Here is a 55,949-nt window from a genome sequence, read left to right on the forward strand (position 1 = left end):
TCAGGTAGGCGTGCACCAGGGCCCGGTGGGTCATCATCGCGCCCTTGGGCAGGGCGGTGGTGCCGGAGGTGTAGAGCAGCTGCACCAGGTCCTCGGTGCGGGGTTCCGGGCCGTCGTACGGCGGTGCCCCGGGGAGCAGGGCGAGCAGCGAGTCGCCGGTGTCGCGCAGCGGCAGCGTCCGCGTGCCGTCCGGCAGCCGCCCGGTGAGACCGGGGTCGGCGAGGACGAGCGCGCTGCCGGACTGGCCGAGGACATACGCCAGGTCGTCGCCGGTGAGGTTGTGGTTGACCGGCACATGGACCAGGCCCGCGCGGGCGCAGGCGAGGAAGGCGATCAGATAGGCGTCGGAGTTGTGGCCGTAGGCGGCGACCCGGTCGCCGGGCGTGCGGCCCTGGGCGAGCAGCAGCGAGGCCGCGCGGGAGACGGCGTCGTCCAGTTCCTCGTACGTCCACACCCGGTCGCCGTACTCGACGGCGACTCGCGCCGGGGTGCGCCGGGCGCTGCGCCGCAGCATCCCGTCGACCGTGCTGCTCTGTCCCTGCGTCATGCCTCAGGATCCTCGGCATGCCGCCCGGGGCGGGTCAAGCACCCGGGAGTGCCGAACCGTCCGGCACATGGTTGCGGCGCACATGTGGCGAGCCCATAGTGATGTCACATCGGGCGTGTGCGTCCCTCCCAGTAGGGCTCCCGAAGCCGCCGTTTGTACAGCTTGCCGTTGGGGTCGCGGGGCATCTCGGCGGTGAAGTCGACGGTCCTGGGCCGCTTGTAGGGGGCGAGCCGTCCGGCGCAGTGGTCCAGTATCGTGGCGGCGAGCCGGGGGCCGGGCTCGTGGCCCGGGGCCGGTTCGACCACGGCCTTGACCTCCTCGCCCCAGTCGTCGTGCGGGATGCCGAAGACGGCGGCGTCGGCGACGGCGGGGTGGCCGAGGAGCACGGACTCGATCTCGGCCGGGTAGATGTTGACCCCGCCGGAGATGATCAGGTCGATCTTGCGGTCGCGGAGGAAGAGGTAGCCGTCCTCGTCCAGGTAGCCGAGGTCGCCGACGGTGAAGAAGTCCCCGATGCGGTTCTTCCTCGTCTTGGTCTCGTCCTTGTGGTACGAGAAGCCGCCGGTGTTCATCTTCATGTAGACGGTACCGAGCCGTCCGGGCGGCAGCCGCTCGCCGTTCTCGTCGAAGACGGCGAGTTCGCTGATGGACCAGGCCTTGCCGACGGTGCCGGGCTTCTTCAGCCAGTCCTCCGCGGTGGCGAAGGCCCCACCGCCCTCGCTCGCGGCGTAGTACTCCTCCACACAGGGGCCCCACCATTCGATCATCGCGCGTTTCACATGGTCGGGGCAGGGCGCGGCCCCGTGGATGGCGTGCCGCAGGGACGAGACGTCGTAGCGGGCCCTGACGTCGTCGGGGAGGGCCAGCAGCCGGTGGAACTGGGTCGGGACCATATGGGTGTGGGTGCATTTGTGTGTGTCGATGAGGCGGAGCATCTCCTCGGGCGTCCACTTGTCCATCAGTACGAGGCGGTGGCCGAGGTGCAGGGACGCGCCGGCGAACTGGAGGACGGCGGTGTGGTAGAGCGGCGAGCAGACGAGGTGCACGTTGCCGTCGTGGGGCCGGATGCCGAAGATGCCGAGGAAGCCGCCGAGGTGGGCCTCCTCGGGGCGCTTGCCGGGCAGCGGGCGGCGGATGCCGCGGGGACGGCCGGTGGTGCCCGAGGTGTAGTTCATGACCCAGCCCAGTTCCCGGTCCGCGGGTGCCGACGCGGGCTGTCCGGCGAGGAGGCGGGCGTACGGCCGGAAGCCCTCGGCCGTGCCGACGGCGTACCGGTGGCTCGCCGGGAGCCCCGCCTCGTCGGCCGCCCGGCGCGCCGGGCCGGCGAACCGCTCGTGGGCGAGGAGCACCTTGGCGCCGGAGTCGGCGACGATCCAGGCGATCTCCGGGCCCACGAAGTGGTGGTTGACCGGCACGAGGTAGAGGCCGGCCTGGGTGGCGGCGAGGTAGGCGGTGAGGAACTCGGGGCCGTTGGGCAGGACGACGGCGAAGGCGTCCCCGCGCCGCAGGCCGGCCGCGCGCAGGCCGTGGACCAGGCGGTTGGCGGCGGCGCCCAGCCGGCCGGCGGTCCACGCCTCGCCGTCCGGCGCGATCAGGGCGGTGCGGTCGGGGTCCTGGGCGGCCTGGGCCCAGAAACCGGCGGGGGGTGTGCTCACCGGCCGCTCCTTTCGGCGATGCGGCACAGACGGTCCACGGCCTGTTCGAAGCCGCGGGTGAGGTCGTCGAAGACGGCCTGGACCGAGCGTTCGGAGGTCATCCGGCCGACGATCTGGCCGACGGGGGTGCCGAGCAGCGGTTCGACCTCGTACTTCTGGATGCGGGAGACCGCCTCGGCCACCAGCAGCCCCTGCAACGGCATCGGCAGCGCGCCGGGCCCGGTCGGGTCGTCCCAGGCGTCGGTCCACGCGGTGCGCAGCTGGCGTGCGGGTTTTCCGGTCAGGGCGCGGGAGCGGACGGTGTCCCCGGACCCGGCGGCGAGCAGCTTGCGGGTCAGGGCAGGCGAATGGAGGTCGGCTTCTGTGGTGGTCAGCCATATGGAGCCCAGCCACACACCTTGGGCGCCGAGGGTGAGTGCCGCCGCCACCTGGGGGCCGCTGCCGATGCCTCCGGCGGCCAGGACGGGCAGCGGGTCGACGGCGTCGACGACCTCGGGGGTGAGGACCATGGTGGCGATCTCGCCGGTGTGCCCGCCGGCCTCGTAGCCCTGGGCCACGACGATGTCGATGCCCGCGTCCCGGTGCTTCACGGCGTGCCGGGCACTGCCGGCGAGGGCGGCGACCAGGAGGTCCCGGTCGTGGGCGCGCGCGATGACATCGGCGGGCGGGGGGCCGAGGGCGCTGGCCAGCAGCCGGATCGGGTAGTCGAAGGCGACGGCGAGCTGGGTGCGGGCGACCTGTTCCATCCAGCCGGTGATGCGCCACCCGGAGGCCTCGCCCTCGGCCAGTCCGGGCACGCCGTGCGCGGCGAGGGTGTCGCGCACGAACCGCCGGTGCGCCTCGGGGATCATCGCCTCGACGTCGGCCTCCGTGACCCCCTCGACCTTCTTGGCGGGCATGACCACATCCAGCCCGTAGGGGCGGCCGTCGGCGTGCGCGTCGAGCCAGTCGAGGTCGCGTTCGAGGTCGTCGGGGGCGGTGTAGCGGACCGCGCCGAGCACGCCGAAGCCGCCGGCCCGGCTGATGGCCGCGGCGACGGCGGGGAACGGCGTGAAGCCGAAGGCGGCGTGCTCGATTCCCAGTTTCCTGCTCAGCTCCGTCTGCATGGGCGCAGGATGGCGCAGCCGGCCGGAGGACGGAAGACCTTTCCTGATACACCGTCAGATCATTGGGAGGGCCTCGCGCCCCGTTGACACGCCCCTCGCCCGACAGGAAAGTTTCACGGTGCGGGACGGGTCCGGAAAGATACTTTCAGGCGGGAGGCCGCGGACGATGACGGACGACCTGGCAGACGGAAGAGCGGGCGGGCCGACCCGCCGGCGGCTCGTCGTGGGCTCCCTGGCCGCGGGCGGCGCCCTGGCCCTCGGCGCGTTCCCGGCGGGCCCGGCCGCCGCCGCGCCCGCCGCGTCCGGCCGTCGCACCATCCTGCGGTACGGCTCGCCCGAGCGCGCCGGGCTGCTCCCCGAACAGCTGCGGCAACTCGTCGCGGACGCGGAGGCGTTCCTCGCCCCCTCCCCCCGGCACCCGTGGTACGCGGGCGCCGTCCTGCTCGCCGGGCGCGGTGGCACGGTGGCCCTGCACGAGCCGATCGGCATGGCGGTGCGCTATTCCGCGTACGACGAGAAGACCGACACCGGCATGGAGTTGCCGCCGGACCGGCAGCTGCCGATGACCCGGGACACCGTGTTCGACCTGGCCTCGGTCTCCAAGCTGTTCACCTCGCTCCTCGCCGTGCAGCAGATCGAGCGGGGCCCGCTGGACCTGGAGGGCACGGTCGCCTCGTATCTGCCGGACTTCGGCCGCGCGGGCAAGCAGCGGGTGACGATCCGTCACATCCTCACGCACACCTCCGGTCTGCGGGCGTGGCTGCCGCTGTACGCGGCGCCGTCCCACGAGGACAGGCTCCGGCTCATCTGGGACGAGGCACTCCTCACCCCGCCGGGTTCGGCGTACCTGTACTCGGACCTGAACATGATCACGCTGGGGCTGGTCCTGGAGACGGTCACCGGCCGCCCGCTGGACACGCTGCTGCACGAGGAGGTCACCGGTCCGCTCGGCCTGGACGGCACCCGCTACCGCCCGCCCGCCTCCTGGAAGCCGCGGATCGCGGCCACGGAGGACGCCCGCAAGCCCTGGTCCGGGCTGGACCGCGGGCTGGTGTGGGGGGAGGTGCACGACGAGAACGCCTACAGCCTGGGCGGTGTCGCGGGCCACGCCGGGGTGTTCTCCCGCGCCTGGGACCTGGCGGTCCTCGGCCGGACCCTGCTCAACGGCGGCCGCTACGGCCGGAGCCGGATCCTGCGGCCGGAGTCGGTGGAGCTGATGTTCACCGACTTCAACACGGCCTTCCCCGGCGACGCGCACGGCCTCGGCTTCGAGCTGTACCAGCACTGGTACATGGGGGCGATGGCCACTCCGCGCACGGCCGGCCACACCGGCTTCACCGGCACCTCGCTCGTGCTGGACCCGACGACCGACTCGTTCCTGGTCGTGCTCGGCAACTCCGTGCACCCGGTGCGCACCTGGCGCTCCGGTTCCGCGCCCCGGGTGGCGGCCGGCAACCGGCTCGCCCGCGCGGTGCCGGTCCGTCCGGCCCGGGGCCGTACGGCGTGGTTCTCGGGCATGGCGAACGCCGCGGCCGCCACGCTCACGCTGCCAGCGCTGGACACCTCCGCGGGCGCGGCCCGGCTGCGCTGCGCCCTGTGGTGGGACACCGAACCCGGCGCCGACCAGCTGGTGCTGGAGTGCACCGCGGACGGCGGCGCCACCTGGCAGCCGGTTCCCTTCACCACCGCCCGGCCCGGCGCCGGCCCCGAGGAGCACCCGGCGGGCGCGGTCTCCGGCTGGTCGGGCCGCGTCTGGCACCGGGTGACGGCTCGGCTGCCGGCCGGCCCCGGCCTGGGGCTGCGCTGGCGGTACGGCACCGACGCGCGGTACGTCGGCCGGGGCGCTTACGTGGACGCGCTGCGCGTCGAGGCGGGCGGGGCGGTGCTGTTCGACGGGGCGCGCCCGGCGGACGCGGCGCGGATCAGGGCGGCGGGCTGGCAGCGTTCGGCCGACTGAGCGGGGCGGGGCGGTCGCGTTCCAGTACCGCCATCGCCGCGTTGTGCCCCGGCACCCCGCTCACCCCGCCGCCGCGCACCGCGCCCGCCCCGCACAGCAGGACGTTCGCGTGCCGGGTCTCCACACCCCAACGGCCCGTCCCCTCCTCGGCGTAGGGCCAGGACAGGGCCCGGTGGAAGATGTGGCCGCCGGGCAGCCGGAGGTCCCGTTCCAGGTCCAGCGGGGTCTTCGCCTCGATGCAGGGGCGGCCGTCGGCGTCGGTGGCCAGGCAGTCGGCGAGCGGCTCGGCGAGATGGGTGTCGAGCTGGGCGAGGGTGGCCGCCAGCAGTTCCTCGCGGGCGGCGTCGTTGTCCCGGTCGAACAGCCGGGCCGGGGCGTGCAGTCCGAACAGGGTGAGCGTGTGGCAGCCGCGCTCGGCGAGACGGGGGCCGAGGACGGTGGGGTCGGTCAGGGAGTGGCAGTAGATCTCCGACGGCGGGGTGGCCGGGAGCCGGCCGGCGGCGGCCTCGGCGTGGGCGGTGGCCAGTTGCCGGTAGCCCTCGGCGATGTGGAAGGTGCCGGCGAACGCCTCGCGGGGGTCGGCGTCGGGGTCGCGCAGCCGGGGCAGCCGGGTGAGCAGCATGTTCACCTTGAGCTGGGCGCCCTCGGCGGGCTCGGGCGCCGGGTCGCCGGTGAGCGCGGCGAGTTGGTGCGGGGCGGCGCCCACCAGGACGTACCGGGCGGCGGCGGTGCCCTCGCCGTCGGCCGTGCGGTAGGTGATCTCGGCGGTGTGTCCGTCGGTGTCGATCCGGACCGCCTCGTGCCCGGTGGCGATGCGCGCCCCCGCCGAGCGGGCCGCCGCGCCCAGCGCGTCGGTGAGCGCGCCCATGCCGCCGACGGGCACGTCCCAGGCGCCGGTGCCGCCGCCGATGACGTGGTAGAGGAAGCAGCGGTTCTGGACCAGGGTGGGGTCGTGGGCGTCGGCGAAGGTGCCGATGAGGGCGTCGGTGAGGACGATGCCGCGGACCAGGTCGTCGGTGAACGTCTCCTCGATGGCGACGCCGACCGGCTCCTCGAACAGGGCCCGCCAGGCGGCCTCGTCGTCGACGCGGCGGCGCAACTCCTCACGGCCGGGCAGCGGTTCGGTGAGCGTGGGGAAGACGCGCCGGGCGACGTGGCCCGTCATGCCGTAGAACCGCCGCCAGGCGGTGTACTCGCGGTCGCCGCCGGTCAGCCGGGCGAACGCCTCCCGGGTGCGCTGCTCGCCCCCGCCGACGAGCAGGCCCGTGGGCCGGCCCGCCCGCTGTACCGGGGTGTACGAGGAGATGGTGCGCGGGCGGACGCGGAAGTCCAGCCCGAGATCGCGCACGATCTTTTGTGGCAGCAGGCTGACCAGGTAGGAGTACCGGGACAGCCGGGCGTCGACACCGGCGAACGGGCGGGTGGAGACGGCGGCGCCGCCGGTGTGGTCCAGCCGTTCCAGCACCAGCACGGAGCGGCCGGCCCGGGCCAGGTAGGCGGCGGCGACCAGGCCGTTGTGGCCACCGCCGACGATCACGGCGTCATACGCGCGGGTCGGCTCGTTCGCGGACATGGTCCTTCGTAGCACGCGCTGATCCACGAGGGCCAGAGCCGGCCCCCGCCCGGATGCCGCCGGGCGGCTCACGGCCGGCCCGCCTCCGGTACCGGACATGATCCGGTCCGGCCGGCGGCCGGAGGCCGATCACGGCCGGAGTTCGCCGGGGACCGCACCCCGGGCCGGTCAGGACCGGAGGCCACCGGCCCGGCCCGGCTCCAAGGCCACCGGCCGGTCAGGGCCCGAGCTTCTCCGGGGCCGGACGGGCGTCGGGGCCGAGGCGGGCCATGGCGCGCAGGATGTGCTTCGGGGGGAGCTGCCAGCGCACACGGGCGGGTATCGCGCGCAGCACGGCGCCCGTGGCGCGCAGACTCCGGGTGACGGCGGCGGGCGCGGGGGCGGGCCTGCCGTACAGCTCGTGGGCGTACGCGGGCAGGGACGCGTATGCCAGGTGTGCCACCCACCGCCACAGCACCTCCCGCGCCGGGACCAGGAGCGGGTGGGCCGGCGGGCGGCGCAGGAAGTCGTCCACCTCGCGGGCTTCCGGGCCGGCGGCGAGTTCCGGCCGTACCTTCCCGAAGTAGGCGGCGAGTTGGGCGCGGCTCGCCGGTACCGTCTCCGGGTCGAGCCCCACCAGGCGGGCGCCGGCCCGGTGTTCGGCCACGTACCGGTCGGCCTGGGCGTCGGTGAGCGGGAAGCCCGAGCGGCGCAGGACGTGCAGATAGGAGTCGATCTCCGCGCAGTGCACCCACAGCAGCAGCGCGGGCTCGTCGAGGCCGTACCGTTCGCCGGTGTCCGGGTCGGTCGCCGTCAGCCTGGCGTGGATCCCGCGCACCCGGGCCCCGGCCCGCTCGGCGGCCTCGGTGGTGCCGTACGTCGTCGTCCCCACGAAGTTCGCGGTCCGCCGCAGCCGCCCCCAGGCGTCCCGCCGGAAGTCGGAGTTCTGCGTCACCCCCCGCACCGCCCGCGGATGCAGCGCCTGGAGATACAGCGCCCGCACCCCCGCGACCCACATCATGGGGTCGCCGTGCATCTGCCAGGTCACCGAGCCGGGCGTGAACAGCCCGGGATCGCCCGTGCCCGCGGGCGTGGCCACGGCCATCGCACGTCCCCTCTCGTCGGTCCGTCGGCGCCACCGCTGGAACGTTTCCGGTGGTCCGCGCCGCCCGGAGCCGCACAGCGCGGACTGTCGCCTCATTCTCCCAGGTCCTCCGCGGGGATGGGCGCGTCGAACACATCAACGACGAATTCCGGGTTCCGTCGGCCTCGAACGCCTCCGGTGCCGGCCCGGGTCTAACGCCGCACCCTCGGCATTCCCAGGCCCAGCCAGGAGATGATCTCGCGTTGGATTTCGTTGGTGCCGCCGCCGAAGGTGAAGATGACCGCGGAGCGGTAGCCGCGTTCCAGTTCGCCGTGGAGGACGGCGCCGGCCGAGCCCTCCTTCAGGGGGCCGGCCGCGGCGAGGATCTCCATGAGCCAGGCGTAGGCGTCCCGGCGGGCCTCGGAGCCGTAGACCTTGACCGCGGAGGCGTCCTGCGGGGTGAGGGTGCCGTCCTGGACGGCCGTGACCATCTGCCAGTTGAGGAGTTTGAGCGCGTCGAGCCGGCTGTGGGTGCGCGCGAGCAGCCGGCGCACCCAGGGCAGGTCGGCGACCCGGCGGCCGTCGGCGAGCTTGGTCTGCCGCGCCCAGCGCCGTACGTCGTGCAGCGCGCGGATCGCCATGGTGCCGTGCGCGGCGAGGGTGACGCGTTCGTGGTTGAGCTGGTTGGTGATCAGCCGCCAGCCCTCGTTCTCCGCGCCGACGCGGCGGGAGACGGGGACGCGGACGTTCTCGTAGTGGCTCGCGGTGGTGTCGTGGGAGGCGAGGGTGCGGATCAGGGTGCAGGAGTAGCCGGGGTCGGACGTCGGCACCAGCAGCATGGTGATGCCTTTGTGCGGCGGCGCCCCGGGGTCGGTGCGCACGGCCAGCCACACCCAGTCCGCGGTGTCGCCGTTCGTCGTCCAGATCTTCTGCCCGTTGACGACGTACTCGTCTCCCTCGCGTACGGCCCTGGTCCTCAGCGACGCCAGGTCGGTACCGGCGCCGGGCTCGCTGTAGCCGATCGCGAAGTCGATCTCGCCGGAGAGGACGCGGGGCAGGAAGTACGCCTTCTGCTCGTCGGTGCCGTACCGCATGATCGTCGGTCCGACCGTGTTCAGCGCCATCAGCGGCAGCGGCACGCCGGCCTGCGCGGCCTCGTCGAAGAAGACGAACTGCTCCATCGCCGTCATCCCGCGCCCGCCGTACTCCTCGGGCCAGCCGACGCCGAGCCATCCGTCCGCGCCGAGCCGGCGGATGGTGGCGCGGTAGAACCGCTTCTGCTCGGCCGGGTCGGTGTACCGGGCGTAGGCGTTGTCCGGGACCAGCTCGGCGAAGTAGGCCCGCAGTTCGGTGCGCAGCCGCTGCTGCTCGGGCGTGTGGTCGAGGTGCACGGCGCCTCCAGGCTCCCCAAGGGCGGTCCTGACGGCGCACACCGTAGAACGTGTTCCAGAAATTGGGAATGGCGGGGCCCGGGGATTTCACCCACGGGCCCGCGGCCGGTCGGGGTACGGTGCTCAGCCGAGCAGTTCCAGGAAGTCCGCGCAGGCGTCGGCGCAGGCCCGGCAGCTGGCCGCGGCCGACTCGGCGCCGGGATGCCCGTCGAAGGCCCGGGCGCATTCCAGGCAGACCGAGCGGCACCAGTCCACCCGGGCCCGGATGCCCTCCTCGTCCTGCTGGTTCTCCTCGCTCAGCACCCGGCAGGTGGCGTCGCACGCCTCGGCGCACATGATGCCCAGCCGGCGCACGCGCTCCTGGTCCTCGCTCCCGTCCGGGTCGACCAGGCTCGCGCGCACGGCACAGGCCCGGGCGCACTCGGTGCACGCCTGGGCACAGGTGAAACGGTCCTCGAGGAACCGGTACAGCTGCTGGGAAGTCGGCGATGTCACGTCGGCCGGGTAGCCGGGGCGGGCGGGCACAAACCACTGCCCGGGGGCGCGCGGTCGGCCATCGTTCGCGCGCACCCCCACCTCACCCCCGCCCTCACCATCACTGACCCGCAGTGTCCGGATTTGCACCGTTATGGGATGGGTATCCCTGTTCTATGAACATCGCATCGATGCAGCTGGCCGCGCCTAGTGGCCTCATGAGCCTCGTACTGTTCCTCGTGGCCGTGGCCGTGCTCGCACTGCTCGGCGGCGGCTTCTGGATGACCTCCCGCGTCCGCTACCGCGAATCCCCGCGCCCGCGCCCCGAGGAACAGCCCAAGATGCCGCCGGGCGGACCGGTGCGCGAGGTCCGGCAGAACAGGGAGTCCGCGGAGATACCCCGGATCTCCAAGGGCGAACGCCCGCTCACCCCGTACGACCTGTCCAACATGGACAGCCGGCCGAGCGCGTCCAAGGAGCGCCCGCGCTGGAGCAAGGGCTCCAGCGGCTCGTTCGGCGGGGGCGGACTGGGGGCCCACTGAGCCGCATACCGGCACCGCCCACACCGTCACCGTCCACTCGTACGCCCTGACCGCTCCTACGCCCTCACCGCCGCGCGCACCGTCGAAACGGCCCGCGCCGGACCGCCGGACGCCCCCGGGACGCGGAGGCATCCCGGGGGCGCCGAGCGGCCGACGCGGGCCGTGCCGTGCGTGTGCGGCGGCCTGCGTGGACCGTGCGATCAGGGGTGATCCGGCTGTTGTGCCGGAGGCACTCCGCCGCCCTCTCCCCCGCCCTTGCCGCCCTTGTCCGAGCCGTGCGGGCGGGCGCCCGAGGCGCGCTCGGCCTGCTGGCGGGCCTTCAGCTTGCCGCTGTCCTGCGGGGTGGCGCCTCCCTTGTCACTGCGCCGCTGTTCGGGCTGCTGCGGATTGGACATGCGCCGGCCTCCCTCCGGGTGGTACGGGTACGTGCCCGGTCCGGGTTCCCAGGCCCGGGCCGGTGACGCACACCGGGACGCACCGGGTCACCGCGCGGTGTGTGTCAGGGCCCGGTGGAGGTGTTCCAGGGCGTCCAGGAGCACCGAGCGGTGGTACCAGCTCAGCCAGGCCGAGGTGTCCGCGGCCAGCAGGGCGAGCGCCTCGGCGTGCGCGGCGGTGGGCCGGTGGCCTGCGTCGGTCCAGTACAGGCTGATCACGCCCGTGCACGAACCGGCCGAGGAGAGCACCGGAACGCTGTGCAGGGCACGGGCACCGCCGGCCAGCAGGGCGCGCCGGCAGTCGTCGTCGAGCAGCGGGTCCGTGGCCACGTCGGGCACGCTCACCTGGCGGCCCCGGGTGCGGGCCGCCGCGTCGGCGGTGCCCTCACCCCGGCCGCGCACCAGGTGGTCGAGGACCGGCTCCGCGCAGCCGTGGTGGGTCTCCAGCGCCAGGGCGTTCACCGCCGGGTCCACGAGCTGCACGGATCCGGCGGGTGCCCGGCCGATGGCCAGCGCCTCGTGCAGGACGGCGTCGATCATCTGCCGGCGGTAGCGGGGGTCTCGGCCGCCGCGGGCCAGGACCCGCAGCTGCGGCACGGGCAGGGGGCGGCGGCCGGGGAACCACACCTCGCCGGCCGGGGCGCGGGCCACCACCACGGCCGACACCAGGACGCGCAGCGGCACGTTGAACCGCTGCGAGGCGTCGCGCAGCACCCGGAAGGCGGCGCCGGAGTCCGGCAGGCCGTAGCGGACCATGAGCACGCCCTGCGCCATGCCGATCACCGGGGCGGTGCGCACCCGGGCGCGCAGCGCGCGGACCTCCTGGTACAGGTCCTCGTACGAGGGCCGGACCGGGTCGGCGATCTGGGACCGCCAGGCGGGCAGCTCCTCCACCCGGGAGGTTGCGCGGGCCAGCTCGCGCAGCGCCTCGTCCAGGGTGGCGTAGAGCCGTACGCCGGTCAGGCGGGCCAGGTGCACCGCCTCGCGCACCCCGGGGCGGGCGCGGACGATGATCAGGTCCGGGCGGCCGGCGCGCGTCCGGGTCGTCTCGCTGAGGGCGCGCAGCACGGCGGCACCACCGAGCTGGACGTGGGCCATGTCGAGCACGGGGCGCAGTCCGGCGCGGTCGGCCTGTTGCAGGTGGCCGCGCAGTTCCTCCGACCAGAGCTCGGCGCCGTGCGCGTCCAGGCTGCCGGCCATGCGCAGCAGCAGGGCTCCCTCGGCGGGCAGCCCCTCGACCACGGAGGACTCGATGACGAGGCGAGCGGGTGCGGCCGGCCGGCCGGAGGAAGGTTTCATCGCATCACCCAGACAGGACGTCACAGAGGTCTCGCCCGGCCTCTTCGCGGCCCCGGCTCACCTCGCACGGTAGGCCCGGGCGGCCGGACGCGCCATCCACCGCGCCGGGCGGGGACGGCGGGCAGGGGACGGCGACCGGCGGGTCGCACGGCCGCCGGGCCGGGCTGCCCGGTTCCGCGCGATGGCCTCCGGGGCCGCGGCCGGCGGGCGGTACGGGATCCGCGCGTACGGGGCGCTGAGCCACGCCGGGCGTCACAGGTCCGCCCGTACGGAGCGCTGAGCCGCCCCCGGCACCACGGGCTTCCGCCCGCACGAACCCTGAACCGCGCCCGGCGACACAGAACCCGCCCACACGGACCACTGAAACGCCCCGCGTCACAGGGTCAGCCCGTACGGGGTACTGAGCCGCCCCCGGCACCACGGGCATCCACCCGCACGAACCCTGAACCGCGCCCGGCGGCACCGCTGTCCGCCCGGACGGGCCGTTGAGCCGCCCTCCGGCCCCGGCGTCCCCGCGGGCGAACCCCGGATGCGCAGCAGGCCCCCGGCACCCCCCGCCCCGGCCCCGGAGCCGTGCTGGTCGGTTCGTGGTCCGTGTGCGGCCGTTCGGGTTATCGGCGGGCCGGCCGGGGGGCCGTGGACACCGTGCCGGGTTCCGTATGCGGCGTTTCGACGGAGTCCAGGGCGCGCAGGGCGGTGGTCAGGTCGGCGTGGGTGCGGATGCCCGGCAGGCCGGCCGCGGCCAGGGTCTCCCGGACGTGCGGGCGGGGCTGTACGACGTGCAGCGCGCGGCCGGCGTTGGCCAGGGCGCGCAGCGCGGCGGCGCAGGCGAGGTGGGCCTCGGTCAGGTCGAGCAGGGGGTGTTCTCCGGCCCGCTCGGCGTCGGCGAGGTGCGCGGCGAGTGCGGCGGACAGGCGTCCGGCGTTGTCGGCGTCGACCGTGCCGCGGGCCTTCAGGACGCTGACCGCGCCGAGGCCGGTGCGGTGCCCGCGCTCGGTGCGCAGCAGCAGCGGGGCCGGGCCGCCGGGGCGGAACCTGGCCGGGGAGGGCTGACCGATTTCCATGGGCGGACGGCTTCCTGGGCAGGAGGGGAGGAAGGATCGGCCGGCCGCTTCTTGACCGGGGGTTCACTGTGCCCGCACCCGGCTGCCGGACGCAACGACGTGCCCGGGCGTGTCGTGGCGCCGGCCGGTCAGCCCACGTACCGTCGGGCGGGTGAGTCCCGGCGGGCGCGTTCCAGCGTGGCGATCCGGCGTTCCAGGTCCGGCGGTACGGGATCGCGCTGGCGCAGCACCCACGGCAGTCCGGCGGTGGCGTGGGCGAAGGCGCGGGCGGAGGCGGCGTCCCGGGGCACGGTCCGGATCAGGTGCCCGGTACGGCGCAGCGCCGGCAGCAGGGGGCGGCGCAGCCAGGTGAACCACAGGGTGTTGCGCAGGCCGAGGACGCGGCGGGCGGTGCTGTCGCGCAGCCGGGAGGCGTGGTGGTGGACGGTGAGTTCCCCGGCGTAGGCGAGCCACCAGCCCTGGCGCTGGAGGTCGCAGGCGAGCAGTTCCTCCTCGCCGCCGAGCCACAGGCCGGGGTGGAAGCCGCCGGCGGCCCGGAATGCCTCGGTGCGCAGCACGGTGGCGGCGGCCAGGAAGGAGCCGAGCGCGGGACCGGGCAGCCAGTCGGGGCCGGTCAGCGGGGAGTCGCGCAGCTCGGGCACGACCGGGTCCTCGGTACCGCCCGGTTCGACCAGGATCCGGGCGGTGACGGCGGCCAGCCTGGGCCGGGGGTCCAGCAGGTCGGCGGCCCGGCGCAGGCTGCCCGGCGCCCACCAGGTGTCGTCGTCGCAGAAGGCGACGTAGGGCGTGCGCACCCGCTGGACGGCCAGATTGCGGCCGATGGCGCCGAGGTTGCGGCCGGGGCGCAGCAGGGTCATCTCGGGGAAGTCCCGGGCGACCGCGTCGGCGGTGCCGTCGGTGGAGGCGTTGTCGGTGACGATCACGGGCGGCCGCTCGGGGAGCCGGCGCAGCAGGCCGAGGGTGCGCAGCAGTTCCTCGCGGCGGTTGTGGGTGATCACGACGACGGTCGTACGGTCGTCGGGGCCGGTCCGGGTGGTCATGGTGCGGTGCCTTCCCGGGAGTATCCGGTCGCCCCCCGGTCGAGCAGGCGGGCGGCGTGCTCGACGTGCGGGGGCAGGGTACGGCGGCGGGCGAGCGCGGCCGGGAGCCGGACGACGGCCTCCTTCAGGGCGCGGGGCGCGCCGGGCCGGCCGGTCGCGGCGGCCAGCGCCAGGCCGGTGCCGGCGCGCAGCGCGACCGGCCAGGGGCGGCGCAGGCAGGTGGTGAGGACGTGGTTGCGCCGGACGAGGGCGGAGCGGCCGGCGCGGGTGTGCTCCCCGGGGTGGTGGCGGGCGCACAGGGTGGGTTCGTAGGCGACGCCCCAGCCGGCGGCGGCCAGGTCGTAGGCGAGCAGGGTCTCCTCGCCGCCGAAGAAGAGCAGCGGGTGGTAGCCGCCGACGCCGAGGAAGGCTTCCTTGCGGACCACGCAGGCGCAGCCGAGGAAGCCGAGCACCGGGCGGCCCGGCAGGTCCGGCTCGGGCGGCAGGGGGGAGGCGGCGAGTACGGCGTTGAGCGGGTCCTCGGCGGCCTCGTCGCCGACCAGGGTGCGGGCGGCGAGCAGACCGAGGCGCGGGTGCCGGTCGAGGAGGTCGGCGGCGCGGGTCAGGCTGCCGGGCTCCCACCAGGAGTCGTCGTCGCTGAAGGCGACGTAGGGGGTGCGGGCGTGGCGGGCGGCCAGGTTGCGGCCGAGGGCGCCGGTGTTGCCGGCCGGGCGCAGCAGGCGGGTGAGCGCGGGATGGCCGGCGACGGCCCGGCGGGTGGTGTCGTCGCGGGAGTTGTCGACGACCACGACCGGCGGCCGTTCCGGCAGTGCGGCCAGGGCGTCCAGGGTGCGCAGCAGGCTGGCGGCGCGGTCCCGGGTGATGACGGCGACGGTGATCCGCGGGTCGCCCGGGGCGGTGGGCCGGCGGGTGCGGGCGGGAGCGTGCTCAGTGGACATGCGCCACCTCCTGCCCGGTGGGTCGGCAGGTGCGAACGGGGGTGTGCTCGGCGGACATGCGCCACCTCCCGCCCGGCAAGCCGGCTGGCCGACGGAGACGGGTACGAGCCGGGGTGTGCTCGGCGGACATCTGCCGCCTCCGGGCCGGTGGGCCGGCACACATGTGCCACCTACCGCACGGCAGCCCGGCAGACCCGCAGGCCCCGGCAGGCATGTGCTCGGCGGACATACGCCACCTCCGGGCGGGCGGACCAGCGCACATGTGCCACCTACCGTCCGGCAGCACGGCAGGCCGGCAGGCCCGGGCAGGCATGTGCTCAGCGGACATACGCTGTCTCCGGGCCGCTGGGCCGGCACACGCGTGCCGCCTCCCGTACGGCAGCACGGCAGGCCGGCAGGCCCGGGCAGGCATGTGCTCAGCGGGCATGTGCCACCTCCGGGCCGCTGGGCCGGTGCCGGGTGCGGGCGTCCCGGAGGAGGGTCAGGCAGGCCGCGGCGACCTCGCCGGTGCCGATGCGCAGCAGGCGGGCGTCGGGGGCGTGGCCGTGCGGGTCGCCGGGCGGGCCGGGTTTCCACAGGGCGAGATGGTCCGGGCCGGGGGGCGGCCCCCACAGGCGGGGGGAGACGGGGCCGAACAGGGTGACGGAGCGGGTGCCGTGGGCCACCGCGAGATGGGCGAGGCCGGTGTCGCCGCTGAGCAGCAGGGAGGCGCCGGCGACGAGGGCGGACAGCCTGCCGGGCGGCAGACCGCCGGTGAGCACGTCGGTGCCGGGCCGGCCGCTGCGTTCGGCGACCTCGTGGACCAGTGTCTCCTCGCCGGGGCCGCCGGTGAGGACCACACGGTGCCCGGCGGCGCGCAGGCAGCGTACGACGGCGGCGAACCGCTCCGGCGGCCAGCGGCGGGAGCCGGAGGCGGCGCCCGGGTGCACGACGACCGCACCGGGGGCCGGGGACGGTGTGGCCGGCCGGGGCAGCCGCAGGTCGCGGGGGTCGGCGGGGATGCCGTAGCCGCGCAGGAAGGCGCACCAGCGGTCGCGTTCGTTGACGTGGGCCGGCCAGGGCGGGCCGTCCGGGCAGGCGTGGGCGAGCAGCCGGCGCGGGCGCAGGGCGGCCAGGGCGTCGCGGCTCTCGGGTCCGTTGCCGTGCAGGTCCACGGCGACTTCGGGGGGCGGTCCCGGCCAGTGGCTCAGGTCCGGCACCGCGCGGCCCGGCGCCTCGGCCGGGAACACGGTGTCGACCGCCCCGGTGGCCAGGGCGAGTTCGGTCAGGCCCGGTGGCTGGGCGAGGACGACCTGGTGCCCGGGAAAGGCCCGGCGGATCCCGCGCAGCGCGGGCACACCGGCCAGCAGGTCACCCAGGCCCAGCGCACGCAGGACCAGGACGCGCGGGGTCTGCTCAGTGGTCACCGGGTGGTCCTTGGGGGTGAGGACGGAAGGGTGGCGCGGGGGCGGTCCGGCCCGCGGTGGGGGGAGGGCGGGTACCGGTCATCGGGCGGCCTTTCGGGTCGGGGGCGGGAACGCGGGCTGGGCGGCGAGTACCCCGGGACGGTGCGGCGGCACGGGCCGGGCGCACCCGCGTTCCCGGACGGCCGGGCGAGGGCCGGCGCTCGGGGGGTGCCGGGGCCCGGCCGCCGGGTGGGGCACGCGCGGCGGCCGCGGGCGCGAGGTGCGCCTCCGCCGGGCACGGAAGGCGGGCGCGCGGTGGGCCTCTCCCGGGCGCGGAAGGCGGGTGCGGTGGTCTCCCGCCGTGGGGCTCACGGGTGGTCTCCCGCCGTGGGGCTCACGGGTGGTCTCCCGCCGTGGGGGTCAGGGCCGCCCGGCGGGCGAGGACGGTGGTGGAGCGGCCGTCGAGGTAGGGCAGCAGCAGGACCTGTCCGCCCCAGCTCTCCACCAGGGGCTGTTCGGGCAGCCGGGTCCGCGCGTAGTCGCCGCCCTTGGCCCAGATGTGCGGGCGGAGTTCGCCGAGGATGCGTTCGGGGGTGTCCTCGTCGAAGACGGCGACGGCGTCCACGCACTCCAGGGCGCGCAGCACCCGTACCCGGTCGGCGGCCGGCACCAGGGGCCGGCCGTCGCCCTTGCGGCGGCGGACGGAGTCGTCGGAGTTGAGGCAGACGATCAGGCAGTCGCCGGCCCGGCGGGCGGCCTGGAGCAGGGCGACGTGCCCGGCGTGCAGCAGGTCGAAGCAGCCGCCCGCGGCGACGACGGTGCCGCCCGCAGCCCGGACCCGGCCGGCGGTGCGTACGGCGTCGGCGGTGGTGTCGCCGTCGGTAGGGGACTCGGCGGGGGTCTCCGGCCGATCCGGGGTGGCGACGGCGCGGGCGCCGCCCTCGGCGACGTAGCGGGTGGCGGCGTGCACGGCGGCCTGGACGGCGGCCTCGGTGAGGGCGCCGTCGGCGAGCAGTCCGGCCGCGGCGGCGGCGAACCGGTCGCCGGCGCCGCACGGGTCACCGGTGGCGGTGCCCGGGGTCGGCACCAGCAGCGGGGTCTCGCCGTGCGAGAGCAGGGCGCCGCGGTCGCCGAGGGTGACCGCGACGGCCTGGGCCCGCCAGGCCCGGACCAGGGCGCGGGCGTCCCGGGCGGCGGTGCGCAGTCCGGCCGTGTCGCCGGCCGTCTCCTCGTCGTCCCCGGCCAGCCGCCGGGCGAAGGCGCGGGCCTCCTGGGCGGAGGGGGTGACGAGGCGGACGCCGGGCACGGGGGGCCGGCCGCGCACATGGGGGTCCCAGACGACGGGGGCCGCCGTGTGGGCCAGGGCGTCCCGCAGGACGTCGGCGGTGCCCCGGCCGTAGTCGGCGACGAGGACTCCCCCGGCCTCCGCCACCGCCGTGACCGCCTGCCCGGTGGCCTCGCGGGCGCGGCCCTCGCCGTCGTCCAGACGCAGCAGCGGCCGGTCTCCGGCCAGGACGCGGGTCTTGCTGCTCAGGGTGCCGTCCAGGGGGATCTCGACCAGCCGGACCCGGCCGGCCAGCAGCTCGCGCAGGGTGTCGCTGGCGGGGTCGGTGCCGAGGGGGGTGACCAGGGTGACGGGGCGTCCGTCGGCCGCCGCGAGGCAGGCGGCGAGGGCCGCGCCGCCGGGGCGGGAGCTGCGCCGGGTGCCGTGCACGACGGGCACCGGCGCGTCCGGGGCGAGCCGTTCGGCCCGGCCGCACAGGTCGTGGTCGAGCAGGGCGTCGCCGACGACGACCAGGGGCGTGGGGACGTCGGTCATGCCTGCCCCTTCCGCGGGGCGACGGGTGCGCCGGGCGTGGTCCGGCCGACGGTGCGGGCCCGGCCGACGAGCCGCCCGACCACCCCCGGTTTGCCGTCGGCACCCGGTGTGCCGTCGGCGGCCACCCGCCCGGCCTCGCCGTTCTCCACCGCCCGGTCGAAGGTCTCGCAGAGCATGTGCACGGCGACCAGGTGGAGTTCCTGGACGGTGGCGGCCACGGGGGCGTCGACGCACAGGGATTCGTCCGCGCCGAGTTGCAGCGGGTTGGGGGACCGCCCGGTCAGCGCCCAGACGGTCATGCCGAGCCGGTGGGCGCGTTCGGCGGCGGACAGCAGGTTGGCGCTGGCGCCGCTGGTGGACAGCAGCAGGAGCACGTCTCCGGGGCGGCCGTGGGCGGCGGTCTGCCGGGCGAACACCTCCTGGACGCCGTAGTCGTTGGCGATCGCGGTGGTGGAGGAGGTGTCGGCGTGCAGGGCGAGCGCGGAGAACGGCGGGCGGTCGTCGCGGTAGCGGCCGACGAGTTCGGCGGTGAGGTGCTGGGCCTGGGCGGCGCTGCCGCCGTTGCCGGCGACGAGGAGCCGGGCTCCCGAGCAGAGCCGCCGGGCGAGTTCGGTGCCCCAGCGCTCGATGAGGGGGGCGTGGTCGCGGAACGCCTCCAGGGCCTTGGCGAGGTCGTCGCAGTGCGTGGTGCCGGTGGCGGTGTTCATCGGACGACTCCCGAGAGCGAGCGGATCGGGGACACGGCGCCGTACACCCCGGCCACGCCGTCGGCGACCCGGTCCCAGGTGTAGTGGGCGAGGACGCGGGCGCGGCCGGCGGCTCCGTAGCGGGCGAGCCGGCCGGGGTCGGCGAGCAGGGCGCGCAGGGCCGCGCCGAGGTCGTGGTCCTCGTCGGCCGGGACGAGCAGGCCGGTGGTGCCGTCCACGACCGTGTCGAGCTGGCCGCCGACGGCGGTGGCGACGACGGGAGTGGCGCAGGCCATGGCCTCCAGCGGGACGATGCCGAAGGGCTCGTAGCGGGGCAGGGACAGCACCAGGTCGGCGCTGGACATCAGGCGGGGCATGCGGGCCCGGCCGACCCCGCCGAGCAGGGTGACCCGGTCCAGGACGCCGTACTCGCGGGCGATGCCGTACAGGCGGGCGGCCTCGGGTTCGGTGCGCAGCAGGTCGGCCTCGGGGCCGCCGGCGATGAGGAGTTCGGCGTCCGGGACGCCGGCCAGGGCGCGGATGGCGCGGTCGAAGCCCTTGCGGGGCACCAGCCGGCCGACGGCCAGCAGCCGTTTGCGGGCGCCGGGCGGGCGGGTGTGGGCGACCGGGGTGAACTGTTCGGGGTCGACGCCGCAGGGCACGACGCTGATCCGGTCCTCGGGCAGGCCCATGGCCTTCAGTTCGGCCACCTCGTCGCTGCACGTGGCGATGATCCGGGCGCACTCGTGGCCGATGGCCTCCTCGACGGCGAGGCGCTGCGGGGGGCTGGTGTCGGCGGCGCCCTGGTAGCGCTTCTTGACGGTGCCCAGCGCGTGGTAGGTCTGCACGACGGGGATGTTCAGGTCGCGGGCGCCGGCCAGGGCGGCCAGGCCGGACATCCAGAAGTGGGCGTGCACCACGTGGGGCGGCTGCTCGGCCCACTGCCGGGCCAGGAAGTTCCCGAACTCGTGCATGTGGGGCAGGAGTTCGTCCTTGGGGACGGGGGCGGGCGGCCCGGCGGGCACGTGCACCACCTGGACGCCGTCGATGAGCGTCACCCGGTCCGGCAGCCCCACCGAGTCCCGCCGGGTGTACACGGTGACCCGGTATCCCTTCCTGGCGAGCTGCCGGGCGACCTGCGCCACGTACACGTTCTGGCCGCCCGCGTCCGGCCCGCCGAGCGCGGCCAGGGGGCTGGCATGCTCGGAGACCATGGCGACGCGCCCGGCCGAGTGCGGAATGCGGCTCATCGGGTGACCTCCTTGATCAGGCGCTCCCAGTCGTCCAGGAAGCGCCGCTCTCCGTAGCGGGCGCGGGCGGCGGCCCGGGCCGCCGCGCCGGTCGCGCGGGCGTGCTCGGGGTCGGCGAGGAAGGCCCGTACGGCGTCCTCCAGAACGTCGAGTCGGTTCGAGACCACTCCGGCGCCCTCGGGGACGGCCTCGCGGACCTCGGTGGTGTCGAGGGCGACCACGGGCATGCCGAGGAACATGGCCTCCAGCAGGGACAGGCCGAGCGAGGTCCAGCGCACGGGGTGCAGGTACAGGCGGCACCGGGCCATCTCCCGGTGCAGCTCGTGCTGGGGCAGGTCCCGGGTGCGGCAGCGCCCGGGCGGCAGGCCGAGGTGGTCGGCGAGGCCCTCGGTGCGCATGCCGAAGACGTCCAGGGGGGCGCAGCGGGCGAACCGGGGCAGCAGGTCGGTGCCGGTGGTACGGCCCCTGCGCACCGGTTCGTTGACGACGACGGCGGCGCGCCGTTCGGTGCCGGTCCACAGCGGGCCGGGGTCGATGATGCCGTGCTCGACGACCTCGGTGGGGGCCCGGCCGTTGTCCCACATCAGCCGGTTGAAGTGGGTGACGTGCACGACCGGGACGGCCGACTGCCCGGCCAGCGGGTGGCGTTGGCGTTCGGGGGCGGCGTCGGGGCTGTTGTGCTCGACGTAGACGGCGGGGACGTCCAGGCCGGGCCGGCGGCCGGTCCAGCGCAGGGCCAGCTCGGGTTCGTGCGGCCGCTGAAGGACCATCAGGTCGATGTCGGCGTCCCGGAGTCCGGCCGGGGTGAGTTCTTGGACGGTCCCGGGCCAGTCCCAGGTCTTCGCGCGGCCCAGGCCGTCGGGTCCGCGGTCCTCGGTGACCGGGACGAGGTAGGTGTGCGGGCCCTGCACGAAGGCGGTGAGCCAGGATCCGTGCACGTGCCAGACGAGGATGTTCATGAGGGCCGCTCCTGGATGAGCTTGTGGACCGCGCGCACCACGTCCTGGCCTGTGACCTCGTCCAGGCAGGGATGGCCGGGCACCGGGCAGGTCAGGGCCCGGGTGTCCGCGCAGGGCGCCGACTGGTCGCCGAGCAGGATGACGGGGACGCCGTAGGGCGCCCAGCGTTCGGCGGGTACGACGGGCGCGAACAGGGAGACGACCGGGGTGCCGACGGCGGCGGCGAGGTGGGCGGGGCCGGTGTTGGCGCTGATCACGACGTCGGCCAGGCGCAGCACCCCGGCGAGGGTGCGCGGGGAGGTCCGGCCGCCGAGGTCCACGGCCGCGTCGCCGCTGACCCGCCGGGTGAGGTCCCGTTCGCCGGGGCCGCCGGTGACGACGACGCGGTGTCCGGCGTCGGCGAGCAGGGTGACCGCCTCGGCGCAGCGGCGCGGGCTCCAGGCACGGGCGGGGGCGCTGGCGCCGGGGTGCAGGACGACGTAGGGGCCGTAGCCGGTCAGGCCGCCGGTGTCCGGGGGCGGCAGGACGCGCAGCCGTCCGTCGTCGTTCGGGGGCGGGGTGAAGCCCATGGCGGCGGCGGTGTCGAGCGCGGCCTCGGCCTCGTGCCGGCCGGGCAGCCGCCGGTGGCGTACGTCGAGGAGGCGGCCGGGGTGGTCGGTGCTGTCGGCGCCGATCCGGCCGATGCCGGCGAGCCGCAGCAGCAGGGCGGTGGGCAGCGGGCTCTGGTGGAAGGAGGTGAGGACAAGCGCGCTGTCGTGGGCGCCGGCGCGCAGCCGTCCGAGGAGGGCGTCGATGTCGGCGGGGCACACCGGGGGCGGGTCGAAGCCCTCCCAGGGCGCCTCCCACACCAGGACCTCGTCCACGCCGGGCAGCAGCCGGGCGGCGTCCGCGCCGCGCGGGCCGCACAGCAGGGTGACCCGGGTGCTGTGGGCGGCGACGGCGCGGACGGCGGGCCCGGCGAGGAGGACGTCACCGAAGCTGTCGAGGCGGACGACGAGGGACTTCATGCCGGTGTCCTCCCCGCCGCGACGCCGAGGGCGCCCCGGACGGCGGTGAGCACGTCGGGGGCGGTGTGGGCGGCGAACCGCCGGGTCTCCTCGGGCGCGGTGGCCGCGCCCGGCACGAGCACGCCCCGGGCGCCGGCGGCGCGGGCGGCCAGCACGTCGGCGGCGATGTCGCCGACGACCAGGCAGGCGGCGGGCGGGACGCCGAGCCGGACGGCGGCGGCGCGGACCAGGCCGGGGCGGGGCTTGCGGCAGGGGCAGCCGTCCTCGGGGGTGTGCGGGCAGAACAGCCAGAGGTCGAGGCCGCCCAGCAGCGTGTCGGCGCGCTCGTTGACCCGCCGGACCTGCTCGGTGGTGAGCAGTCCGCGGCCGATGCCGGACTGGTTGCTGACCACCGCGGTGGCCAGGCCGTGGGAGCGGGCCAGCGCGACGGCCTCCCGCGCGCCGGGCAGCGGCCGGACCCGTTCCGGGTCGCCGTTGTAGGGCACGTCCGCGACGAGGGTGCCGTCGCGGTCGAACAGGATCGCGGACACGGTGGTCATCCGGCACCCCCGAGCGGCCGGGCGTTGCGGTGCCGGACGACGCCGCGCAGCCAGTGCCGCACGGCGAGCGGCGGTATGAGCACGCTGGTGCCGAGCATCCCGGCGATCTCCCGGGCGGTGCGCGGGCCGGGCAGGATCCGGGCCAGGGCGAACTCGGCGGTGCCGAGGGTCCACAGGGCCGCGCAGGCGGTGGCGGTGCGGCGCCGCCCGGCCAGCGCGCAGGCGGTGGCGGCGAGGGCCGCGCCGGTGACCGCCACATGGCGGGGCAGCCGGCCGCGGGGTGCCTGGGCGCGGGCCCACCAGTCCCGTCCGTGCAGCCGGTTCATCAGGGCGTCGTCGGCGTTGCCGCGCTGGGCGGGCAGCGAGGCCCACCAGTGGGCGGGGCGGACGGGGTGCCGGGTGATCCGGGTGCCCCGGGCGAGGTTCCAGCCGGCCCGCTGGACGCGCAGGGCGAGGTCGGCGTCCTCGCGGAAGGCGCGCGGGAAGCGTTCGTCGAAGCCGCCGGTCCGCTTGAGCGCCTCGGTGCGGTAGGCCATGTCGGCGGTGGCCCAGGCGGCGTTCTCCAGGCCCTTGGTGGTGCGTTCCCAGTCGGTGGGCCGGCGGTCCGCGGGGAGCGGGACGCGCAGCCGCCCCTGGACGCCGCCGGTGTCGGGGCCGGCCGCGCGCAGGTCCTCGGCGAGGTGCCGGGACCAGTCCGGCAGCACTTGCACGTCGTCGTCCAGGAACACGGTCCAGGGGGTGCGGACGGTGCGCCAGCCGGCGTTGCGGGCGGCGGCCGGGCCCTTGCCGCCGGTGCGCAGGGTGCGTACCCGGTCCAGGAGCTGTCCGGCGGTCTCCAGCGGCAGGCCGCCCTCGGGCGCGGGCCGGTCGTCCACCACGACCACCTCGTGCGGGGTGTGCTCGGTGGTGCCCTCGGCGAGCGCGCGCAGGCACTCGGCGAGGCAGGGCCGGCCGATGGTGGGGACGACGACGGTGTAGGCGGGCGCGTCGGTCATGCGAACGCCTTTCCCCGGCGGATCGCGAACGGGCCGAGGACCAGCAGGTCCACGGGGGCGGAGCCGAAGCACTCCAGGGCGTCCCGGGGGTCGTCCACCATGGGCCGTCCGGCGGTGTTGAGGCTGGTGTTGACGACGACCGGCAGCCCGGTGCGCCGTTCGAAGCCGTCGATCATCCGGGCCACCAGGGGTTCCCGGGCGCGGTCGACGGTCTGGATGCGGGCGGTGCCGTCGACGTGCACCACGGCCGGGATGCGGGCCTTCCAGTCGGCGGCGACATCGTGCACGAACAGCATGTGCGGGCTGGGCAGCGGCCCGTCGAAGATCTCGGCGGCGCGTTCGGCGAGCACCATGGGGGCGACGGGCCGGAACTCCTCGCGGCCCTTGACCGCGTTGAGCCGCTCCAGGTTCTCGGCCTTGCCGGGGTGGGCGAGCAGGGAGCGGTGTCCGAGTGCGCGCGGCCCGTACTCGCTGCGGCCCTGGAACCAGGCGACGATCCCGTCGGCGGCCAGTGCCTCGGCTGCCGTCTCGGCGATGTCGGCGGGTTCCTCGTAGGGTACGGCGGCCCGCTCCAGCCAGGCCCGCAGTTCGGCGTCGCTCCAGCCGCGGCCCAGGGCGGCCGTCTCCATCGGCTCCAGGGTGTCCTTCTGCCCGGCGAGGTGCGCGGCGGCGCCGAGCGCGGTGCCGGCGTCGCCCGCGGCGGGCTGCACCCAGATGTGGGTGAAGCCGCTCTCGCGCCACAGCCGGGTGTTGGCGACGCAGTTCAGCGCGACCCCGCCGGCCAGGGTGAGGGCGTCCTCGCCGGTGCGTTCGCGCAGGTGGCGGGCGAGCGCCAGCATGGCCTCCTCCAGGCAGAGCTGGGCGCTGGCGGCGAGGTCGGCGTGGTCCTGGTGCCAGGCGCCGCCGGCCGGGCGGGGCGGGACGAGGTCGGCCCAGGGCACCGGGCGGGCGCGGAAGCCGCCCTGGTCGTCGGCGTGGACGTACTCGCGCAGCCGGGCGGCGAAGCGCGGGGTGCCGTAGGAGGCGAGCGCCATGACCTTGAACTCGTCGCTGCTGCGCAGGAATCCGAGGTGCTGGGTGAGGTCCTCGTAGAACAGGCCGAGGGAGTCGGGCAGTTGCTGGGTGGCGAGGACGGTCAGCTCGCGGTTGGTGTACCGGCCGGCCAGGTGGGAGCCGCACTCGCCGCGGCCGTCCAGGACGAGCACGGCGCAGTCGGGGTACGGGGAGACGGCCCCGGCGGACGCGGCGTGCGCCACGTGGTGCGGGACGAACCGCACCTTGGCCGGGTCGAGTCCGGGCAGTGCCTCGGCGAGGAAGCCGGGGGCCTGCCGGGCGTACTCCTGGCGCAGGTGGTCCCAGGGGTCGTGCAGGCCCATCTCCTCGGCGGGGCGGGCGAGGACGGGGTCGTAGGAGTAGGCGACGGCGTCCAGGTCGGACGGGGTGAGGCCGGCCTGCTCCAGGCACCAGCGGGCGGACTGCTCGGGCAGCTCCCAGGCGGAGAAGGGCACGGGCCGCTTGCCGTGCTTGCGGCGGGAGAACCGCTCCTCCTCCGCCGCCGCCACGACGTGGCCGTCGGTGATCAGGGCGGCGGCGGGGTCGTGGAAGAGTGCGTTGATTCCTAGGACGTGCATGCGCTGTCTCCAGGGCCGGGGAGGGGCGGGGGTCAGGACTGCGGGGCCGGGTCCTGCGCGGGCGCCACCGGCTGCGGGGGCAGGGCGGCGAAGTAGGCGATGGTCTGCTTCAGCCCCTCCTCCCAGGGGACCTGCGGCGACCAGCCGAGCAACTCGCGCGCGAGGGTGGTGTCGGGGCGGCGCCGGCCGGGGTCGTCCACGGGCCGGTCGATGAAGGCGATCGGGGAGCGGGAGCCGGTGAGGGCGACCACCCGGCGGGCCAGGTCGGCGACGGTGATCTCGTCGCTGCCGCCGATGTTCACCGGCCGTACGGACCTGCTCGCGGCGACCCGCAGGATGCCGTCCACGGTGTCGTCGACGTAGCACAGGGAGCGGGTCTGGCTGCCGTCGCCGGTCACGGTGAGGGGTTCGCCGGCCAGGGCCTGGCAGATGAAGGTGGGCACGGCCCGGCCGTCGTGGGCGCGCATCCGCGGCCCGTAGGTGTTGAACAGCCGCACGATGCCGGCGTTCGTGCCCCGGGTGCCGGTGTGCGCGGTGACCAGGGCCTCGGCGAACCGTTTGGACTCGTCGTACACGCTGCGCGGCCCTATGGGGTTGACGTTGCCCCAGTAGCCCTCGTGCTGCGGGTGGACCTGGGGGTCGCCGTACACCTCGGAGGTGGAGGCGAGCAGGAACCGGGCGCCGTCGCGTTCGGCGACGGCCAGCGCGTTGCGGGTGCCGGTGCTGCCGACCTCCAGGGTCTCCAGCGGCAGGCGGAGGTAGTCGGCGGGTGAGGCGGGGCAGGCGAAGTGCAGGACCAGGTCGTACGGGCCCGGGAGGCGTTCGGCGCAGTCGGCCGCGCTGACGTCGCAGTACACATACCGGAAGCCGGGCCGCGCCTCCAGGTGCGCGATGTTCTCGCGCCGCCCGCAGACCAGGTTGTCGGCGCAGTCGACTTCGACGCCCGAATCCAGCAGCCGCTCGCACAGGTGGGAGCCGAGGAAGCCGGCACCGCCGGTCACGAGGGCGCGCCGCCAGGAGAACGGTGTGGCACCAGTCATGGGGGCTTCTCCTTCGTCGTCCTTCGTCCACGTCGTCCGCGGCCGGAAGCACGCTGTGGACGGCGCCGTCCGTCTACGGCCGGGCTGTGTACGGGTGTTCGGCGCGTGCCGCGTCACCGGGCCCGGCGTCACCGGCCCGTCGGGGAGGAAGAGGACAGGGCCCGGGCCCCGGAGACGTCCGGGACCGCCCTGCTGAGCCGCCGCTGGCTGGACGGCACTGGCAGCTGGGTTCCCCTGCCAGTTGGATTCACGCGTTGGATTCTTATTCTCCGGAATCAGGGGTACTCGCGCGACTCAGGCGCCTCGTTACCACGCTGGAGACCTCCATGCACGACGACGTCCCGGCAGCCGTGCTGCGCACCCTGCGCGCACCCGGCCGGCCTCCGGGGAAGCTGCTGCTCACCGGCTGGTTCAGCTTCCGGGACGGGGAGGCGACGGCCGGGGACGTACTCGCCCAGCGGCACATGTCGGCGGCGCTGACCGGGGCCGGCATCCCCCACGACACGGCATGGAGCCCCGGGTTCCGGCCCGGGGCGCTGTCCCTGGAGACGGCCGACCCGGACGCCTACGGCACGCTGCTGTTCGTGTGCGGTCCGGTGCACGGACCCCAAGTCGCCGCCCTGCATGCAAGGTTCAGGTCCTGCACACGACTGGCGGCCGGGGTCTCGGTGGTCGACCCCGCGGACCCGGCGGCCACCGGTTTCCACACGATCGTCGCCCGGGACGGCACCGCGGCCCCGGCCCGCCATGACCTCGCGGCGAACGCCCCGGTGGGCCCGCTGCCGCCGGTGGCCGCGGTGGTGCTGTCCTCGGGGCAGGGCGAGTACGGCGCGCGGCGGCGGCACGCGGAGGTCAACGACACGATCACGTCCTGGCTGGCCGACCAGGACTGTACGCGGGTGCCGGCCGAGACCCGGCTGGCCGTGGACGACTGGCGGCTGTGCGCCACCGCCGAACAGTTCCTCGCCCTCGTCGCCCGCTGCGACGTGGTGGTCACCACCCGGCTGCACGGTCTGGTCCTGGCGCTGCGGGCCGGTACCCCGGTGATCGCGGTCGACCCGGTGGCGGGCGGGGCCAAGGTCACGGCGCAGGCGCGTGCCGTGGGCTGGCCGGCGCTGGTGGCGGGGGACGCGCTGACCCGCTCGGCGCTGGACCACTGGTGGGCGTGGGCGCTGTCCGGGGCGGGCCGGTCGGCCGCCGCCCGGTACTCGGCGCGCTGACCGGGTGTGGCGGTCCGTGTAACGCGCGGTGTCCGGGGCACTCGGCGCGGCGACGGCACGGCCCCTTCCGGGCCGCCGCGTCTCACGCAGGAGGTAACGACCATGGGTCACGGCGGAAACGTCATCCAGGAGCTGACCACCGACCACCGTGAGGTGGAGGAGATCTTCGGCCGTTTCGAGGCGCTGCCGCCCGGCTCGCCGGAACGCAAGAACCTCTGCGACCAGGCCACGATCGAGCTGGTCCGGCACTCGGTCGCCGAGGAGGCCTATCTCTACCCGGCGGTCCGCGAGCACGTGGCCGGCGGTGACGCGCTGGCGGACAAGGAGATCGAGGACCACGCCAAGGCCGAGCAGATCATGAAGGACCTGGAGGGCTGCCAGGCGGACGACCCCCGGTTCGACACGTTGATGACGCAGCTGATGAGCGAGATCCGCTCCCATGTGACCGACGAGGAACAGAACCTGTTCCCGCGGCTGGAGGCGGCCTGTCCCCAGGACGCGCTGATGGAGCTGGGCGACAAGGTCCGCCGGGCCAAGCAGACGGCGCCGACCCGCCCGCACCCCTCGGCGCCGGACACTCCCCCGGCCGACAAGCTGCTGGCACCGGGAGTGGGCCTGATCGACCGGCTGCGGGACGCGCTGTCGGGGCGGGGCAAGGAGAGCTGACGGCCCTGACGCGCCGCCCGGGACACGAGACCCGGGCGGCGCGTGGCATGCCGTGTGCGTACACGGCTACGGAGGCGCTGCGGAGGCATGGGGCTCAGACCCACGGCGTGGGCGGCGTGGGCCGGGGCCGGCGGTGGGGTCGCCGGGGGCGCGGGCGGGCGGCTCGGCACAGCAGCCGGAACGCCTGGAGGAGGGTGACCGGCCACAGCAGCGCGAAGCACCACAGCAGCGCGGGGTCGGAGGTGCGGATGCCCATGACGGCGACGAACACCGACGCGACCGCCAGCAGCAGCACCGCCACCGGCAGCCAGACGCCGTACCGCGCCTCGCCCATCCGGCGGGCGAACCGCCGGTCCTGCCTGAGGCCCGCCTCGATCCGCGCCAGCGCCAGGCGCTCGCGCGCGGACAGTCGTACCCCGTCGTGCTCCCACATCTTCCACTCGTCCACGGCGACGGCACCTCCTCGGTCGGCGGCCTGCGGGGCTCCGTGCCACCGGGTTCCCCGGACGCGGCGGCCGATGCGGTCCCGGAGGCCGGGAGCGCCGTACGACCGGTGACGATCTCCCCCGGTGCCACTCCCCTACGGCCAACGGGCGCGGCTCGGCAGGGCAGTTGCCGCAGAAGCGGGGCCGGTGCGGTCCTGGTGTGCCGGTAGAGTGCTGTTCCCCTTGGTCGACAGTCCGCTACGGACCGTAAAGCCGGGCGATCGCACGTGACCTCGGCTGCCGCAGGGCAGATACTGCCCATAGACGGGACGAACGGCTGTCTCCACCGGGTGACCGTCGGCACCTGACGCCCCGTCACGGCAGTCGAGGGCCAGGTTCGCGAGGAGACACCTATGAGGATGCTGATCAACGTACCGGAGACGGTCGTGGCGGACGCGTTGCGCGGTCTGGCCGCCGCGCATCCCGAACTGAACGTGGACGTGGAGAAGCGGGTGATCGTCCGCCGGGACGCCCCCGTGCCCGGGCAGGTCGCGCTCGTCTCGGGCGGCGGCTCCGGGCACGAGCCGCTGCACGGCGGCTTCGTCGGCCCGGGCATGCTCGCCGCCGCGTGCCCCGGAGAAATCTTCACGTCGCCCGTACCGGACCAGATGGCGCGCGCCGCGGCGGCCGTGGACAGCGGCGCGGGCGTCCTGTTCATCGTGAAGAACTACACCGGTGACGTGCTGAACTTCGACATGGCGGCCGAGCTGGCCGAGGACGAGGGCATCCAGGTCGCCAAGGTGCTCGTCGACGACGACGTCGCGGTCACCGACAGCCTCTACACGGCCGGCCGGCGGGGTACGGGCGCGACGCTGTTCGTGGAGAAGATCGCGGGTGCCGCCGCGGCCGAGGGGCAGCCGCTGGAGCACGTGGAGGCCGTCGGCCGCCGGGTCAACGACAACTCCCGCAGCTTCGGCGTGGCGCTCAGCGCCTGTACGACCCCGGCGAAGGGCAGCCCCACGTTCGATCTGCCGGACGGTGAGCTGGAGTTGGGCATCGGCATCCACGGCGAGCCGGGCCGGGAGCGGCGGCCGATGATGACCTCCGGGGAGATCGCCGACTTCGCGGTCGACGTCATCCTGGAGGACCTGCCGCCGCGCGCTCCCGTCCTGGTGCTGGTCAACGGCATGGGCGCGACCCCGCTGCTGGAGCTGTACGGCTTCAACGCCGAGGTGCAGCGGGTGTTGCGCGAACGCGGTGTCGCCGTGGCCCGCACCCTCGTCGGCAACTACGTCACCTCGCTGGACATGGCGGGCGCCTCGGTGACGCTGTGTCAGGTGGACGAGGAGCTGTTGCGGCTGTGGGACGCACCGGTGAAGACACCGGCCCTGCGCTGGGGCATGTGAGCGCGTGATGTGCCCGCACCACCACCCCGGCCGCATGGTCGACGGCCCTGTCACACAAGGAGATCCAGTGCTCGACGCCGATTTCTTCCGCCGTTGGATGACGACGGCGGCCGCGTCCGTCGGCCGGGAGGCCGAGCGGCTCACCGCCCTCGACTCGGCCATCGGGGACGCCGACCACGGCAGCAATCTGCGGCGCGGGTTCACGGCCGTGGCGACGGCCCTGGAGAAGGAGACACCGAACACCCCGGGCGGTGTCCTGATACTCGCCGGACGGCAGTTGATCTCGACGGTCGGGGGTGCGTCCGGGCCGTTGTACGGCACCCTGCTGCGCCGGGCGGGCAAGGCGCTCGGTGATGCCGCCGAGGTCGGCGAGGAGGAGCTGGCGGCGGCGCTGCGCGCGGGCGTGGAAGGGGTGATGGCGCTCGGCGGGGCGGCACCCGGCGACAAGACCATGATCGACGCCCTGATACCGGCCGTGGACGCGCTCGGCACGGGCTTCGCCGCCGCGCGGGCCGCCGCGGAGGAGGGGGCGGCGGCCACCATACCGCTGCGGGCCCGCAAGGGCCGGGCGAGTTATCTGGGCGAGCGCAGCATCGGTCACCAGGACCCGGGGGCGACCTCGTCGGCGCTGCTGATCGCCGCGCTGGCCGAGACCGCGGAGGCGACGGAGGCGGACGGTGAGTGAGGACAGGCCGGTCGGGATCGTGCTGGTGTCGCACAGCGCCCAGGTGGCCGAGTCCGTCGCCGAGCTGGCGAAGGGCCTGGCGGGCGGGGCGGCCGGGATACCGGTGGCCCCGGCGGGCGGCACCGAGGGCGGCGGGCTCGGCACCAGCGCCGAGCTGATCTCCGCGGCGGCGGCCTCCGTGGACCGGGGGGCCGGGGTGGCGGTACTCACCGACCTGGGCAGCGCGGTACTGACGGTGAAGGCGCTGCTCGCCGAGGGTGACGAACTGCCGGAGGGCACCCGCCTGGTGGACGCGCCGTTCGTCGAGGGCGCGGTGGCCGCGGTGGTCACCGCCGCCGCGGGCGCCGACCTGGACGCCGTGGAGGCCGCGGCGGCGGAGGCGTACAGCTACCGGAAGGTGTGAGAGCACCCGGCAGGGGTGACAGGCCGGCGAGGGTGCGGGGCGTTGCACGGCGGGGCCCGGCGGGAGCAAAGCTCACCGGAGCCGGGACCGGCAAGGCTGCCGGGGCCCGGAGCCGGTGAAGGGTCACCGGAGGCACGGGCCCGGCCCGAGCGACGACCACCGAAAGGCGGAGACCGGCCAAGTGGCCGCCACCGGAAGGCAGGGCCCGGCGGGAGCAAAGCTCGCCCGAGCCGCGACCGGCAAGGCTGCCGGAGCCCGGAACCGGTGAAAGGTCACCGGAAGCACGGGCCCGGCCCGAGCGACGACCACCGAAAGGCGGAGACCGGCCAAGTGGCCGCCACCGGAAGGCAGGGCCCGGCGGGAGCAAAGCTCACCGGAGCCGGGACCGGCAAGGCTGCCGGGGCCCGGAACCGGTGAAAGGTCACCGGAGGCACGGGCCCGGCCCGAGCGACGACCACCGAAAGGCGGAGACCCGCACCACCGACCGGGCCCGGCACCGGTTGCGGGTCGCCGGAGGCGGGAGCCGGCCCGAGCGACGGCCGCCGGAAGCGGGGGACCCGCGCTGACCGGACACGGCGGCGGACACGGTCGCCGGAGGCGAGGCCCGGCCCGAGCGACGGCCACCGGCCGACGGAGACCGGCCGCGTGGCCGCCGCTGCAAGGCGGCTGCGGCGGGCGCGGAGACGTGCGGCGGGGCTTGCGCCGGGGGCGGGTCAGCGTCGGGCGAGGAAGCGTCGGGCCAGGCGCTCGCCCTCTGCTGCCGCCGCCGCGCGGTTTTCCACGGCGGTGATCCGGGAGTCGCGGAAGACGATGTAGGTGACGCCGGAGGACACCCCGCCGGAGCGGGGGTCGGGCGGGATGCCGAGGGCGCGCGCGGTGGCGTAGGAGGCCTCGCCGATGAGGTCGCGCGGGCCGGTGTCGCCGACGACGGCGTACCGTACCCGGTCCCCGTAGACGACGGCGGCGACCGAGCCTCCGCGCACCCCGGAGGCCCGGTGGTCCCAGCGGCGGCTGGGCGCCGGGACGACGATGTACGGCAGGGTCTCGGCGTTCAGCCGGCGGCCGTCGGATCCCAGGACCGAGGTGGCGGGGGCGAACACCGGGTCGGTACGGCGGTTGCAGCGGGCGGTGGGGCGGCCGTCGCAGTCGATGTCCAGGTCGGCCTTCCAGAAGACGGCGTCCCGGGTGCCGCAGACGGGAATGGTCGCGGGGCGGCCCGCGTCGGTGCGGTACCGGCCCCGGGAGACCCGGGTGCACCTGCCGGCCCGGGCGAGGAGGCGGGCGGCGGTGACCGCGTCCTCGCCGCCGCGCGTCCGCTCGTCGCGCGCCGACCTCTCGGCACGGCCCGGTCCCCCGGCACGGTCCGCTCCCCGGCTGGGCGCCGTGTTCCCGTCGCGGGCCGCGCCCTCGCCCCGGGCGACGCCGGCCAGGCCGCCACCGTGTGTCGCGCTCCCCTCGCGGACCGCGTTCTCGTCACGGGCCGCGACCCGTTCGGCGGGCGGGACGGCGGTGGCCGGCGCGGGCAGTGCCGGAGCGATCAGGGCGGCGCCGGCCGCGGCCAGCGTCAGGGACGGGACACGCACGATGGGGAACCCTCTCGTCGGGAACAGAGGCGGATGTCCGGCCCGTGGTGCCGCGGCCCCGGACGCCGACCCCACTGTGCTGTGACCTGGGGTCCGCGGCCACGGGGTGCGCCGCGAAGGGGCCGGATGGAGCACGTCGCTGACACCCTGTCAGGGGATGGCCCTGCTGTGTCGCCGGGGCGGTGAGAGGGGGACAACAGGGGCCGGGGATCCGGAGCGGGTACCGTCCCGGATCCCCCGGCCACCCGCGCCGGCGCGGGATCGGCGACGACAGCGTGTCCGCGCCACAGGCGTGAACTTCCCTGTTCTCGGGGGCGGTTCAGCCGTAGGGAGCCTCAGCATACGTAACCGCGGGGGATGGTCACCAACGCGGCCCCCTTGCTGCGCTCCGCCGGCCGGGCCACTATTGGTCCGGACCTTTACGTGATGCCTAGGCCGTCCGGGGAGGGCAGTGCCGTGCGACGCGTTCCCTTTCCGCCCGTGCTGGTCTGCGGGGCCGTGCTGCTGGTCGCCTCCTGTGGCTGGAACCGGGCGGACGACGACGGCCGGACACCCGGCGCTCCCGTCGGGATCACCGCCGCGGCGGGCAGCGCCACGAGCGTGCACGTGATGTGGAACGCGGCCCCCGCCGACGCCGAGGTCCGCACCTACGAGGTATATCGGGACACCACAAAAGTGGCCGAAGTACCGGGCGCGCAGCACATGGTGGACGTCACCAGGCTCAGGCCGTCCACCCTGTATGCCTTCACCGTGCGGGCCCGGGACACCGCGGGCCGGCTGGGTCCGCCGAGCCGGGAGGTCCGGGCGCGGACGCCGGCCGTGACGGCGGCGGACCGCTCGGCTCCGGCCCGGCCGGGGACGGCCACCGGGCGGGCCGTGGGCAGCCGTGCCGTCCAGCTGTCCTGGGGCGCGTCCCGGGACGACCGGGGGGTGTCGTCGTACGACGTCTACCAGGGCGGTGTGAAGATCCACAGTGTCGGCGGGAACCAGACCGCCACCGTCGTCACGGGCCTGCGTCCCGGCACCCGTTATGTCTTCACGGTGCGCGCCCGGGACGCGGCCGACAACCTCTCCCCCGCCGGCCCGCCGGTCCGCCTGTCCACGCCGGGCGGCGACGACGGCCGGGCGACCGCGCCCGCCGGGTTCACCGCCGCCACCCACCGTGCCGACGGCGCCTACTACATCGACCTCGCCTGGGATCCGCCACGCGTGGACGGTGTGATCACCGAGTACCAGATCGGTCTGGACGGCGCCGCGGCCACCTCGCTGGTCTGGGGCGGCACTCCCCCGCGCGGCCGGGCACACCACAGCTTCTACGCGGGCGCCGCCGCCGGGGAGGAACACCGGGTACGGCTGCGGGCCCGGCTGCCCGACGGCACCTGGGGCGGCTGGTCGGCGGAGCGGACGGTGACCACGGGCCGCTGAGGGCGCATCAGGGCCCCGCGCGGGCCGCCGTCACCTGATCGGGCCGCTCCGGGTGCGGCCGTGTCCGGCGGGGCGTTGGCTGCGGTTGAGGCAGCACGGGCGCTTCCCGACCCCCGGCGGCGCATGGGACGTACCGCCGACCGTGCCGCCGGAGGCCCGTCCATGGACAACTCGCGACTCCTGCTCCGCTCCGGCCTGACCCTGGCGGCCGCCGCCGCGCTCCCGGCCGCGCTCGCCGGGCCGTCCGCGGCGGTGTCGGGCATCTCGGTCAGCACCATCGGCTCCACGGTGTCGGTGGTCACCAGCGCGTGCACCCAGGTCAACGGCAGCTGGGGCACCGCGGCCCTGCTCACCAGCCGTCAGGCCAACTTCTCCCAGGGCCGGCAGGTGGCCCTGGCCGGCACGTCGGTCAGCCAGTCCGCGGCCTGGACGGGGGTCAGCCCGGGGACCTACACCGTGGTCGTGCTCTGCTCCAGTGGCACCACCGCGGGCAGCCAGTCGGTGATCGTCTCCGGTTCGGCCGTGCCGACCAGGCCCGCACCGGTGGTCCCGACCGGGCCCGCGCCCGCCCGGACCCAGCCGGCGCCCGTCCAGACCCGGCCGACGATCTCGGCGACCACCAGCCCGGCCCCGTCCCGGGGCGTGATGGGCGGCCTCGGCGGCGCCGCCCGCGACTACGGCACCCTGACCCTCGGCGCCGGCGCGGCCCTGGTCGGCGCCGGCGTCGTCGCCACCGGCTGGGTCCTGCGCCGCCGCTCCCGGCCGTACCGGCTCTGAGTCCCCCTTCAGTCGGTGTCCGGCAGTTCGGCGAACTCCGCCAGGGCGTGGGTGAGCCACTGGGTCCAGAAGGTCTCCAGATCGATCCCGGCCCGCAGGACCAGGTGGCGCAGCCGGTCCTGCGGGGCGTCCCGGCCGGGCGGGAAGTCCCGCTTCTCGATCTCCCGGTACTCGGCGAGCTGCCGCCGGTGCAGCTCCAGGTGGCGGCGCAGGTCGGCCTCCAGGCCCGCGGTGCCCACCACGGCGGCCGCGCGCAGCCGCAGCAGCAGCACGTCCCGCTGCGGCTTCGGGTCCTGCGCGGCGGCGGTCCAGCGGGCCAGTTCGGCCCGGCCCGCGGGCAGCACCTCGTAGCTCTTCTTCTGCCCGCGGGCCGGCTGCTCGGCCGGCAGCGCGCGGATGAGCCCCTCGGCCTCCAGCCTCCCCAGCTCGCGATAGATCTGCTGGTGCGTCGCGGACCAGAAGTAGCCGATCGACTTGTCGAACCGGCGGGTCAGTTCCAGTCCCGACGACGGCTTTTCCAGCAGGGCGGTGAGGATCGCGTGCGGGAGTGACATGGGCTCATCCTAGGGAGGGAGGTCCCCGGGCCCTACAGGGTCGCCGCCAGCTCCGTGCCCTGCTTGATCGCCCGCTTGGCGTCCAGCTCCGCGGCGACGTCGGCGCCGCCGATGAGGTGGGCGCTGCGGCCGGCGGCGATCAGCGCCTCGTACAGGCCGCGGCGCGGTTCCTGGCCGGTGCACAGCACGACCGTGTCGACCTCTAGGACGGTGCTCTCCTCGCCGACGGTGATGTGCAGGCCGGCGTCGTCGATCCGGTCGTAGCGCACGCCCGGCACCATGGTCACGCCCCGGTGCTTCAGCTCGGTGCGGTGGATCCAGCCGGTGGTCTTGCCGAGGCCGGCGCCGACCTTGCTGGTCTTGCGCTGGAGCAGGTGCACCTGGCGGGGCGGGGCGGGCCGCTCGGGGGCGGTGAGGCCGCCGGGCGCCCGGTAGTCCATGTCGACGCCCCAGTGCCGGAAGTAGGTCCGCGGGTCCTCGCTCGCCTTGTCGCCGCCGTCGGTGAGGTACTCGGCGACGTCGAAGCCGATGCCGCCGGCGCCGAGGACGGCGACGCGGTCGCCGACGGGGGCGCCCTGGAGCACGTCGAGGTAGCCGAGGACGCGGGGGTGGTCGATGCCGGGGATGTCCGGGGTGCGCGGGGTGACGCCGGTGGCGACCACGACCTCGTCGTAGCCGTCCAGGTCGGCGGCCTCCACCCAGGTGTCCAGACGGACGTCGACACCGTGCGCGTCGAGCTGGTGGCGGAAGTAGCGCAGCGTCTCGTCGAACTCCTGCTTGCCGGGCACCTTGCGGGCGACGTTGAGCTGTCCGCCGATCTCGCCCGCCGCGTCGAACAGGGTGACGGCGTGGCCGCGTTCGGCGGCGGAGACCGCGCAGGCGAGGCCGGCCGGGCCGGCGCCGACCACGGCGACGCGCTTCTTCAGCCGGGTCGGCGCGAGGACCAGCTCGGTCTCGTGGCAGGCGCGCGGATTGACCAGGCAGGAGGTGATCTGCCCGCTGAAGGTGTGGTCGAGGCAGGCCTGGTTGCAGCCGATGCAGGTGTTGATGGCCTCGGGGGTGCCGGCGGCGGCCTTGGCGACGAAGTCGGGGTCGGCGAGCATCGGGCGGGCCAGGGACACCATGTCGGCGCAGCCGTCGGCGAGCAGTTCCTCGGCGAGTTCCGGGGTGTTGATGCGGTTGGTGGTGACCAGCGGGACGGACACCTCGCCCATGAGCTTCTTGGTGACCCAGGTGTAGGCGCCGCGCGGCACGGAGGTGGCGATGGTGGGGATGCGCGCCTCGTGCCAGCCGATGCCGGTGTTGATGATCGTCGCGCCGGCGGCCTCCACCGCCTTGCCGAGGGTGATCACCTCCGCCAGCGAGGAGCCGCCCGGGACCAGGTCCAGCATGGACAGCCGGTAGATGACGATGAAGTCCTCGCCGACGGCCTCGCGGACCCGCTTGACGATCTCGACGGGGAAGCGCATCCGGTTCTCGTACGAGCCGCCCCAGCGGTCGGTGCGGTGGTTGGTCTGCGCGGCGGTGAACTCGTTGATCAGGTAGCCCTCGGAGCCCATGATCTCGACGCCGTCGTAGCCGGCCTGCCGGGCGAGGCGGGCGGTGCGGGCGTAGTCGTCGATGGTGCGCTCGACGTCGGCGTCGGTCAGCTCGCGGGGCACGAAGGGGCTGATGGGCGCCTGGAGGGGGCTGGGCGCGACGAGGTCGCGGTGGTAGGCGTACCGGCCGAAGTGCAGGATCTGCAGGGCGATCCGGCCGCCCTCGCGGTGCACGGCCCCGGTGACCACCCGGTGCCGCTCGGCCTCCGCGTCGGTGGTGAGCTTGGCCCCGCCCTCGTACGGCCGGCCCTCGTCGTTGGGGGCGATGCCGCCGGTGACGATGAGGCCCACGCCGCCGCGCGCGCGGGCCGCGTAGAACGCCGCCATCCGCTCGAAGCCGCGCTCGGCCTCCTCCAGGCCGACGTGCATGGAGCCCATCAGTACGCGGTTGGGCAGGGTGGTGAAGCCCAGGTCGAGCGGGGTCATCAGGTGCGGGTAACGGCTCATCGGGCCCTCCGTGCGCGGTGTCGTCGCCTCTTGTTGTAGAGGAAGCCCGAGGCTTTGTGCAACTAGTTGCACAATCGGTCGCCTGTGTAACTACTAGTATGTACAGTCAGTTGTGACCGATCCGCCGCCCGAAAGGACGCCGCCATGCCCTTCGTCCGCATAGACACGCTCGGCACCGACCCCGCCCGCCTCGACGCCCTCGGCCAGGCCGTGCAGGACGCCCTCGTGGAGACGCTGGGGATTCCCCCGGAGGACCGCTTCCAGGTGCTGACCGGCCACGACGGCGTCGGCAGCACCCTGCGCCACGGCGACTACCCGGGCGTGCCGCGGGACGACTCGGTGGTCTTCGTGGCGATCACCCTGCGGGCCGGGCGGGACGCCGGCCGCAAGCGGGCGGTGTACCGGCGGATCGCCGAGCTGGTGCACGAGCGGACCGGGACCGAGCCGCGCAATGTGCTGGTCACCCTGACCGAGAACGGCGACGCCGACTGGTCCTTCGGGTACGGGCAGGCGCAGTACGCCCCGGCCGGTCGGGGACGACCGGCCGGGGCGTCGCCGCGGTGACTCAGCGGCTCTCCAGGCGCAGATGCAGGTCCCGCTCCTGGTCACCGGAGGCCGTACAGGTCTCCTTCACGGTGAACATCGAGTCCAGGGTGGTGCGGAACCGGTCGACGGCCCAGTAGCCGCCCTGGACGTCCGCCTGGACCGGCTGCCCGAGCTGCACCGGCGGGCAGCCGGAACCCCGGGTCTCGGCGACGTCGTAGGTGCCGAGCCAGACCATCGGCCGGGTCTCGTGGAGCTGCTGGGGCTCCTCGTCCGCGCCCCGGTCGGAGGCGAAGCAGGACCTGAGCGCCTCGAACACCAGGCGGGCGTCCTCCTTCGATCCGCTGATCTCCACCGTGACGGTTTCCGGATGCGACCGCTCCGTGTCTGCCATGATCGCTCCTTTCGTGGCCGCGCTGCGGTGGAACGGGGTACCCCGCCGAACCGCGTCCACCCCCAGGAAAGCACCACGCGCCGTCGCGCACACCTCAGCCGCGGGTGAACTTGTACGTCTTGCTGTCCGTCAGCACGCAGAAACCGGGCGATACGACGATCACGCGCAGGACGCCGCTGCGGCGGTCGTAGTCGATGCCCTCCGCCTCGAAGGAGCCCTGGCAGGAACTGCGCAACGGCAACTGGCGCACCGCCGTGACATGCCCGGTGACGTCGGCGGTCCCGTCCGGCGGGGCGGAGAGGTCGACCTGGAGCAGCGGCTTGGTGAGGCCGAAGAGGCTGCCCTCGGGGTCGTCGGAGGAGCACAGCAGGGTGGTGGGGCCGGTGAAGTCGCAGCCCTGGACGTCGCGGACGGCGTGGTCCAGGCGGACGGTGGCGACCTGCGGGAGGTCCGCCGAGGGCGAGGTGGCGGGGTTGACGCCCGGGGTCGGGAAGACCAGCAGGCGGGTCATGGTGCCCCACTCGCCGGAGAGCATCCACCGGCCGTCGGGCGAGACGGCGGCCCAGGAGTTGTTCAGCGCCTCGCCCGGGCCCAGTGTGTGGACGTATTCCGACCACGCGCCGCCGGGCCCCTGCACCCGGAACATCTTCGAGTTGCCGGAGTCCCGCTGGTAGGGCTCGATGTAGAAGCCGTCGTAGGAGGCGTCGGGGTCGCCGACGTGGTTCCAGCCGCGCGCGGCGAGGCCGACCGGGACGGTGCCGGCGCCGGTGTAGCGGTTCGGGCTGTTCGCCGGGACCTCCACCGAGGTCAGCCCCTGGCTCTCGGTCAGCGGGTCGGCGCGGTCGGAGCCGGTCTCGGTCCAGGTGCCGGCCGCCGAGGCGGGCGCGGGCGCGGCGAGGGACACGACGGCGGCGGTGACGAGGGTGACCAGTCCGGCGAGGACGGTGTGACAGCGTTGCCGGGCGGACGCGGGCATGGCCGGCTCCTCGGGCGGGCGACGGGGCACTCGGACGGCGGACAGTCTGGCGTGGCGTCATCGTCATGTACAGACCAATCACGCACCATGTGCGTGAACTCTCACGGCCCCCGGGACCGCGCGGTACGGTCGCGGCGGGGGTCCCGAGCCGGGCGCACCACCGGCGCGACGGCTCCGGCGGACGTCCGCCGCCGTGGTGAGAGATGGTGGAGGGAGAACGGCGACGGTGGCGGAGAGTCGGGTGTGAGCGCGGTAGAACGAGGTCAGTCGGCACGAGGCACGGCGTGCCGTGCGGACGGGCGAAGGCGGTGCGTGGCATGAGTGCGGCCGAGGCTCCGGCGACGGAGAACGGCGAGCCCGCGCGCGGGCCGGTTCCCCCGGGCGGCCTGCTGGACGTCCTGGGCGTGGCGTCGGTGGTGCTGGACACGGACGGCCGGATCGTGCTGTGGAGTCCGCAGGCGGAGGAACTGTTCGGGTACACCGCCGAGGAGGCCCTCGGCCAGTACGCCGCCCGGCTGATGGTGCACGAGGAGCACAGCCGGCTGGTGGGCAGGCTGTTCGCCGACGTGATGCGCACCGGGCAGAGCTGGGCGGGCGGCTTCCCGGTCCGGCACAAGGACGGCAGCACCCGTCTGGTGGAGTTCCGCAACATGCGGCTGCTGGACGACCGCGGGGACGTCTACGCGCTCGGGCTGGCCGCCGACCAGTCGACCGTACGGCGGCTGGAACAGGACGTGGCGCTGTCCGAGCGGATGGTGAAGCAGTCCCCGATCGGCTACGGCGTCCTGGACACCGAGCTGCGGTTCGTCTCCGTCAACCCCGCCCTGGAGCGCATCAACGGGGTGCCGGCCGCCGAGCACGTGGGCCGGACGCTGCGGGAGGTGGTGCCGCTGCTGAACGCGGGCGACCTGGAGGCCGCGGCCCGGCGGGTGCTGGAGACCGGTGTGCCGCTGATCGACGACACGCTGGTCGGCCGCACCCCGGCCGACCCGGACGAGGACCACACCTGGTCGCACTCGCTGTACCGGCTGGAGGACACCCTGGGCCATGTGCTCGGAGTGGCCGTCTCGCTGGTCGACATCACCGAACAGCACCGGGCCTCGGTCGAGGCGGAGACCGCGCGCCGCCGGCTCGCGGTGATCGCGGACGCCTCGGCCCGGATCGGCACCACGCTGGAGCTGGAGCGCACCGCCTGCGAGCTGGCCGAGGTCGCGGTGCCGGAGCTGGCGGACGTGGCGGCGGTGGACCTGCTGGACGCGGTGGTCGAGGGCCGGCCCAGCGCGCTCGGGCCCTCGGAGTCCGCGGTGATCAGGGCGCTGGCCGTGCGCCCGGCGGAGGGCAGCGACGCGGTCCGGGCCGCGGACCCGCCCGGCCAGATCGCCCGGTACGGGCCGGACCGGCTGGTCACCGAGTGCGTGCGCACCGGCGAGGCGGTGCTGGTGCCGCGGGTGAAGGACGCGGACCTGCCGCTGATCGCCCGCTCCGCGGAGGCGGCCGTGCTGCTCGGCCGGGCGGGCCTGCACTCGTACCTCGCGGTGCCGCTGATCGCGCGCGGCGAGGTGCTGGGCGCGCTGGACCTCAAACGCACCCGCAACCCGGCGCCCTTCGACGAGGACGACGTGCTGCTGGCGCGGGAGCTGGCGGCCCGCGCGGCCGTGCAGATCGACAACGCGCGCTGGTACCAGAACGCCCGCAACACCGCGCTCACCCTCCAGCGCAGCCTGCTGCCCAGCCACCCGCCCGTCACCACCGCTCTGGAGGTGGCCTCCCGCTACCAGCCGGCCGGGGCCACCAGCGAGGTGGGCGGCGACTGGTTCGACGTCATCCCGCTGGAGGGCGGCAAGACCGCGCTCGTCGTGGGCGATGTGATGGGCAGCGGGGTCAGCGCCGCCGCCACGATGGGCCGGCTGCGCACCGCGACCACCACCCTGGCCGCGCTCGACCTCGACCCGGCCCGGCTGCTGGAGCACCTGGACAAGACGACCTCGGCCCTGGACCACTCCATCGCGACCTGCGTGTACGCCGTGTACGACCCGCATCTGCGCCAGTGCCGGATCGCCAACGCCGGCCATCTGCCGCCGGCCCGGGTACGGCCCGGCAGCCCGCCGGAGCTGCTCGACCTGCCCACCGGGGTGCCGCTCGGGGTGGGCGGGGTCGGCTTCTCCACCGTCACGGTCGGCTTCGAGCCCGGTGACGAGCTGGTCTTCTACACCGACGGGCTGGTGGAGACCCGCTCCCACTCGCTGGACGAGCGGCTGGCCCTGCTGCTGTCGCTGCTGGACGAACCCGCCCGCCCGCTGGAGGAGACCTGCGACCACCTCCTGCGCACGCTGCGCCACCCGGACAACCACGACGACGTGGCGCTGCTCATCGCCCGGGCACAGGAGCTGGGGTAGCGGGCGGGCGGGGCCGGTCACCGCGCCGGTGCGGGACGTACGCCGATGACCACATGCGCGTACAGGTCCTCGTCGACGGCCAGACGGGTCGTCAGGCCCGCCTCGGTGAAGGCGCGTACGGCGGCGGGGGCCTGGCGTTCGCTGGTCTCGGTGAGCAGGCCCCCGCCGGGGGCGAGCCACTCGGACGCCCCGGCGGCGACCCGGCGCAGCACATCGAGTCCGTCGGCGCCGCCGTCCAGCGCGATCAGCGGTTCGTGGTCGCGGGCCTCCGCCGGGAGCAGGGGCACCTCGGCGGTGGGGACGTAGGGCACGTTGGCCGTCAGCAGGGCCACCCGGCCGCGCAGGCCGGGCGGCAGGGCGTCGTACAGGTCCCCCTGGTGGGCCCGGCCGCCGAAGGGGGCGAGGTTGCGGCGGGCACAGCGTACGGCGGCCGGGTCGATGTCGGCGGCGTGCACCTCGGCGCCGGGCAGGGCGTGGGCGAGGGCCGCGCCGAGCGCGCCGGAACCGCAGCACAGGTCCACGACGACGGTCGCGTCCGGCGCGGCGGCCAGCGCCTGGCCGGCCAGGAACTCGGTACGGCGGCGGGGGACGAACACCCCGGGTTCCACGGCGATGCGCAGTCCGCGGAACCGGGCCCAGCCGAGGACCTGTTCGAGGGGAAGCCCGGCGGCGCGCCGGTCCACCATGCCGGCCGCCTCCTCGGGGGTGCGGGCGGTGGCGAGGATCAACTCGGCCTCGTCCTCGGCGAAGACGCACCCGGCGGCGCGCAGCGCCGAGACGACGGCGGGAGGGGTCATGGGGGTGGGTACGGGCATGGAAGCGGAAAGCCTTTCGGGAGCGCGAGACTTCAGGGCGCTCCCGCGGTCACCGCTGCCGGCGTACCGCGCCGTCACGAGGAGAGAGCACCCCAGCCGACACAGCGGTAATGGGTCTCACCTCCTCGTCCTCGGGGCCGCGGGTCCCCGCGGCCGGACGGCCACCATACCCCACGGCCCGACGGGCCTTCCGCCCCGGCGAGTTCAGACGCCGACCGACTCCTCGGCCTCTTCCTCGGCCTCCCGCTCGGCCTCCCGTGCGGCCTCGTCCTTGGCGTGCCGCGGGCCCGTCCGCCCGGTCTCGGTCCCGGCGGACACGGCACCGGCCTCGGCACCGGCCTGGGCCTGGGCGGCTTCCCGGCGGGTGCGGCCGGCGCCCTCGTACAGGGCGGCCGCCGCGGTCACCAGGACGCCGGCCAGCAGCCAGACCACCAGGGTCCACACCGTGCGGCCGAGGCCGTCGTCGCCGAAGTACAGCAGGCTGCGGACGCCCTCGACGAAGCCGGCGCCGTTCCAGAAGGCGTGCAGGGTGCCGAAGAACCCGTTCTGCAGCTCGGGCCGGAACAGCCCGCCGGAGCTGGTGAAGTTCAGCATCACGAACAGCACCATCATGGTCAGCGTGGTCCACCGCTTCAGGAAGGTGTGCAGGCCGACGCCGATCAGCAGGATGCCCGCCGAGTACAGCCAGGCCATGCCCCACACACCGGCGAGGTCGTGGTGGGCGAGGTGGAACACCGGCCCGGCGAGCAGCGCTCCGACGCAGCTGACCACCGCGGAGACACCGACGGCGAGCAGCGCGCGGACGCGCATCGCGAGGGCGGCACCGGCGGCGCCGAGGGCGGCGACCGAGGCGTAGGAGCCGATGCTGACGGCGATCATCAGGAAGAACAGGCCCTGCCCGGTGGGGTCGTCGGCGACCGGCCGGGCCACGTCGGTGATCTTCAGCGGCAGGCCCTGTCCGGCGGCGACCGGGGTGAAGACCTTCTCGACGGCCATGGCGCCCATGTCGGAGGCGGCGCTCGCCACCAGCAGCTCGGGCGCCTTGGCGCTCGGCACGTAGGCGCCGGTGACATCGCGGGACTCGAGCAGCTCGACGGCGTCGGCGCGGGTGGCCACCGTGCGCACGTCGAGCTTCTCACCGGCGGTGTCCTTGACCGTCTGCGCGAAGACCTTGGCCTGCGGGGTGGTGCCGACGACGGCGACCGGCAGATGGTGCGGCTCGGGGGTGACGAACGCCCCCATGTAGGCGAGCCCCATGCCTACGCACATCAGCAGCGGGGTGATCAGGTGCGTGAGCACATGGCGCAGTGCCGGTGACCTCATCGCGCGCGACCTCCAAAGGTTGGCTTATACAACTTTCACTTCAAGTTGTACTATACAACTAGAAACCCCGGAGGAGGTACTTCCCGTGAGCGCAGCGGAGTCGGCCGTCGAGACGATCCAGCGCGAGATGACCATCTTCGCCCGCCGGGCCCGCGCCTCGGCGGGCCGTATGCACCCCGAGCTGTCCCTGGTGTCGTACACCCTGCTCGGACACCTGGAGGAACGCGACGGCTGCCGGGCGACCGACCTGGCGGCCCACTACGCGCTGGACAAGTCCACGGTGAGCCGGCAGGTGGCCGCGCTGGAGCGGGCCGCGCTGATCGAGCGCCGGCTGGACCCGGAGGACCACCGGGTCCAGGTGCTGCACCTGACGGAGGCCGGCCGGGAGATCCTGGCCCAGGTCACCCGCAGCCGCCGGGCCGCCTTCCGGGAACGGCTCGCCGAGTGGCCGGAGGAGGACCTCGTGCGGTTCGCGGCGTACCTGGAGCGGTACAACGCGGGGCCGGCGGGCACGGACGGGGAGTGAGGCGGTGCACTGACGACGTCTCGTACGCTCAGCGCGCGCCCACGGCGTGCGCCCGTCGGCCGCCGACGGCCGAGGCCACGGCCTCCCGGAGCACCGACAGTCCCTCGGCCAGTTCCCCGTCCGTGACGGTCAAGGGGGGCATGACCTTCACCACCTCGTCGCGGGAGCCCGCCGTCTCCACCAGCAGTCCGCGGGCGAAGGCCTCGGCGGCGGCCCTCCTGGCCATGCCCGGCTCCCGGAAGGACAGCCCCCACACCAGGCCGCGCCCCCGTGAGGCCGCCACCTGGTCCGGGTGCCGCCGGGCGAGTTCGCCCAGCGACTCCTGGAGCAGGCACTCCCGGGCCGTGGTCCGCTTCTCCAGAGTGCTGTCCGCCCAGAACTCCCGGAGGGCGGCAGCCGCTGTCACGAAAGCCGGGTTGTTGCCGCGGAACGTGCCGTTGTGCTCCCCCGGCTGCCAGACGTCCAACTCGGTGCGGAAGAGGGTGAGCGCCATCGGCAGACCGTATCCGCTGATGGATTTCGACAGGCACACGATGTCCGGGGTGATGCCCGCGGCTTCGAAGCTGAAGAACGGCCCGGTGCGGCCGCACCCCATCTGGATGTCGTCGACGATCAGCAGGACTTCGCGACGGGCGCACAGCTCCGCGAGGTCGGCGAGCCAGGTGAGGCGCGCCGGGTTCACGCCGCCCTCGCCCTGCACGGTCTCCACGATGACGGCGGCCGGCAGATCCATGCCGCTGCTGCTGTCGGCCAGCATGCTGTCCAGCAGCCGCAGCCCGCACACCCGGCCGCCGTCGAAGCCGTCGTAAGGGACGCGCCAGGTGTGTCCGAGCGGAACACCGGCACCCGCGCGCTTCGTGGCGTTCCCGGTGACGGCCAGAGACCCCAGCGACATGCCGTGGAAGCCCCCGGTGAAGGCGACGACGGTCTGGCGCCCGGTCACCTTGCGGGCCAGTTTCAGCGCGGCCTCCACACTGTTGGTGCCGGTCGGACCGGGGAACTGCACCCGGTAGTCGAGGCCGCGCGGCTCGAGCACCCGGGCCCCGAACTGCGTGAGGAAGTCCTCCTTGGCGTCGGTCAGCATGTCCAGGCTGTGGGTGACACCGTCCCGCTCGAGGTAGTCCAGCAGCGCGCGCTTGAGCACGGGGTGGTTGTGCCCGTAGTTCAGGGCGCTCGCACCCGCGAAGAAGTCCAGGTAGGTCCGGCCGTCGCGGTCGGACATCCGGCTGCCGCGCCCATGGGTGAAGACCACGGGCCAGTTCCGGCAGTAACTGCGTACTTCGGATTCGATGGTGGAGGCGATCATGCGGGGTCTCCTCGGTGAGCAACGGGAAGAAGAGGGGGTTGGGGCACGGCCGGGCAGGCGGGGGTACGGAGCGGGGACGCGGCTCAGGCGCTGACGAGCGAGCGCACCGTGAGGGCCGACACGCCCCCGAGCACCAGCAGGACCGCCACCCCGGCGCACCGCAGGACCGGCCCGCCCCGGCGCACCGCTGCGGCGGCACCGAGGGCGTAACCGATGACGGCGGCCGCTGCCGGCCCGAGCAGCAGGAGCGGCACGGCGCCGTCCCCGGCTCCGGCCCGGGCGAAGGCGCAGCACGCCGCGCCCACGGCGGCGACGAGGGCCCGGGCGGGGCCTCGTCCGGTGGTACGCCGCCCGCCGGGGTACAGCCGCGAGGCGATCCGGGCGGCCGTGCGCACATTGGTGACGCAGTAGGACGTCAGGACGGCGGCCGTCGCCACGGCGAGCGTCCAGCGAAGCGGTGCCGCAGACGCTCCCGGCGCGGCCGGCACCGCGCCGGCGTACCGCTGGACCGCGGCGAGCCCCAGGTGGACGGCGGCCACCCCGGCGATCCCCAGGCACACTCCGAGGGCGGTGCCGCGCGCTCCGGACGCGGTCGCCGGGACCACGCCGGTCACCGCCTCCCAGCCGACGCCGGCGAAGAACAGCGCCGCCAGCGCCAGCCACTCGGCCCCGTGGGGCGAGAGCCCCGGCGGGGCCAGCGCCGAGTGCGCGCCTTGCTCCGGAATGCCCGGACCGCCCCACAGGACGCAGCCCAGGGCCACGGTCCCGGCGGCCCAGGGGCGCACGCGGAGCACCGCGGCCGGGAACGTCAGCGGGCTGAGCGCGGCCGCCACGGCCACCACGAGGATTCCCAGAGCGAGCGGCAGACCGGCTGCCCCGGGGCGCGGCGGAGCGCCGTCGGCGGCCGCGAGCAGGCACATCGCGGTGAACCAGGCGATCGCCGCCTGCCCGGCCGTGAAAGCGACGGCGAAGGCGGCGTCCACCGCCCGTTCCGCCCATGTGCCCAGCAACGCGCCGACGGTGCCCGCCAACGGCATCGGGCCGACCCGGGTGCGCACCAGCGCGGCCAGCATGAGACTGACACAGCCGCCGAGCAGCAGATGGGCGCACCAGACGAGCAGGCTGTGGTCGCGCGCCAGGGCGGCGACGACGGGAGGCATGACCAGCATTCCGGCGCCGAGGACACCGCGGCAGACCTGCCCGGCGATGGTCCATGGCGCACCGCGCGCGGTCCCGCCGCCGCTTGCCGCGGACGTCCGGCCCCGGGCGGGCGGAGCGCCGATGTCCGTCTCCATTACGGGAGACGCTTCCTGAGGCCGTCCGCGATGACCTTGGCCCTGAGCGACAGCAGGCTGAAGGAGCCCGCGTCGCCGATGCCGTGACTGGACTCGCACAGGCCGTTGAGGAACAGCGCGGGAGTGCCGGCCGCCGTCGGCCGCACGTCGTACTCCGGGCCGACGTCCAGGTACCCGTGGTCGTCGAAGGCGAAGTCGCCGGCGATTCCGGTCATGAGGGCGGGCACGCGCTCCTGGTGGGGGGCGGGCCCGAGGTCACGGAACCCGGTGGCCAGGACGACGAAGTCCGCGTCGAGTTCCTCGGATTCCCCTGTGTTGAGCTCCTCCACGCCGAGCCGGACACCGTCCTCGCGCACGTCGAGGGCGCGGACCTGGCGGCTGCCCCTGACGAACACCCGCTGGTCGCCGTCCAGGCGCTGCTCGTAGATCAGCCGGTACAGCTCGCGCAGCACGTCGCCGTCGGCGGCCGAATAGTTGGTGAGGCGCATGAACGAGTCGATGGCGGCCTTGCGTTCACGGGAGGCGCGGTAGTAGTAGTCCGTGAAGCCGGGGAAGTACCCCTCCTCGCTGAACGGGCTGCAGTCCTTCTCACGGAGCGTCAGAGACCGTACCAGAGTGGTGACTTCGGTGCGGGGGAAGCGCCGGGCCAGGTCGAGGGTGAGCTCGACCGCGCTCTGGCTGCCGCCGACGACCGTCACCGCGCGCGGTTCCCGGCCTGCCCCGTAGAGCTCCTCCAGCTGCCGCAGGGCCGGAAGGTAACGCGTCAGGTGGAAGACGCGGGGGGAATCCACGGAGTCGAACGGTTCCGGGACGAAAGGAGCGCGCCCGGTGCCGATCACGAGAGTGCGCGCGTGCAGGGTCTCGCCCTCGGACGTGGTGACGACGTAGTGCCGCTCGCCGGCCGCGTCGCGGCCGAGGGCGACGCCGGTGACGCGCACCCCGTAGTCCACGAGCCCGCCGAAGTGGCCGGCGGCCCAGGTGACGTACCGCGCGTACTCCTTGCGCAGCGGGAACTCCATCGGGAGGTTGAGATGGTCCAGCAACCGGTCGTTCTCGAAGAGGTAGTTGATGAAGCTGTAGCGGCTGCGCGGGTTGCGCAACGAGACCAGGTCGCGCACCGGGTGGTTCTGGATGTCCGACCCGTCGAGCATCATGGCGCTCTGCCAGGACGGGCCCGGCCGGCTCTCCAGGAAGCGTGCGTCGACGTCGTGGCCCTCTTCCTCGAGGGCGATGGCCAGGGCCAGGTTGGCCGGGCCGAATCCGATGCCTATCACGTCATGGCAGTGGGTCACTGTTCCCCCTTGATGGGAAGCGAGTACGAGTGGGTGGACGACGCGGCCGGGCAGGCGGTGTCAGACGGCCGGCGGAAGGGTGCCGGCGGCCACCGCGGCGGCGACGAGGCGGCCGGCCTCGGGCGCCGTCTTGACGCCGCCGCCGTTCCAGGCGCGCACCGACCACACGTGCGGCACGCCTGTGCCGTCCAGCAGACCGGAGGCCGCACCTCCGGCGGGCGCGGGGCCGTAGGCGTCCGCGGCGCGGATCGTCGTGACGTGGCGTGCCTCCGGGAGCCACGGCAGGTGCGGGGTGAGCGCGGACACGGTGGCCTGTGCGTGCGCGGGGTCCGGCGGTGCGTCGAGCGGGCAGTCCCAGACGAGGTGCGGCATGCCGATGAGCGTCCGGTCCGCACCGGCCGGCTTCGCGTACCGGCCGGTGCGCAGGTCGACGAAGGTCGCGTGCGGCGGCGCGGGCGGCCGGCGTTCGACGATGCTCACCTGGATCGACCGGGTGCGCACGGTCGTGGCCGGCCGCAGTCCCGGTACCGGGTCGGCGGCCCAGGGCCCGACCGCCGAGACGACCGCCCCGGCGCGTATGACTCCCGCGTCGGTCACCACCGCGGGGCGGCCGCCGTGGTCCTCCACGGCACGTACCCGTACCGCGCGGTGGACGGCGGCGCCGTCGGCGACCGCCTGCCGCAGCCAGTCGTCGGTGACCTCCGCCGGTGCCACCCAGCCGGCCTCCGGCTCGACCAGGGCGATGCCGTCGGCCAGGTGGATCCCCGCGGCCTCGGCCACGCCGCTCACCACGTGCGCCGAGGCGCGCAGGGCGGCGTTGATCCGCGCGGCGGCCTCCCGCAGGGCGGGGCCCCGCGCCGGGTCCGCCACCGTGACCGCGCCGACCGCGTGCAGCGGGGCCCGCCCCGAGGCCCAGCGTCCGGGATCCCGGTAGGCGGCCAGGCTCGGCAGTGCCAGCGCGGCGATCGCCGGGTCCTCGTCGTAGGCGCGCACCATGCCGCCGGAGTGGCCGGTGGCACCGGCGCCGGGCCGTGCCGCCCTGTCGAGCACGACGACACGCGCACCCCGGCGTGCCAGCTGGTGGGCGACGGCGGCGCCGGTGATCCCGGCGCCCACCACCACGACATCCGCGCGCGGGGGCACCTCCGCGTCACGCCGGTGGACCGGCGTGCCCTCCTGGCTCACGATCGCCCGGTCGCGGCGGCCGCCGTGGTACCCGGCGCGCCCGGCACGACCCGGGAGCCGGCGGGCAGGAAGGTCCAGTCGGCCTCGCGCACCGGCTGTGCGGGCAGGCCCAGCCAGTCCCAGGTCCGCTGGGCCAGCTCGGGCATGACCGGCCAGGCCAGCGCGGCGAACACCTTGGCCGCGAGGTACTCGAGCGCCAGGCTGGTGCGGGCTTCCTCGGCCAGTGACGCCACCCCCCGCACCGCCTCCTCCGTCGCCCGGAACTCGGCGCAGCGGGTCACGAAGGACTCCAGCTGGGCGACGTAGCCGCGGGCGCTGAACGACTCCGGCAGCAGCAGGCCGTCGAGCTGGCGGGTGGCCAGGTTGAGGTACCGGTAGAACTCGCGGTGCGCGTCCGTCCAGGCGCCCGTGCCGGGCACCCGGCCGTCGCTCCGGCCGGTCAGGGCCGCGAAGCCGTCCAGCCAGTCCTGGGCGGCGCGGTACAGCGGGTCCTGGGTGAGCCGGCCGGCGCGCTCCGGGGTGATGCGGGTCACGCGCCCTTCCGGGGCCTCGCGCAGCAGGGCGAGGCGTACGGCGTCGGGTCCGGCCGCGGCGAGGGCGTCGGCGGCCCAGACCGCGTGGCCCCGGCTGGTGGAGAACTTCGCCTCCCCCAGGTGCAGGAACTGGTTGGTGACGAACGCGGCGGGCAGGAACTCCTCCAGGCCGGTGGCGAAGGCGAGGACCGGCAGCAGGACGGCGTAGTAGAAGCTGTTGTCGTAGCCGAGGAAGAGGGTGATCATCGCCGGGCCGTGCCGCTCGGCCTCGGTGCGGGCCGCGTCGAGGAAGGTGAGCGCGAGGTCCGCCCAGGCGTCGAGGGCCTGGCCGTCCTCCAGGGCGACCCCCCAGGTGCCGGTGCGGCCCAGCCGGTACGGGGGCAGGCCCTCGTCCAGCAGCCGCTCGACCAGGGCCTGGAGGTCGGGTGCGGTGAAGCGGTCGCGCAGGTGGTCCCGCAGCCGGTCCGCGTAGGCGTCGAGGTCCAGCCAGAGGGCCGGCTCCGGGCGGGTCACGGCCGGCGTGCCGCAGATGCGGCACACGGGGTCGATGAGTTCCCGGGCCTCGCCGGGCCTGCCGCAGGCCTCGCAGATCTCCCCGTCGCTGGCCGCGCCGCAGTGCGCGCAGTGCCCCCGCGCGAACGCCTGGTGCAACGACAGGTCACAGCTCGGGCAGTACGCCGTCTCGCGCGTCTCCTCCTTGACCGCGGGCGAGGCGGCCAGCCGGGAGAACAACTCCCGGACACGGCCCGCGTGTCCGGGGTCCGTGGCCGGGCGCGTGAGCCGGTCGACGCCGACGCCGGCCGAGCGGAGGGTCGCGACGATGGCGTCGCCTTCGGCCCGGGCCACCTCGGCCGGCCGTGTGCCGCGCAGGCGTGCGGCGGCGGCCACGTAGGACTGGTGGTCGTCGGTGCCGGTGACGTACCGGGCGTCGCGGCCCATGCTGCGCAGCGCGCGCACCAGCATGTCGGCCCGGACGTACGGGCCCGCGAGGTGGCCCAGGTGCAGGCCGCCGTTGGGGGTGGGCGGAGGGCAGAACACCAGCGTCCGCTCGGCGAGCCGGCTGCGCGGGGGCAGCTGTTCGAGGGCGGCGACGGCGCTGGGTATGTGCTCCCAGTAGATCGAGACGATGTCGAACGGTTCGCCGGACTCGTTGCGGATCTCGTGGAAGCCGAACGGGGACAGGTGGACGACCTCGCCCGGCCCCAGCTCACGCTCCTCGTCCCCGAGCACGACGACGGCCTTTCCGGCCAGGACGATGAACATCTCGCCGTCCTGGTGGGCGTGTCGCTTGGAGACGGTGTGCGGGGGGACGCTGCCGAAGACGGAGCCGAACGGCAGCCCCTCGATGTCGTTCGCGGACAGCATGGGCTGGAGGTGCATCTCGTAGGACCAGCTCATCGCCGACCGGTCGAAGGCACGCGTAATCAAAAGGGTGTCCCTTGGTGGTCTGGGAAACGGGTGGGGTGATCCGGTGTCAGACGCCGGCCGGCCGTCGCTCGGCCATGCCGCTCAGTCGCGTGGGGGTGCCGTCCGCGGTGAAGGGCCGGCGGAAGGTGAAGGCGACGGGTGACGGGCCGTGGTCGTGCAGGTGCTCCAGCCGCTCGCAGGCGTCCGACCAGGTGGGGATGGTGTCGTCGGAGACCCACCACGCCGCGTAGCTGGGCCACTCGGGCTTCAGGAACCACTCGTGCCGTTTGCTCAGGGTGGAGCGGTGCAGTCCGGTGTAGACGAAGGAGAAGACCGAGTCCAGGTCGGTCCACAGCGACAGGGTGGAGGCCCGGCTGTCGGTCTCGTCGGTCCGGCCGCCCGTGTAGAAGCGCGGAACGTCGAACCTGCCCCACTCCCCCCAGTCCCGTTCGAAGTTGGTGAGGTGGCTCTGGCCGGGGTCCTCCTTCGCCCGGGCGATGAATCCCGGGCTGCGCTCCGCCTGCTCGAAGGTCGGCGGCGTCCGGTCGTCGAACTCCTGGACCTCGGGATGTCCGTACGGCTTCTTCAGGATGGCGAAAGTCGTGAACGCGACGCGTGGCATCGGTCGTCGTGCTCCCCTCGTTCGTGGCGTGTCGTGATGGCGGCCCGGTGCCCGCGGGGACCGGGCGGCGGCTACTTCCGTGCGGCGCCCGCGCGCTGTGACATCAGCCCCCGCATGAAGGCCTGCTGGAATTCGGCCGGCTGCACCATGCGGCCGGTCAGGGCCAGGTACTTCTGGCTCAGTTCGGGGCTCCGGCAGATCGTGGTGAACATGCGCTGCCGTGTCGCCTCGTCCTTGCCGACGAGGGAGTCGCCGCAGATTCCGTCGGCGTGCGGAAGGATGGTGCTCTCGAACCTCTCCCGGTAGTCGGCGAGACCCGCGCGCAGACCCGCTTCGTCCAGTGACCGGCCGGCGAACGAGCGCGCCAGCAGATCGGCCGACTGCAGGGCGAATCCGCAGCCGACGCCGCTCATGGCGTCCAGCGAGAGGGCCGCGTCGCCGACGAACGGTACGGAGCCCAGGACCGGCCGGCGGATCTGGCTCGGGTAGTCGGTGTAGCCGAGCAGGGGCGACTCGGGGACCGCGCCGGCCATGGACGGGGTTGCCTCCAGGCCGTCGAAGTACTCCAGGAACCGCTCGAGGCGTTCCTCGCCGCGCCAGTTGTCGACCCGCGACTTCTCCGCGAAGAGGACGAGTTCCGTCCGGCCGCCGACCAGGGGGTAGGTGCAGGCCAGGTCCCGGTCGTTCATGACGAAGACCGAGCGGTTTCCCTCCGGGGCCTCGATGCCGGTGAAGTAGCCGAAGAGCACCGCGCGCTCGTTGGGCCGGCTCTCGGTGGGATTGCCGAGCAGGCCGGCCAGCCGTGAACGGCGTCCGTCCGCGGCGACCACCAGCCGGGCCCGGTACCGCCGGGGGCCGTCGGCGCCCCGGGTGTCCAGGGTCCAGCCGGACGCGTCCTCCTCCAGGCTCTCCACGCCGGTGCCTTCCAGGTACTGCACGCCCTGCTTCCGCGCGGCCTCCCGCACGGCGGGGTCCAGCACCCGGCGTTCCAGGTTCAGCGCGTACGAGTCCGGTTGCCCGGGGTCGTAGCCTCCCGGTGTCTCGACCACGCCTCCCGGGGTCACGAAGACGGCCTTGGTCGCCACGGACCAGCCGGGTTCGCGCAGGTGTGCGAGGCCGAGCCCGTCCAGGAGCGGCACCGCGTGCGGCTGGACGAAGTGGGTGCACAGCCTCTTGTAGGAGTCCTCGGTCACGGCCTTCTTCTCGAAGACCGCGACCCGGTGTCCCATCCGGCTGAAGCGGATCGCGGTGGCGCAGCCGGCGAGACTGCCGCCCACCACCGCGACGTCCACCGACCGCACGTCGTACTTCTGAGTGCTCACGGGTCGACCACTCTCTCTCTGCTCGGGCTCTGCTCGGGCTGCTTCTCTGCGGGGCCGCAGGGCGTACGGACGTCTGCGGTGCCGGCGGCGCCTAGCCGGCGCACCCGCAGTCGGCGCGGTGGACGTGGCCCTGGGCCTTCAGTCCCTCGGTGGGGTGGCCGTCGCGCTTCCACCAGTCCAGGCCGCCGGTCAGCTCCTTGACCCGGAAGCCCTCGGTCGCCAGCTTGATGGCCGTCTTGGTGGACGCGTTGCACCCGATGCCGTCGCAGTAGGCCACGTACAGCGGCGCCTTGGAGAGGACGGTCAGCGACTCGCGGGAGATCGAGCGGTGCGGGATGCTGATCGCGCCGGGAATGTGCTCGGCCTCGTATGCCTCGGTGCCGCGGCCGTCGACGACCACCAGGTCCTGGCCGTCCTCCAGGGCCGCCTTGAGGTCCGCGGAGTCCATTTCGTAGGCGAGCTTGGCCTGGTAGTAGGCCAACTGGTCGGTGTACCGGCCGGGTTCGGCGCTCACGGCCGCGGGTGCCTCCTCGGCTGCCGTGAACCGGTCCGCGATGGCGTACAGGTCGCCGAGGGTGCTCGGCGTGACCAGCGAGTCGGCGTGCTCGCCCAGGTCGACACCGCAGTCCTCCAACAGCGTGACCAGGACGTTGATGACCAGCAGGGAGTCCAGGCCCAGGGTGTTGAGGGCGGTGTCGTCGGGAAGCGGGGACAGGTCCACCGGCTTGCCCAGTGCCTCCTCCAGGTATTCGGCCACCTTTTCCTTTGCCGCTACCGGCATGACTCCACCTCATCAATGGTCTCGACGGCGCCTTCGGCCGACAGTGCGAAACAGGGGGACTCGGACCGCTGGGCCGCCGTCGTCAGCCGCTGGATCAGCAGCCGCTCGTCCGGCTCCGCGTCCGCTGCGGCTGACACCGCGGGCGACCAGGCCATCAGGGCCGGCCGCAGAGGCTCGGGCAGGATGCCGCGCAACCGTTCCGTCACCTCGGTGATCACCCGTCGCTCCGGTGAGACGACGGCCAGGGCGACCACGTCGCGCCCGCCGCGCCGGACCACGGCCGCCGTGGCCCGTTCGACGCCGGGCACCCGCCGGGCGGCCCGGGTGATCTCGTTCAGGTGGGTGCGACGGCCGGCCAGCCAGGTGACCCGCCGGTCCTCGTGCCGGTGCAGTACGACGTTGCCGTCGCTGTCGTAGCTGCAGATGTCCCCGGTCCGGAAGTACCGCGTCCCGTCCAGGTCGACGACCAGCCGGGCCGTCTCCTCGGGCTGGTCGAAGTAGCCGCGCATCACCTGGGCGCCGCCCACCCACAGCTCGCCCGGCACGCCCGGACGGTCCAGTTCGAGCCCGTCCCGCATGATCTTCACCTGTGTGCCGCGCAGCGGCCGGCCGACGGGACACGTGGTCATGCGCTCCGCGTCCTCGGGCCCGATCTCGTGAGTGAGACTGAAGATCGTCGCCTCGGGCGGGCCGAACGCGTGCACCATGCGAACTCCGGGGAGCGCCCGGGTCCACACGCGCAGCACCTCCGTGTCGCAGACCTGTGCCCCCGTCATGACCACTTCGAGGCTGGGCAGTTTCGCCGCGGTGATCTGCCTCCCGTCACCGGTGATCAGGGTCAGCAGCAGCGTGACCGCGATCAGATGCGTGATCCGCCGGCGGGCGATCACCGACCGTATGACGGCGCCGGCGGCGAGGCCGCGGAACTGGTGGACGAAGGCGCCCACCGACAGCGGGAGCAGGGTGTCATCGAGCGACACGTCGAAGTGGAACGAGGTCAGACTCAGCACCCGGGACTCGGCGGTGAACCCGAGCACCTCGTTCTGCCCGGCGAAGTGGGCCGTCAGACCGGCGACACTGATCTCGGCGCCCTGCGGCTCGCCTGTCGCACCGGAGGCGAAGACGATGTACGCGGCCGCCTCGGGCCGGTGCGCGACGGTGGCATGAGCGGACGCCGGTTCCGACAGCATCCCGGCCAGTCGCTCCTCGTCGAGCCGGTACGCACCGGGGACCCCGGGGTCGCGGTCGTCCAGCGTGATCACGGCCGCCGGGCGCAACCGTCCGAGCAGTTCGCGCAGCCGTTCCTCCGGCTCCGCCGCGTCGAGGGGGACGTAGACGGCGCCGCACTTCCAGACCGCGACGGCCGCCATGGGCATGACGGCACGCTTGCGCGCGAGGACGACCACCCGGTCCCCCGCACCGACTCCCCGGCGGGTCAGGCGGGACGCGATCGCCCGGGCGCCCCGCTCGAGCTGGGCGAAGGTGTAGCTGTCGGCGCCGTCGTCGATGGCGGTACGGTCCGGCCACCTGTGCGCCGCGGCCACCAGCAGATCGCCGAGCGCCGGCGGTGTGTCCGTCCTGTCGGCGGGATCGGCCGCCCAGGGCGGCAGAAGCACCGCCCCACGTTCGTGCGTCACGCTCAACTCTCCT

52 protein-coding genes (2 of these 52 only partly in view) are annotated in these 55,949 nt (G+C 74.8%); 12 read left to right on the top strand and 40 right to left on the bottom strand.

The features are described from left to right. The 3 genes from IE251_RS24715 to IE251_RS24725 all read right to left on the bottom strand — a co-directional run. Positions 1-547: the 5' portion of an acyl-CoA synthetase gene (locus IE251_RS24715; protein WP_189755197.1), read on the bottom strand. It extends 971 nt beyond the left edge of the window; only the first 547 of its 1,518 coding nucleotides appear in the window; its start codon is at positions 545-547; its stop codon lies beyond the left edge, outside the window. 104 nt (positions 548-651) lie between these two features. Continuing rightward, a complete protein-coding gene (locus IE251_RS24720; protein WP_189755198.1) occupies positions 652-2,202 on the bottom strand; it encodes an acyl-CoA synthetase in 1,551 nt (516 codons plus the stop codon). Beyond that, a complete protein-coding gene (locus IE251_RS24725; protein ID WP_189755199.1) occupies positions 2,199-3,308 on the bottom strand; it encodes a nitronate monooxygenase in 1,110 nt (369 codons plus the stop codon). Before IE251_RS24725 ends, IE251_RS24720 begins: the two co-directional genes overlap by 4 nt. Positions 3,309-3,474: 166 nt before the next feature. Between IE251_RS24725 and IE251_RS24730 the strand changes: the two genes are divergently transcribed. Continuing rightward, positions 3,475-5,265 carry a serine hydrolase domain-containing protein gene (locus IE251_RS24730; protein WP_189755200.1) on the top strand — a complete coding sequence of 597 codons (1,791 nt, stop codon included), beginning with the start codon at positions 3,475-3,477 and terminating at the stop codon, positions 5,263-5,265. On the opposite strand, the gene IE251_RS24735 is transcribed toward IE251_RS24730, so the two are convergent. From IE251_RS24735 to IE251_RS24750, 4 genes are all read right to left on the bottom strand, one after another. Continuing rightward, complete coding sequence (locus IE251_RS24735; protein WP_189755201.1) at positions 5,231-6,838, bottom strand: phytoene desaturase family protein; 1,608 nt, start codon at positions 6,836-6,838, stop codon at positions 5,231-5,233. The genes IE251_RS24730 and IE251_RS24735 overlap by 35 nt on opposite strands. 217 nt (positions 6,839-7,055) lie before the next feature. After that, complete coding sequence (locus tag IE251_RS24740) at positions 7,056-7,922, bottom strand: oxygenase MpaB family protein (RefSeq protein ID WP_189755202.1); 867 nt, start codon at positions 7,920-7,922, stop codon at positions 7,056-7,058. Between the two features lie 191 nt (positions 7,923-8,113). Further along, on the bottom strand, positions 8,114-9,292 hold the full coding sequence (locus IE251_RS24745) for an acyl-CoA dehydrogenase family protein (protein WP_189755203.1): 1,179 nt from the start codon (positions 9,290-9,292) through the stop codon (positions 8,114-8,116). Positions 9,293-9,415: 123 nt separating this feature from the next. Then, complete coding sequence (locus IE251_RS24750) at positions 9,416-9,787, bottom strand: four-helix bundle copper-binding protein (protein ID WP_030783980.1); 372 nt, start codon at positions 9,785-9,787, stop codon at positions 9,416-9,418. 170 nt (positions 9,788-9,957) lie between these two features. On the opposite strand from IE251_RS24750, the gene IE251_RS24755 reads away from it, so the two are divergent. Further along, the gene (locus tag IE251_RS24755; RefSeq protein ID WP_189755357.1) at positions 9,958-10,308 is read left to right on the top strand and encodes a DUF6479 family protein; all 351 of its coding nucleotides are present in this window, start codon (positions 9,958-9,960) and stop codon (positions 10,306-10,308) included. Positions 10,309-10,508: 200 nt separating this feature from the next. Here IE251_RS24755 and IE251_RS24760 read toward each other — a convergent pair whose 3' ends face one another. The 15 genes from IE251_RS24760 to IE251_RS24830 form a co-directional block, all read right to left on the bottom strand. Further along, positions 10,509-10,703 carry a hypothetical protein gene (locus IE251_RS24760; protein WP_189755204.1) on the bottom strand — a complete coding sequence of 65 codons (195 nt, stop codon included), beginning with the start codon at positions 10,701-10,703 and terminating at the stop codon, positions 10,509-10,511. Positions 10,704-10,790: 87 nt separating this feature from the next. Continuing rightward, positions 10,791-12,041, bottom strand: coding sequence for an ANTAR domain-containing protein (locus tag IE251_RS24765; RefSeq protein ID WP_189755205.1), 1,251 nt, complete (start codon positions 12,039-12,041; stop codon positions 10,791-10,793). Positions 12,042-12,652: 611 nt separating this feature from the next. Further along, positions 12,653-13,105, bottom strand: coding sequence for an STAS domain-containing protein (locus IE251_RS24770; protein ID WP_229896913.1), 453 nt, complete (start codon positions 13,103-13,105; stop codon positions 12,653-12,655). Positions 13,106-13,233: 128 nt separating this feature from the next. Beyond that, on the bottom strand, positions 13,234-14,145 hold the full coding sequence (locus tag IE251_RS24775) for a glycosyltransferase family 2 protein (RefSeq protein ID WP_189755206.1): 912 nt from the start codon (positions 14,143-14,145) through the stop codon (positions 13,234-13,236). Beyond that, on the bottom strand, positions 14,142-15,083 hold the full coding sequence (locus IE251_RS24780) for a glycosyltransferase family 2 protein (RefSeq protein ID WP_189755207.1): 942 nt from the start codon (positions 15,081-15,083) through the stop codon (positions 14,142-14,144). Before IE251_RS24780 ends, IE251_RS24775 begins: the two co-directional genes overlap by 4 nt. Positions 15,084-15,499: 416 nt before the next feature. Then, entirely contained in the window at positions 15,500-16,489 is a 990-nt protein-coding gene (locus IE251_RS24785; protein ID WP_189755208.1) for a glycosyltransferase family 9 protein, read from the bottom strand. Positions 16,490-16,862: 373 nt separating this feature from the next. Beyond that, positions 16,863-18,287 carry a PfkB family carbohydrate kinase gene (locus IE251_RS24790; protein ID WP_189755209.1) on the bottom strand — a complete coding sequence of 475 codons (1,425 nt, stop codon included), beginning with the start codon at positions 18,285-18,287 and terminating at the stop codon, positions 16,863-16,865. After that, positions 18,284-18,994, bottom strand: coding sequence for a D-sedoheptulose-7-phosphate isomerase (locus IE251_RS24795; RefSeq protein ID WP_189755210.1), 711 nt, complete (start codon positions 18,992-18,994; stop codon positions 18,284-18,286). The genes IE251_RS24790 and IE251_RS24795 overlap by 4 nt, the downstream gene beginning before the upstream one ends. Beyond that, positions 18,991-20,223, bottom strand: a complete 1,233-nt coding sequence (locus tag IE251_RS24800) for a glycosyltransferase (protein ID WP_189755211.1) — start codon at positions 20,221-20,223, stop codon at positions 18,991-18,993. The genes IE251_RS24795 and IE251_RS24800 overlap by 4 nt, the downstream gene beginning before the upstream one ends. Continuing rightward, the gene (locus IE251_RS24805; RefSeq protein WP_189755212.1) at positions 20,220-21,182 is read right to left on the bottom strand and encodes a glycosyltransferase; all 963 of its coding nucleotides are present in this window, start codon (positions 21,180-21,182) and stop codon (positions 20,220-20,222) included. Before IE251_RS24805 ends, IE251_RS24800 begins: the two co-directional genes overlap by 4 nt. Beyond that, positions 21,179-22,189: a glycosyltransferase family 9 protein gene (locus IE251_RS24810; protein ID WP_189755213.1), complete on the bottom strand. Its 1,011-nt coding sequence runs from the start codon at positions 22,187-22,189 to the stop codon at positions 21,179-21,181. Before IE251_RS24810 ends, IE251_RS24805 begins: the two co-directional genes overlap by 4 nt. Further along, a complete protein-coding gene (locus IE251_RS24815) occupies positions 22,186-22,728 on the bottom strand; it encodes a D-glycero-alpha-D-manno-heptose-1,7-bisphosphate 7-phosphatase (protein WP_189755214.1) in 543 nt (180 codons plus the stop codon). The genes IE251_RS24810 and IE251_RS24815 overlap by 4 nt, the downstream gene beginning before the upstream one ends. Then, entirely contained in the window at positions 22,725-23,723 is a 999-nt protein-coding gene (locus tag IE251_RS24820) for a glycosyltransferase family 2 protein (protein ID WP_189755215.1), read from the bottom strand. Before IE251_RS24820 ends, IE251_RS24815 begins: the two co-directional genes overlap by 4 nt. Beyond that, positions 23,720-25,354 carry a carbamoyltransferase family protein gene (locus tag IE251_RS24825; protein ID WP_189755216.1) on the bottom strand — a complete coding sequence of 545 codons (1,635 nt, stop codon included), beginning with the start codon at positions 25,352-25,354 and terminating at the stop codon, positions 23,720-23,722. The genes IE251_RS24820 and IE251_RS24825 overlap by 4 nt, the downstream gene beginning before the upstream one ends. 32 nt (positions 25,355-25,386) lie before the next feature. Further along, positions 25,387-26,394 (bottom strand): NAD-dependent epimerase/dehydratase family protein, encoded by a 1,008-nt coding sequence (locus IE251_RS24830; RefSeq protein ID WP_189755217.1) that lies wholly within the window; start codon positions 26,392-26,394, stop codon positions 25,387-25,389. 326 nt (positions 26,395-26,720) lie between these two features. Between IE251_RS24830 and IE251_RS41745 the strand changes: the two genes are divergently transcribed. Together IE251_RS41745 and IE251_RS24840 are read left to right on the top strand one after the other, a co-directional pair. Next, complete coding sequence (locus IE251_RS41745) at positions 26,721-27,614, top strand: polysaccharide pyruvyl transferase family protein (protein ID WP_189755218.1); 894 nt, start codon at positions 26,721-26,723, stop codon at positions 27,612-27,614. A 102-nt stretch (positions 27,615-27,716) separates the two neighbouring features. Continuing rightward, positions 27,717-28,280: a hemerythrin domain-containing protein gene (locus IE251_RS24840; RefSeq protein ID WP_189755219.1), complete on the top strand. Its 564-nt coding sequence runs from the start codon at positions 27,717-27,719 to the stop codon at positions 28,278-28,280. A 94-nt stretch (positions 28,281-28,374) separates the two neighbouring features. Here IE251_RS24840 and IE251_RS24845 read toward each other — a convergent pair whose 3' ends face one another. Then, on the bottom strand, positions 28,375-28,728 hold the full coding sequence (locus IE251_RS24845) for a DUF3040 domain-containing protein (RefSeq protein WP_189755220.1): 354 nt from the start codon (positions 28,726-28,728) through the stop codon (positions 28,375-28,377). A 390-nt stretch (positions 28,729-29,118) separates the two neighbouring features. Here IE251_RS24845 and dhaK point away from each other — a divergent pair, with 390 nt between their 5' ends. The 3 genes from dhaK to IE251_RS24860 all read left to right on the top strand — a co-directional run bounded on the left by dhaK (position 29,119) and on the right by IE251_RS24860 (position 31,199). Next, positions 29,119-30,111, top strand: a complete 993-nt coding sequence (dhaK, locus tag IE251_RS24850) for a dihydroxyacetone kinase subunit DhaK (RefSeq protein ID WP_189755221.1) — start codon at positions 29,119-29,121, stop codon at positions 30,109-30,111. 67 nt (positions 30,112-30,178) lie between these two features. Then, positions 30,179-30,796 (top strand): dihydroxyacetone kinase subunit DhaL, encoded by a 618-nt coding sequence (gene dhaL, locus IE251_RS24855; RefSeq protein ID WP_189755222.1) that lies wholly within the window; start codon positions 30,179-30,181, stop codon positions 30,794-30,796. Continuing rightward, positions 30,789-31,199, top strand: coding sequence for a PTS-dependent dihydroxyacetone kinase phosphotransferase subunit DhaM (locus tag IE251_RS24860; protein ID WP_189755223.1), 411 nt, complete (start codon positions 30,789-30,791; stop codon positions 31,197-31,199). Before dhaL ends, IE251_RS24860 begins: the two co-directional genes overlap by 8 nt. Positions 31,200-31,912: 713 nt before the next feature. Here the strand turns inward: IE251_RS24860 and IE251_RS24865 are convergent. Beyond that, positions 31,913-32,782, bottom strand: coding sequence for a glycoside hydrolase family 75 protein (locus tag IE251_RS24865; RefSeq protein ID WP_189755224.1), 870 nt, complete (start codon positions 32,780-32,782; stop codon positions 31,913-31,915). A 456-nt stretch (positions 32,783-33,238) separates the two neighbouring features. Between IE251_RS24865 and IE251_RS24870 the strand changes: the two genes are divergently transcribed. After that, positions 33,239-34,207: a fibronectin type III domain-containing protein gene (locus IE251_RS24870; RefSeq protein ID WP_229896914.1), complete on the top strand. Its 969-nt coding sequence runs from the start codon at positions 33,239-33,241 to the stop codon at positions 34,205-34,207. A gap of 162 nt (positions 34,208-34,369) precedes the next feature. Beyond that, positions 34,370-34,984: a hypothetical protein gene (locus IE251_RS24875; protein ID WP_189755226.1), complete on the top strand. Its 615-nt coding sequence runs from the start codon at positions 34,370-34,372 to the stop codon at positions 34,982-34,984. Between the two features lie 8 nt (positions 34,985-34,992). On the opposite strand, the gene IE251_RS24880 is transcribed toward IE251_RS24875, so the two are convergent. Both IE251_RS24880 and IE251_RS24885 read right to left on the bottom strand, forming a co-directional pair. Beyond that, positions 34,993-35,538 carry a PadR family transcriptional regulator gene (locus tag IE251_RS24880; RefSeq protein WP_189755227.1) on the bottom strand — a complete coding sequence of 182 codons (546 nt, stop codon included), beginning with the start codon at positions 35,536-35,538 and terminating at the stop codon, positions 34,993-34,995. A gap of 32 nt (positions 35,539-35,570) precedes the next feature. Further along, on the bottom strand, positions 35,571-37,583 hold the full coding sequence (locus IE251_RS24885; protein ID WP_189755228.1) for an oxidoreductase: 2,013 nt from the start codon (positions 37,581-37,583) through the stop codon (positions 35,571-35,573). 144 nt (positions 37,584-37,727) lie between these two features. Between IE251_RS24885 and IE251_RS24890 the strand changes: the two genes are divergently transcribed. Continuing rightward, complete coding sequence (locus tag IE251_RS24890) at positions 37,728-38,147, top strand: tautomerase family protein (RefSeq protein ID WP_189755229.1); 420 nt, start codon at positions 37,728-37,730, stop codon at positions 38,145-38,147. Position 38,148: 1 nt separating this feature from the next. Here IE251_RS24890 and IE251_RS24895 read toward each other — a convergent pair whose 3' ends face one another. Together IE251_RS24895 and IE251_RS24900 are read right to left on the bottom strand one after the other, a co-directional pair. Further along, positions 38,149-38,520, bottom strand: a complete 372-nt coding sequence (locus IE251_RS24895) for a hypothetical protein (RefSeq protein ID WP_189755230.1) — start codon at positions 38,518-38,520, stop codon at positions 38,149-38,151. 94 nt (positions 38,521-38,614) lie between these two features. Beyond that, a complete protein-coding gene (locus tag IE251_RS24900; protein ID WP_189755231.1) occupies positions 38,615-39,496 on the bottom strand; it encodes a hypothetical protein in 882 nt (293 codons plus the stop codon). A gap of 317 nt (positions 39,497-39,813) precedes the next feature. Here IE251_RS24900 and IE251_RS24905 point away from each other — a divergent pair, with 317 nt between their 5' ends. Further along, the gene (locus IE251_RS24905) at positions 39,814-41,892 is read left to right on the top strand and encodes a SpoIIE family protein phosphatase (RefSeq protein ID WP_189755232.1); all 2,079 of its coding nucleotides are present in this window, start codon (positions 39,814-39,816) and stop codon (positions 41,890-41,892) included. A 17-nt stretch (positions 41,893-41,909) separates the two neighbouring features. On the opposite strand, the gene IE251_RS24910 is transcribed toward IE251_RS24905, so the two are convergent. Further along, positions 41,910-42,707: a putative protein N(5)-glutamine methyltransferase gene (locus tag IE251_RS24910; RefSeq protein ID WP_189755233.1), complete on the bottom strand. Its 798-nt coding sequence runs from the start codon at positions 42,705-42,707 to the stop codon at positions 41,910-41,912. Between the two features lie 204 nt (positions 42,708-42,911). Next, positions 42,912-44,030 (bottom strand): ABC-2 transporter permease, encoded by a 1,119-nt coding sequence (locus IE251_RS24915; RefSeq protein WP_189755234.1) that lies wholly within the window; start codon positions 44,028-44,030, stop codon positions 42,912-42,914. Positions 44,031-44,115: 85 nt separating this feature from the next. Between IE251_RS24915 and IE251_RS24920 the strand changes: the two genes are divergently transcribed. After that, complete coding sequence (locus IE251_RS24920; protein ID WP_189755235.1) at positions 44,116-44,556, top strand: MarR family winged helix-turn-helix transcriptional regulator; 441 nt, start codon at positions 44,116-44,118, stop codon at positions 44,554-44,556. Between the two features lie 28 nt (positions 44,557-44,584). Here the strand turns inward: IE251_RS24920 and ectB are convergent, their stop codons facing one another. From ectB to IE251_RS24970, 10 genes are all read right to left on the bottom strand, one after another. Continuing rightward, complete coding sequence (ectB, locus tag IE251_RS24925; protein WP_189755236.1) at positions 44,585-45,862, bottom strand: diaminobutyrate--2-oxoglutarate transaminase; 1,278 nt, start codon at positions 45,860-45,862, stop codon at positions 44,585-44,587. A gap of 83 nt (positions 45,863-45,945) precedes the next feature. Continuing rightward, entirely contained in the window at positions 45,946-47,022 is a 1,077-nt protein-coding gene (locus IE251_RS24930) for an amino acid:polyamine antiporter (protein ID WP_229896915.1), read from the bottom strand. A gap of 134 nt (positions 47,023-47,156) precedes the next feature. Next, entirely contained in the window at positions 47,157-48,449 is a 1,293-nt protein-coding gene (locus tag IE251_RS24935) for a lysine N(6)-hydroxylase/L-ornithine N(5)-oxygenase family protein (protein WP_189755237.1), read from the bottom strand. Between the two features lie 60 nt (positions 48,450-48,509). Then, the gene (locus IE251_RS24940; RefSeq protein ID WP_229896917.1) at positions 48,510-49,634 is read right to left on the bottom strand and encodes an NAD(P)/FAD-dependent oxidoreductase; all 1,125 of its coding nucleotides are present in this window, start codon (positions 49,632-49,634) and stop codon (positions 48,510-48,512) included. Then, the gene (locus IE251_RS24945; RefSeq protein WP_189755238.1) at positions 49,631-51,595 is read right to left on the bottom strand and encodes a class I tRNA ligase family protein; all 1,965 of its coding nucleotides are present in this window, start codon (positions 51,593-51,595) and stop codon (positions 49,631-49,633) included. Before IE251_RS24945 ends, IE251_RS24940 begins: the two co-directional genes overlap by 4 nt. Before the next feature lie 46 nt (positions 51,596-51,641). After that, on the bottom strand, positions 51,642-52,196 hold the full coding sequence (locus IE251_RS24950) for a DUF3291 domain-containing protein (protein WP_189755239.1): 555 nt from the start codon (positions 52,194-52,196) through the stop codon (positions 51,642-51,644). Between the two features lie 71 nt (positions 52,197-52,267). Continuing rightward, positions 52,268-53,518, bottom strand: a complete 1,251-nt coding sequence (locus IE251_RS24955; protein WP_189755240.1) for an NAD(P)/FAD-dependent oxidoreductase — start codon at positions 53,516-53,518, stop codon at positions 52,268-52,270. A gap of 91 nt (positions 53,519-53,609) precedes the next feature. Beyond that, complete coding sequence (locus IE251_RS24960; RefSeq protein WP_189755241.1) at positions 53,610-54,299, bottom strand: rhodanese-like domain-containing protein; 690 nt, start codon at positions 54,297-54,299, stop codon at positions 53,610-53,612. Continuing rightward, on the bottom strand, positions 54,290-55,936 hold the full coding sequence (locus IE251_RS24965) for an AMP-binding protein (protein WP_229896918.1): 1,647 nt from the start codon (positions 55,934-55,936) through the stop codon (positions 54,290-54,292). Before IE251_RS24965 ends, IE251_RS24960 begins: the two co-directional genes overlap by 10 nt. A gap of 2 nt (positions 55,937-55,938) precedes the next feature. Further along, a protein-coding gene (locus IE251_RS24970; protein WP_189755242.1) for an alpha/beta fold hydrolase crosses the window boundary here: on the bottom strand, positions 55,939-55,949 show its final stretch. The gene runs 901 nt beyond the window's last position; the window shows 11 of its 912 coding nt (coding positions 902-912); its start codon lies off the right edge, out of view — the gene reads right to left on this strand; its stop codon occupies positions 55,939-55,941.

Origin of the sequence: Streptomyces eurythermus (genome assembly GCF_014649115.1) — a bacterium.
Lineage (GTDB): Bacteria > Actinomycetota > Actinomycetes > Streptomycetales > Streptomycetaceae > Streptomyces > Streptomyces eurythermus.

What these genes read in the sequence shown, in the direction of transcription:
- IE251_RS24725 (WP_189755199.1), bottom strand. Translation starts at nt 3,308, where the DNA reads ATGCAGACGGAGCTGAGCAGGAAACTGGGAATCGAGCACGCCGCCTTC.
- IE251_RS24730 (WP_189755200.1), top strand. Translation starts at nt 3,475, where the DNA reads ATGACGGACGACCTGGCAGACGGAAGAGCGGGCGGGCCGACCCGCCGG.
- IE251_RS24735 (WP_189755201.1), bottom strand. Translation starts at nt 6,838, where the DNA reads ATGTCCGCGAACGAGCCGACCCGCGCGTATGACGCCGTGATCGTCGGC.
- IE251_RS24740 (WP_189755202.1), bottom strand. Translation starts at nt 7,922, where the DNA reads ATGGCCGTGGCCACGCCCGCGGGCACGGGCGATCCCGGGCTGTTCACG.
- IE251_RS24755 (WP_189755357.1), top strand. Translation starts at nt 9,958, where the DNA reads ATGCAGCTGGCCGCGCCTAGTGGCCTCATGAGCCTCGTACTGTTCCTC.
- IE251_RS24760 (WP_189755204.1), bottom strand. Translation starts at nt 10,703, where the DNA reads ATGTCCAATCCGCAGCAGCCCGAACAGCGGCGCAGTGACAAGGGAGGC.
- IE251_RS24765 (WP_189755205.1), bottom strand. Translation starts at nt 12,041, where the DNA reads ATGAAACCTTCCTCCGGCCGGCCGGCCGCACCCGCTCGCCTCGTCATC.
- IE251_RS24770 (WP_229896913.1), bottom strand. Translation starts at nt 13,105, where the DNA reads ATGGAAATCGGTCAGCCCTCCCCGGCCAGGTTCCGCCCCGGCGGCCCG.
- IE251_RS24775 (WP_189755206.1), bottom strand. Translation starts at nt 14,145, where the DNA reads ATGACCACCCGGACCGGCCCCGACGACCGTACGACCGTCGTCGTGATC.
- IE251_RS24780 (WP_189755207.1), bottom strand. Translation starts at nt 15,083, where the DNA reads ATGTCCACTGAGCACGCTCCCGCCCGCACCCGCCGGCCCACCGCCCCG.
- IE251_RS24790 (WP_189755209.1), bottom strand. Translation starts at nt 18,287, where the DNA reads ATGACCGACGTCCCCACGCCCCTGGTCGTCGTCGGCGACGCCCTGCTC.
- IE251_RS24795 (WP_189755210.1), bottom strand. Translation starts at nt 18,994, where the DNA reads ATGAACACCGCCACCGGCACCACGCACTGCGACGACCTCGCCAAGGCC.
- IE251_RS24800 (WP_189755211.1), bottom strand. Translation starts at nt 20,223, where the DNA reads ATGAGCCGCATTCCGCACTCGGCCGGGCGCGTCGCCATGGTCTCCGAG.
- IE251_RS24805 (WP_189755212.1), bottom strand. Translation starts at nt 21,182, where the DNA reads ATGAACATCCTCGTCTGGCACGTGCACGGATCCTGGCTCACCGCCTTC.
- IE251_RS24810 (WP_189755213.1), bottom strand. Translation starts at nt 22,189, where the DNA reads ATGAAGTCCCTCGTCGTCCGCCTCGACAGCTTCGGTGACGTCCTCCTC.
- IE251_RS24815 (WP_189755214.1), bottom strand. Translation starts at nt 22,728, where the DNA reads ATGACCACCGTGTCCGCGATCCTGTTCGACCGCGACGGCACCCTCGTC.
- IE251_RS24820 (WP_189755215.1), bottom strand. Translation starts at nt 23,723, where the DNA reads ATGACCGACGCGCCCGCCTACACCGTCGTCGTCCCCACCATCGGCCGG.
- IE251_RS24825 (WP_189755216.1), bottom strand. Translation starts at nt 25,354, where the DNA reads ATGCACGTCCTAGGAATCAACGCACTCTTCCACGACCCCGCCGCCGCC.
- IE251_RS24830 (WP_189755217.1), bottom strand. Translation starts at nt 26,394, where the DNA reads ATGACTGGTGCCACACCGTTCTCCTGGCGGCGCGCCCTCGTGACCGGC.
- IE251_RS41745 (WP_189755218.1), top strand. Translation starts at nt 26,721, where the DNA reads ATGCACGACGACGTCCCGGCAGCCGTGCTGCGCACCCTGCGCGCACCC.
- IE251_RS24840 (WP_189755219.1), top strand. Translation starts at nt 27,717, where the DNA reads ATGGGTCACGGCGGAAACGTCATCCAGGAGCTGACCACCGACCACCGT.
- dhaK (WP_189755221.1), top strand. Translation starts at nt 29,119, where the DNA reads ATGAGGATGCTGATCAACGTACCGGAGACGGTCGTGGCGGACGCGTTG.
- IE251_RS24875 (WP_189755226.1), top strand. Translation starts at nt 34,370, where the DNA reads ATGGACAACTCGCGACTCCTGCTCCGCTCCGGCCTGACCCTGGCGGCC.
- IE251_RS24880 (WP_189755227.1), bottom strand. Translation starts at nt 35,538, where the DNA reads ATGTCACTCCCGCACGCGATCCTCACCGCCCTGCTGGAAAAGCCGTCG.
- IE251_RS24885 (WP_189755228.1), bottom strand. Translation starts at nt 37,583, where the DNA reads ATGAGCCGTTACCCGCACCTGATGACCCCGCTCGACCTGGGCTTCACC.
- IE251_RS24890 (WP_189755229.1), top strand. Translation starts at nt 37,728, where the DNA reads ATGCCCTTCGTCCGCATAGACACGCTCGGCACCGACCCCGCCCGCCTC.
- IE251_RS24895 (WP_189755230.1), bottom strand. Translation starts at nt 38,520, where the DNA reads ATGGCAGACACGGAGCGGTCGCATCCGGAAACCGTCACGGTGGAGATC.
- IE251_RS24900 (WP_189755231.1), bottom strand. Translation starts at nt 39,496, where the DNA reads ATGCCCGCGTCCGCCCGGCAACGCTGTCACACCGTCCTCGCCGGACTG.
- IE251_RS24905 (WP_189755232.1), top strand. Translation starts at nt 39,814, where the DNA reads ATGAGTGCGGCCGAGGCTCCGGCGACGGAGAACGGCGAGCCCGCGCGC.
- IE251_RS24910 (WP_189755233.1), bottom strand. Translation starts at nt 42,707, where the DNA reads ATGCCCGTACCCACCCCCATGACCCCTCCCGCCGTCGTCTCGGCGCTG.
- IE251_RS24915 (WP_189755234.1), bottom strand. Translation starts at nt 44,030, where the DNA reads ATGAGGTCACCGGCACTGCGCCATGTGCTCACGCACCTGATCACCCCG.
- ectB (WP_189755236.1), bottom strand. Translation starts at nt 45,862, where the DNA reads ATGATCGCCTCCACCATCGAATCCGAAGTACGCAGTTACTGCCGGAAC.
- IE251_RS24930 (WP_229896915.1), bottom strand. Translation starts at nt 47,022, where the DNA reads ATGCCTCCCGTCGTCGCCGCCCTGGCGCGCGACCACAGCCTGCTCGTC.
- IE251_RS24950 (WP_189755239.1), bottom strand. Translation starts at nt 52,196, where the DNA reads ATGCCACGCGTCGCGTTCACGACTTTCGCCATCCTGAAGAAGCCGTAC.
- IE251_RS24960 (WP_189755241.1), bottom strand. Translation starts at nt 54,299, where the DNA reads ATGCCGGTAGCGGCAAAGGAAAAGGTGGCCGAATACCTGGAGGAGGCA.